Raw genomic sequence first — 57,671 nt, 5'->3', positions numbered from 1 at the left:
CCGGGCGAGGAGCTGGTGCCGTTCGCGGTCACCGAGAGCACCCGCATCGCAGAGCCCGAGGCCGAGACCTTCGCGTACGAGAAGCTCGCGGACCTCGACTCGGTGATGCCGAACAGCTCGACGGATGCGGCGCACAAGGCCGCTCTGCCTGCGGGCGTGGCGTACGACCAGAAGCGTGATGTGCTCTACCTGGGCGACCAGAACTCGCGCCAGATCTTCGAGATCGACCCCGACTCCGACCAGGTGCGTCGATCGATGACCCTGCCGGAGAACATCCGCGATCTGGGCATCGACGAGGACAAGCAGCTGCTGTACGTGGGTCAGCAGAACAAGAACTGGATCGTGGTGTCGATCGCCGATGAGACGTTCGGGCAGGTCGTGCGGGGTCCGTATCCGATCATCGAGTCGCAGCGCTCGATCGATGTCGACCCGAAGAACGACTACGTCTACGTGGCGGTGCCCGCGCGCGGCGTGGAGGTGTTCCGGGCATCGACCGGTCAGTCGCTCGGCGTGATCAACGGAACGAAGGACTCGTACTACGTCGCGGCCGACCCCCAGACGGGCACGATCGTGACCACGAAGTTCCAGGGAGTGCCGGGAACCCCCGACCTCCAGGCCTTCGCGGCGAACGACGGCTTCTCCCTCGTGTGGGAGAAGGAGGTGCGCGCGGGAGCCCGCCAGGTCGACATCGACAGCGAGCACGGTCTGCTCTACGTCGGGTACACCGGCACGTCGGCCGATCGCGGCGGCTTCTCGGTGCACGCGCTCACCAGCGGTGCATCGCTGGTCGACAAGGTGGGTCCGGAGTTCGGCAAGGACGGCTACGGCATCGTCGTGGACGAGGAGGACCAGCGGGTCTTCGTCGCCAACCGCGACTTCCGCCTCAACCCTCCGGGCGAGGAGCTGGAGCCGAAGGCGGTGACCGTCAGCATCCGCACCGGTGACGGAGAGCCGACCGAGCCCGAAGAGCCCACGGACCCCGAGGAACCCACCGAGCCCGAGGTGCCCACCGAAGACCCGTGGACGGCGACCGCGCTGGCCGCGATCCCGACCGCGACGGCTGAGGGCGCGACCGAGATCCGCCCCGTCGGCTCGGCAGTCGACCCCGCGACCGGCCTGGTCTACCTCGCCGACGAGCAGCGGCCCGCCCGTGTGCACGTCGTCGATCCGAAGACCGACACGATCGTGCGCACCCTGTCGGCGCCGACGACCGACCCGGTGAAGGACGGTCTGCGCGACATCGCCTTCGACGCAGCCACGGGGCATCTCACGGTCGCCTTCGGCGACAACTGGGTGGTCATGGACGCGCAGACCGGTGCCAGGGTCGCGGGACCGTTCGCCTTCTCGTCGGGCGGGGTCCGCGGGATGGACGTCGATTTCGCGGGCGGACGGGTCTTCGCAGGCCTCCGCGGCAGCGGATTCGACGTGCGAGATGCCGCGACGGGTGCGCTCATCCGTGCCGTCGAGGCGCCGGCCGACGGCGGTGCTTGGCGCACCCACGGTGTCGCGTACGACGCGGTGAACGACCTCATCTACGTCAGCAACAGCGACACCGCCGAATCCACCCAGGGGATCCGTGTCTACAGCGGCGCCGACTACTCGCTGGTCGACACGCTCGACGTCGCGGGGGCCGACTTCCGGTCGATCGCGGTGGACCCCGCGACCGACACGGTCGTCGTCGGACACCAGAGCACGACGTTCGACAACTCGGGGGTCTCGATCTATCACGCCGACGGACTCGGCCTGGTCGAGCGCCTCGAGGAGCACCGATACGGCAACAAGGTCTACGGGGTCTCGATCGACCCGAAGACCCACCGGCTGTACGTCTCGGCGCGCGATCGGTATCCCTCGGGCCTGGTGCGGGTGACGCTTCCGGCGGCACTGCCCGAACCCGAGGTTCCGGTCGAGCCGTGGATCGCGCGCGGGCTCACCGCCATCCCGACCGAGGGTGAGGAGCCGCAGATCCTCCCCGTCGGCACGACGGTCGACCCCGCGACGGGCGACCTGTTCGTCGCGAACGAGATGCGCCCGGCGCGGATCCACATCGTGGATCCGGTGGCCGACGTGGTCAAGCGAACGATCGTCGTGCCCGAGGGACTCACGGGCGACGGATTGCGCGACATCGCCTACGACGCCGCGAACAAGGTGCTCTACGTCGCTTACGGCAGCAATTGGGTCGTGCTGAACGCCGAGACCGGAGCGGTCGTCCGTGGTCCGTTCGCGTTCTCGGGAGGGGTGCGCGGCATGGACGTCGATCTCGGGCGCGGCCTCGTCTACGGCGGAACGCGCGGCACCGGCTTCGACGTCGCCGACGCGAACACGGGCGAGCTGAAGCAGACTGTCGCCGGCGTCGCGGACGGGGGCGCGTGGCGCACGCACGGTGTCGCATACGACGCGGCGAGCGACCTGTTGTACATCAGCAACAGCGACGCCAGCGGCTCGACCGAGGGCATCCGCGTGTACGGCGGCGCAGACCTGGCTCTCCAGAAGCGTCAGAGCGTCGCGAACGCGGACTACCGCTCGATCGCGGTGGACGGCGGCCTGGTGGTCGTCGGAAACCAGAGCACCACCTTCGAGCAGTCGGGGGCGACGGTGTTCTCGGCCTCCGATCTGAGCGTGGTGCGGCGGCTCTCGGCGCACGCGTACGGCAACAAGGTCTACGGCGTCTCGATCGATGCCGACCGCGACCTGCTGTACGTCTCGGCGCGCGATCGGTACCCGACCGGCCTCATCCAGGTCACGCTGCCGAAGAGCTGATCGTTCGACATCGACCGACCGCCCTCTCCCCGCGCGGGGGAGGGCGGTCGGCGATTTCGCCGCCGTCTAGAATGGAGCCCATGCCTCGAGCCCCGAAACTCGCATCATTTCCTGCGATCCGCGGAGCCCTGAAGTTCTACCAGATCTGCTCGGTCATCACCGGCGTCGGCCTCCTGCTGCTCCTGACCGAGATGATCCTGAAGTACACCCCGCTGCACGTCGAGCTCTTCGCCGGCGGAACGCGCGGTTTCCTGTACTTCGCCCCGGCGATCCCCGGTCCGGCCTGCGAATGGTTCTCGCTCTTCCTGCCGGGGGGCAACGGGTGCGAGATCGTCTCCACCGGTGACGGCGTCAACATCTCTCTCGCGATCCTCGTCGTTCACGGATGGTTCTACGTCGTCTACCTGTTCTCGTGCTTCCGCATCTGGAGCCTCATGCGCTGGCCCTTCCCGCGGTTCATCCTGCTCGCCCTCGGCGGCGTCGTACCGTTCCTCTCCTTCTTCCTCGAGGCCATCACGGCCCGGAAGGTCACCACCTACCTCGCAGAACGCGAGGCGGCCGAAGCATCCGTTTCCGCACCGGAAGGCACCCGTTGACCGAACAGACCGAGACCTCCCAACGTCCCGTCCTCGTCGTCGACTTCGGCGCGCAGTACGCGCAGCTGATCGCTCGTCGCGTCCGCGAGGCCGGTGTCTACAGCGAGATCGTTCCTCACACGGCCACGGCCGCCGAGATCGCCGCCAAGAGCCCGGTGGGCATCATCCTCTCCGGGGGCCCGTCGTCGGTGTACGAGCCGGGCGCTCCGTCGCTCGATTCGGGGGTGTTCGACCTCGACGTTCCCACGCTCGGCATCTGCTACGGCTTCCAGGTCATGGCGAAGGCGCTCGGCGGCGAGGTCGCGAACACCGGCCTGCGCGAGTACGGCGCGACCGATGCCACGATCGTCACCGAGGGCACTCTGCTCGACGGTCAGCCCGCCGAGCAGAACGTGTGGATGAGTCACGGCGACCAGGTCTCGCGCGCCCCCGAGGGGTTCGACGTGTTGGCTCGCACCGCCGCGACCCCGGTCGCCGCCTTCTCGAATGACTCCCGCCGCATGTACGGCGTGCAGTGGCACCCCGAGGTGAAGCACTCCGACCACGGTCAGCGTGTGATCGAGAACTTCCTCCACAAGGCCGCGGGCCTGCCCGCCGACTGGAACAGCGGCAACGTCATCGCCGAGCAGGTCGACCGCATCCGCGAGCAGATCGGCTCGGCACGCGTCATCTCCGCGCTCTCGGGCGGGGTCGACTCCGCCGTCTCGACCGCGCTGGTGCACAAGGCCGTCGGTGATCAGCTCACCGCGATCTTCGTCGACCACGGGCTGCTGCGAAAGGGTGAGCGCGAACAGGTCGAGAACGACTACGTCGCCTCGACCGGCGTTCGCCTGATCACCGTCGACGCGCGCGAGCAGTTCCTCGAGGCGCTGGCCGGCGTCAGCGACCCCGAGCAGAAGCGCAAGATCATCGGGCGCGAGTTCATCCGGTCGTTCGAGGCCGCCGAGCGCGACCTCGTCGCCGAGGCCGCCGCAGACGGCGAGCCGATCCGGTTCCTCGTGCAGGGGACGCTGTACCCCGACGTCGTCGAATCCGGTGGCGGTGCGGGCACCGCGAACATCAAGAGCCACCACAACGTCGGGGGCCTTCCCGAAGACCTCCAGTTCGAACTCGTCGAGCCGCTGCGCACCCTCTTCAAAGACGAGGTGCGGGCGATCGGGCGCGAACTCGGTCTTCCCGAGGCGATCGTCGGCCGCCAGCCGTTTCCGGGGCCCGGCCTCGGCATCCGGATCGTCGGTGAGGTCACCGCTGACCGCCTCGAGATTCTGCGTGACGCCGACGCCATCGCGCGAGCAGAGCTGACCAAGGCCGGCCTCGACAACGAGATCTGGCAGTGCCCCGTCGTGCTGCTCGCCGACGTACGATCCGTCGGCGTGCAGGGCGACGGCCGCACCTACGGGCATCCGATCGTGCTGCGCCCCGTGTCGAGCGAAGACGCGATGACGGCCGACTGGACGCGCCTGCCCTACGACGTGCTGTCGAAGATCAGCAACCGCATCACCAACGAGGTCCGCGACGTCAACCGTGTCGTGCTCGACGTGACGTCGAAGCCGCCGGGGACGATCGAGTGGGAGTGAGCCGCCGGGTTCGTGCTGCGGCGCGGTCGACGGCGGGCTCCGTGATGTCGTCTTCGGTCGGCCCGGAGCGTGAGATCGATGCGCCTGCAGCCGCCAGCCGTCTGCTGCCCGGCGGCGCTGCCACGAGCCTCACTTCTCGCAGAGGGAAGAGGATGAGGGGATGAGCGAGCGGTTCGTTCGGCCCACCGTGGTCGATCGGGGGTTCAACCGGGTCGTCGGACTCCTGACCCGGGTGGGGCTGCCGCTCGCCGGTAGCCGAGTGCTCGCCGTGCGAGGTCGATCGAGCGGCGAATGGCGCACGACGCCCGTCAATCCGCTCCGGGTCGGCGGTGAGCGGTACCTCGTGGCCCCGCGCGGCAACGCGCAGTGGGTGCGCAACCTCCGGGTCTCGGGTGCCGGCGAACTCCGCGCCGGCCGCCGGGTGGAAGCTTTCACCGCCGTCGAGGTGTCCGACGCCGAGAAGCCCCCGATCCTCCGCGCCTACCTGAAGGCCTGGGCCTGGGAGGTCGGGCGCTTCTTCGAAGGAGTGGACGCGGGTTCTCCCGACGAGAAGCTCGCCGAGATCGCCCCGGGCTTCCCCGTGTTCCGGATAGGACGACCGCGCCCGTGACCCGATTCCCCGACGCGTGGTACCTCGTGCTGTCGAGCCGGCTCATCCCCGGTCTCGACGGCGGGTACACCGTGGCCACCCTGACCCGGATCCGGCAGATGAGAGAGGCCGGTGCCGAGACCGAGCTGCTGACGGTCGACCCGGGCGCGCCCGAGGCCCACGTCGAACACCGGTCGGAGTTCGTCCGTCGTGGGATGCTCGACGTCCCCGAACGCCTGCGCAATCTGTTCGACGAAGCATCCGACCCCCGTGGCGGTGGCGCGCAATGGCTGCGTGAGGCCACGGCGCCCGGCGACGCCGACCCCTCGCTCTCGTACCGGGAGGTGACGGATGCTGCGGGCCGCCCGATCGTGTCGCTGCCGGTGATCACGGGCGACCCCGACTGGCACCTGACGACGGCACCGATCGTCGTGCACGACGCGGACGGGTCTGGCATCGGTGTCATCGCCGGGTTCGGGTCGCTCTATCGCGCCTGGCTCGACCACGTTGTCGCGGGGTTGCGCGAGCGGGTCGAGCGCCCGGTCGTCGTGATCTGCGAATCCCGCCAGCTCGGCGAGCTGCTCAGCGGGTGGCACGCACCTGCGGTGCGTCTGCTGCACACCGTGCACACCACACACCTCGAACCGCCGTTCACCCCCGATGCGCCCCTGAACGCGCTGTGGTCGCGGTGGTTCTCGGTCGCCGACCGGTTCGATGCCGTGCTGTGGCCGACCCCATCGCAGCGCGATGACGTCGTCGAGCGGTTCGGCTCGTCGGGCGTGCACGCGGTCGTCCCGAATGCCGTGGTGCCCCCCGCATCCGTCGTCCCGATCGCGGCGCGCGAGCCCAGCCGGGCCGTCGTCATCGGCCGGCTCGCGCCCGGGAAGCGCGTAGACCTCGCGATCCGAGGATTCGTCGGCGCGGCCGTGCCGGATGCGACGCTCGACATCTACGGCGACGGGGCGGAGCGCGGGGCGCTCCAGGCGCTCATCGACGATCTCGGGGTCGGCGAGTCGGTCGTGCTGCGCGGCGCGACCGAGGACGTCGCCGGCGTGCTCGACGCCGCATCCGTCTACCTCTCCACCTCGGCCTTCGAGGGGCAGGGGCTCGCGCTCGCCGAGGCGCTGTCGCACGGCACGCCCGCGGTGGTGTTCGATATCCGCTACGGTCCGCGCGACATGCTGCGCGACGGCGGGGGAGTGCTCGTTCCCGACGGCGACGTCGCCGCGCTCTCGGCCGCGCTGACCGAGGTGCTCGGCGATGCGGCGATGCGCGAACGGCTGTCGGCGGAGGCCCTTGTCGCCGCGGCGCGATTCGCCCCCGCCCCGACGATGGATGCCCTCGCGGCCGTGGCCCGGCAGGCGCTTGATCGCACGCCGCGGCGCTCTCCCGGCACTCGCTGAGGCCCTCCGCCCGCGACCGCTGCCCCGCGGTGCGGCTGCCCCGCGGTGCGGTTGGCCGCGCGGGGGCGGTTGTCGCGCGGTGCGGTCGGCCGCGCGCGTGGGGCTCGTGCCCGCTTCCGGCAGCCTCGGTGACCGTATTCAGGATGGTTGGCCGGGGAGGGGCCCGGAACCGGTGCAGACCGCGGGGGCCGGTGGATTCTTCCTGAGTTCATGCGGAGCGAGGGGCTTAGTGAGGAAGAAGGGGTGGGGGGAAGGGCGGGCGCGTGGGGGGCTCGTGCCCGCTTTCGTCGGCTTCGGCGACCGTACTCAGGATGGTCGGCCGGGGACGGGCCCGGAACCGCTGCAGACCGCGGGGGTTGGCGCGTTCATCCTGAGTTCGTGCGGGGAGAGGGGTTTCGTGAGCGAGGAGGGGATGGGGAAGCGTTTCGTGAGGGAGGGGGGGTGGGGAAGCGCTTCGTGAGCAAGAACGTGAAGGGGAGGTCGGGCGCGGCGAGGGCAGGGGTGGCTGAGCGCAGACGCACCCGGGCGGGCGAGGAAAGGCGCCTAGGCCCGCCCTGCCCACGGGTCGTAGTCGGCGAGCAGCGGCTCCTGCGGCGGGCGCTCCGCCTCGGGCACGTGTTGCAGGTTGACGCGCACGCGGTACCAGAGCGAACTCGATCCGCGCATGCCGTCGATCATCACGTCCGCGGGATGCAGCACGGCCGCCGCCCGCGTGTGCGTCGTCTTCCACGTCTCGAGGGCCTCGAGGGCTTCGGGCTTCGTCTTCGTGCGTGCCACCTCGATCAACGGCATCGTGGAGGTGCGCCGGCCCGAGCCGTCGAAAGCCGTCGGCGGCTTGTCGGCGGGGCCCAGCTCGTCGGCGAGCTGCAACAGGCCGTCGAGACGCCCGACCGCCTCGTCGATACCGCGGTGCGGGTCTCCGATGTCGGCGAAGCGCTCGAGCACGGTCGCGACGGTGAATTCCTCGGGGCGGCGCGCACGCACTTCGTCCCAGGCGAGCGGGGTCGACACGCGCGCGTCGGGGAGCGGACGGATGCTGTACGCCGACGCCACCGTGCGGTCCTTGGCGTTCTGGTTGAAGTCGACGAAGACGCTCTCACCGCGTTCCTCCTTCCACCACCGCGCGGTCGCGAGGCCGGGCGCGCGGTTCTCGACCTCCCGAGCGAGGGTCTCGGCAGCCAGCCGCACCGCGGCGAAATCCCATTCGGGCGCGATGCGCACGAGGATGTGCAGTCCCCGCGACCCGCTCGTCTTGGGCCAGCCGACGAGACCGTGGTCGTCGAGCACGTCGCGGACGATCATCGCGACATCCACGATCTGCGCCCACTCGACGCCCGGCATGGGGTCGAGATCCACCCGCAGCTCGTCGGGGTGGTCGAGGTCTTCGGCACGGACCGGATGCGGGTTGAGGTCGAGGCATCCGAGGTTCGCGACCCATGCGAGCCCGGCAGCGTCCCTGACGACGGTCTCTTCCGCGGAGGTGCCGCGCGCATAGCGGAGGGTCGCGGTATCGATGAAGTCCGGATGCTTGTCGGGCACCCGCTTCTGAAAGAACGCCTCCTCGTCGATGCCCTTCACGAACCGCTTGAGCACCATCGGGCGCCCTCCCGCACCGCGCAGAGCGCCGTCGGCGACGGCCACGTAGTAGCGCACGATGTCGAGCTTCGTGAGACCGGGGCCGGGGAACACCACCCGGTCGGGGCTCGTCACGCGCACCTCGTGCCCGGCGATCTCGAGGGTGTCGGCGGGTGTCTTCGACGGGCTCATGGCGCGAGGCTAGCCGGGTGCAGGATGCTGCGGCCAGGCCTTGCGCTGCCGTGCCGTCGCCTCGGTCGTGGCGTCCCGTGCCCATCCGTGCGGTTCGGCAGGCTCCCCGCCGAACCGAGGAGCCGACTGCCACAGCATCCGTCGAGTGACCCTACAGTTCGGTGCGGTCATACGCAGGAATGCGCCACATTCCGGACAACGAGGGAGGAACGGGGTCCGGGCGGAAACGACGAAGGGGCCGTCCGGAACGGACGACCCCTTCGTGCGAGCGGTGGCTAGTTGCTGCCGCGGATGATCGCGATCATGCGGAGGATCTCGACGTAGAGCCAGACGACCGTGACCATGATGCCGAAGGCGCCCATCCAGGCGAACGTGCGGGGAGCCCCGTTGCGGACGCCCTGCTGGATCTGGTCGAAGTCGAGCACCAGCGAGTACGCGGCCATGATGACGACGAGTACGCCGAGGATCAGCCCGAGCGGGATACCGGCGATCTCCATGCTGCGCAGGCCGAAAGCGCCGCCGGCGATCGGCACGTTGAAGAGCATGAGACCGACGTTGACCAGGCTGAAGACCAGGTAACCGAGCATCGCGATCATGAAGATCTTGGTCGCGCGCTTGGAGGCGCGGATCTTGCCACTGGCGAAGAGGGCGAGCGTCACACCGACGACCGAGAGGGTGGCCAGGGTGGCCTGCAGAACGATGCCCTGCCACTGCACCTCGAAGAACGCGGAGATGCCACCGACGAAGAGGCCCTCGAGCGCGGCGTACGCGACGATCAGCCCGGGACGCACCTTCTTGCGCGAGGTGAAGATGATGACCATCGCGAGCACGAAGCCACCGAGGGCGCCGACCAGCATCGGGAGCACCGAGGTGGGCGTGCCGGGCGCGGCCGAGATGCCGCCGAGGGTCGCGACCCATCCGACAGCCGCGGTGACCAGGAGGACCGCGAAGAGGGCGATCGTCTTGTAGACGGTGTCCTCGTACGTCATGCGATCGGTCTGCTGGGCGCCGGCCGAGGGGGCGGCGAACTTGCCCTCGAGCTCGGCGTTGGTGGCGGCGGGGGGCGGCGCATACTGCGTCTGACCGTTGCCCAGGCGCGCAGCCTGCGAGCCACCGGGGTAGGTCTGAACGGCGCGCGGGTCCTGGAACGCCGGGTTGTTGAAGGCCGGGTTGTTGAGGGCCACTGCTCTCACACTCCAAAATCGGGGTTGATCTACAGCACCGTGCTGTAGATCAACACTAGCCGACGCCCTCTCCGCCGTCGCGGGGTGCTGCTGTGAGGACACCATGAGCGGGCCGGCCGCTAACGTGAAGACGTGACCGCACCCCTCGTCATCGGGCACCGTGGCGCCCCGGGCTACCGTCCCGAGCACACCGCATCGTCGTACGAGCTGGCGATCGCTATGGGGGCCAACGCGGTCGAGCCCGACGTCGTCGTGTCTCGCGACGGTGTGCTCGTGGTGCGGCACGACAGCGAGATCGGAGCCACGACCGACGTGTCGCAGCATCCGGCGTTCGCCTCGCGTCGGACGACCAAGGAGATCGACGGCGAGATGCTCACCGGCTGGTTCGCCGAGGACTTCACGTGGGCCGAGCTCGCCACCCTCCGCTGCCGGGAGCGGCTACCGACGTTGCGCCCCGGGAGCGCGGCCTTCGACGACTCCGAGCCCATGCTGCGCCTGAGCGACCTCGTCGATCTCGTGCGTCATGCCGGGTGGGCGCGGGGGAGAGCGGTCGGGCTGGTCGTCGAGATCAAGCACGCGACCGCTCTCGGCCGCCTCGGGCACCGGCTCGACCAGCTGGTGTTCGACGAACTCCGTGGCCTGGGCGGCGACGTTCCGCTCGTGATCGAGTCGTTCGAGTCGACCGTGCTGACGGCCCTTCGCGAGCGAGGTCTCGCCGCCGAGTTCATCTATCTGCTCGCCGCCGACGGTCATCCGGCCGACCTCGTCGCCTCTCTGGGCGCGGCCGCGCCGACGTACGCGCAGACGGCGGCGCCCGCGGGGCTGGACGCGCTCGCGGGCCGGTTCGACGGGATCAGCGTCGACAAGCGGATGATCCTGGAACCCGACGGAGCGGGACGCGCGACGGGACCCAGCCGCATCGTCGCGGATGCGCACGAGCGGGGGCTGCGCGTCTTCACGTGGACGTGCCGCCCTGAGAACGCCTTCCTCGTGCCGGAGTTTCGATCCGGCGCCGACGACGGTGCCTTCGGCCGGTACGAAGAGGAGTGGGCGGTGCTCAGGGATGCTGAGCCCGACGGTGTCTTCGCCGACCACGCCGATCTCGCGGTGGCCTTCTTCCGCGGCGAGTGAAACGCGCGCCGGTCAGCGGCGTCGTGCGGGTGTGTGTCGGGCGGTGACGCGCGACGCGCCGCCGCGCCCGGTGCATCCGTACGGTGGAGCGGTGGCCGCCGCTTTCGTGAAAACGCTCCGTGACCTCCTCTGCGATGCGGCGGTGATCGACGATCCGCGGGTCGTGGCGGCGCACGCCTCCGACGCCTCGCGCACGACCCCGCCGGCTGCCGCCGTGCTGGTGCGGCCGCGTTCGACGGACGAGGTCTCCGCCGTTCTCCGCGCCGCGAACGACGCGGGCGTGCCCGTCGTGCCGCAGGGCGCGCGGTCGGGCCTCGTCGGGGCGGCGGCGGCGATCGAGGGCGCCGTGCTCCTCGATCTCGGGCGCCTCGACCGCATCGTGCGGATCGACCCGGTCGATCGCGTCGCGGTGGTGCAGCCGGGGGTGGTCGTCGCCGACCTCCAGCGCGCGGTGGCCGCCGCCGGGTTGTTCTACGCGCCCGACCCCGCCTCGGCCGAGTGGGCGTCGATCGGCGGAACGATCGCAACGAACGCGGGCGGCATGCGCTGCGTGAAGTACGGGGTGACGCGCGATGCAGTGCGGAGCCTCGAGGTCGTGCTCGCCGACGGAGAGGTGGTGCGCACACGGTCAGAGACCGTGAAAGGCGTGGCAGGGCTCGACCTCACGAGTCTTCTCGTGGGATCGGAGGGCACGCTGGGCGTGATCACCGAGGCGACCCTGGCACTCCTGCCCGCGCCCGGGCCGAGCAAAGGAGTGTCGGCGGTCTTCCCCGACGCGGCCTCGGCCTTCGCCGCGGCGAACGTCATCGCGTCGGGGTCGCGCCTGCCGTCGACGCTCGAGTTCCTCGACGACGTGGCGCTGCGCGGCATCCGTCTCGTGCGTCCTGACCTCGGCATCCCCGACGGTGCGCAGGCGTGGCTCCTGGCGGTCACCGACGAGGAGATCGGGAGCGTCGCCGACCTCGACGGCTTCGAAGCCGCTTTCCGCGCGCACGGCGCACTGACCGTCACCCGCGCCGACGAGCCCGAGGCGCTCGACGCGCTGTTCGCTGCCCGCCGTGCGCTGAGTCCGGGTCTCGTCGCGGTGCGCGGTGGAGCAACCCACGGAGACCTCGCGGTGCCGCGGTCGCGGCTGCCCGTGCTGGCCGACGCCGTGGTCGACCTGCGCGTGCGCCTGGGCGTGGAGATCAGCCTGGCCGGTCACGTGGGCGACGGAAACCTGCACCCGACGGTGGTGTTCGATCCGACCGACCCCGACGAGACCGCGCGGGCGCGCGCAGCCGAGCGCGAACTCCTCGTGCTGGCTCAGCGACTCGGGGGAACGGTCGCCGGCGAGCACGGCATCGGGTCGGTGAAGCTCTTCGCGGTGGACGGCGAGGTGCCGCCGCGCATCCGCGAGCTGCAGCGTGCCGTCAAAGTCGTGTTCGATCCGAGCGGGATCCTCAACCCCGGGCGGAAGCTCTGACCGCGCCGAACGCCGCGAGGCGCTCGACCAGTTCGGCCAGCGTCGCGTCGTCGTGAACGAGTCCGACGCGGAAGAAGCCGCGTCCGCGCTCGCCGAACCCGTCGCCGGGCGCGACCGCCACGCGCTGCTCCTCCCGGAGCCTGCGCGCGAAGTCCGCAGCATCCGCCCCACCGGGCACCCGCACCCAGACGAAGAACGTGCCCTCGGGCTCGAAGACCTCCCACCCGGCGGCGCGGAGCCCCGCGACGACGAGATCGCGGCGCCGCCGGTAGATGCCGACGAGTTCTGCGGCGGCGCTCTGGTCGCCGTCGAGGGCGGCCGTGGCCGCGACCTGCGTCGCGCCGAACATCGTGCTGAACGCGTGCGCCTGGTATCGCGCCATCGCGTCGATGATGGAGGCGTTGCCGGCCGCGAAGCCGAACCGCCACCCCGCCATGCTGTACGTCTTCGACAGCGTCTGCAGCTCGACGGTGACATCGAGCCCCGGATCGAACGCCAGCGCCGACAGCGGGCGACGGCCGTCGAAACCGAGCGACGAGTAGGCGAAGTCGTGCACGAACGCCGCCCCCGCCCGACGCGCGAAAGCGAGCGCCCGCTTCATCGTCTGGGGCGTCGCCAGGGCCCCGGTCGGATTGTTCGGGTAATTCAGCACGAGCACGCTCGCATCGCTCACGGCCTCGAGCGTCTCGAAACGCGGCTGGAACGACGGCGCGTCGAGGGGCAGCGAGACGACGGATGCTTCGGCGAGGTCGGCGGCGGAGAGATACAGCGGGTACCCGGGGTCGGGCAGCACGACGTTCGTGCCCGGATCGGCGAGCGCGATGACCGACGCCATGATGGCCTCGTGCGAGCCGTGGAAGATCGCGACCTGCGCGTCGGGGTCGATCTCCACGCGGTGATCGTCGCGGTAGCGCTTCGCGATCGCCCGGCGCACCGCCGGTCGACCGATCGACGACGGGTAGCGGTGGTTCACCGGGTCGGCGACGGCCCGCTGCATCGCTGACACGATGTGCTCCGGCGTCGGGAGGTCGGGGTTGCCCTTCGACACGTCGATCACCGGCGGCCCGGGCTCCGCGCGCAGGTGCGCGATCTCACGGTCCATGGCGCCCCAGAAGTTCGGGGGCAAGGCGCGCACCCGGCGCGCGGGGGAGAAGTCGGCCACCGTCACCGCCGCCTGTACCGGCGCGCGATCGCCGAGCCCGTCATCTGGATGCCCTGCACCAGCACGATCAGGGTGACGCACGTGAGCACCATGGCGAAGCCGTCGTAGCGCTGGTAGCCGTACGACAGCGCCAGGTCGCCGATGCCGCCGGCTCCGACCGTGCCCGCCATCGCGGTGGCGTCGATGAGTCCGACCGTGGCGATCGTGATCGCCAGGATCAGCGAGCTGCGCGCTTCGGGAAGGAGGAAGCGGCGGAAGATCTGCCACGGCGAGGCGCCCATTGAGCGAGCGGCCTCGATGACTCCCTGCGGCACTTCCAGCAACGAGTTCTCGACCAGGCGCCCGATGTAGGGCGCGATCATGACCGTCAGCGGCACGATGGCGGCCCACACTCCGATGCTCGTGCCGACGAGCAGGCGGGTGAAGGGCAGGATCGCCACGAGCAGCACGATGAACGGCAGCGACCGGGCGATGTTCACGAAGACGCCCAGCACGATGTTGGCGGGCCTGTTCTGCAGGATGCCGCCGGGTCGCGTGAGGGCGAGGAAGGTGCCGATCGCGACTCCGAGGATCGACCCGAACACGAGGGCGAACCCCAGCATCTGCAGGGTCTCGCCGATGGCCTTCAGGAAGATGTCGGGGGTGATGAGGGTCCAGCGATCGCCGTTCATGCCACGACCTCCTCGAGGCTGACGACCCGCGACGTGAGGTAGGCCCGCGCCGAGCGCACCCGATCGGCGGGGCCGTCGACCTTCACGATCATCTGACCGATCGTGTGCGTGCCGACCTCGGTCATGTCGGCGTGGAGCATGTTCACCGTCACGCCGAGGTCGGTGATCATGTGCGACACGAGCGGCTCGGCGACCTGCTCGTCGAGCAGCAGGAGGCGCCACAGGTTGTCGCCGCCGACGTGGGACACGACGCGAGCGGGGAGTCCCTGCGGCACGACGGTCGTGACGAAGTCGCGCGTGATCGAGGCGCGCGGGTGAACGAACACGTCGAGCACCGAACCGTGCTCGACGACCGCGCCGTCGGCCATGACGGCGACCTCGTCGGCGAGGTCTTTGATGACGTCCATCTCATGGGTGACGACGAGGATCGTGGTGCCGTACTCGCGATTGATGCTGCGCAACAGTTCGATGATCTGCACCGTGGTCGTCGGGTCGAGCGCGCTGGTCGCCTCGTCGGAGAGGAGGATGCGGGGGTTCCGCACGAGCGCGCGAGCGATGCCCACCCGCTGCTTCTGCCCGCCGGAGAGCTGCGAGGCGAAACTGTCGGCCTTCGCGCCGAGGCCGACGAAGTCCAGCACCTCCTCCGCCCGGGCGCGGGCGGCGGCGGGTGCGACCCCGTCGAGCCGAAGGGGCAGCGCCACGTTGTCGCGTACGCGCACGGTCTCGAGCAGGTTGAACTGCTGGAAGATCATGCCCGTGCGACGCTGGGCGGTGCGCAGGGCACGCCCGCGCAGCGCGCCCATGTCGACTCCCTCGACCATCACGCGCCCGCTCGTGGGTTGCTCGAGACCGTTGACCGTCCGGATCAGCGTCGATTTCCCGGCACCGCTGTATCCGATGACTCCGAAGATCGATCCCGGAGAGACCTCGAGCGAGACGTCGCGCAGTGCCGCGGTCGCCGCATCCTTCTGCCCGAAGGTCTTCGTGACGCTCTCGAAGACGATGCGCCCTTCGTCGCGAGAACTCACTCGAACCAGGCCGGCAGCTGGTAGCCGTCGTACCGCGGGTCGGAGGCGATGTACTCGATGAACTCGGGCGACTCGTAGGCGGCCTTGATGGCCTGAGCCCAGTCCGAGTCGACGTCGTCTTCGCGCACGGTGACCACGTTGGAGAAGAACACGGGCTGGTCCTCGACGGCGAGGGCGTCGCCGTAGTCGAGGCCGCCCGAGACGATGAAGTTCCCCTGGATCGTCGCGTAATCGACGTCCTGCAGCGCCGGAACCTGCTGCGCGTTCTCGATGGGCGTGATGTTCAGGTTGTAGGGGTTCGACGTGATGATCGACAGGTCGGCCGTGTTGGGGTCGTCGACGTCGTCGAAGTCGATCCATCCCGCGTCACGGAGGATGAGAAGACCGCGGTACATGTTCGACGGCGAGTTCGGAACGGTCACGGTCGAGCCGTCGGCCACGTCGTCGAGCGACGACTTCTTGCCGCCGAACAGACCCATACGGGGCGTGGGGATCTGCACGAGTGCGGCGTTCGTGATGCCCTCCTGAGCGTTCACGAAGTCGAGGTAGACAGGATGCTGCATGATGTTCGCGTCGATCTCGCCCTGCGAGACCGCCACATTGACGACGATGCCGTCGGTGAAGTCGACGGTCTCGACCGAGTAGCCCTCGGACTCGAGGATCGGGAGGATGCCGCCCTGGAACATGTCGAGGTACGGGCCGGGGTTGAAGCCGATCTTGATGCTCGTCTTCTCGGCGCCGTCGGCGGCATCGCCCGAGGTCGTGGTCGACCCGCCGCTGCACGCCGAGGTGGCGACGAGGACGACGGCGGCGATCGCGCTGACGAGCGCAGGACGGAAAAGCTTCATGGGGGCCTCTTCTGCGGTGAGTGTCTCGGGGGTCCGGATGCGGAACTCTCCCGGTGCTGGGGGTCACGCTAGCCAGCCCCCGGTCGATGCCGGGATTTCGGGCGTCACAGTCGGCAACAGTCTCGATGGGCCGGAGCGAAAACTAGTTCGGAAATCTAACTACTAGCAAAGCTGTATATTAACTACATGCCTTCCGCGGACGCTCAGCGATCCGCCTTCGCTTCACTCCTCCAGGAGTTGCACGATGCGACGATGCAAGCGGGTTTCGTCACCGCCCGCCGCATGAATCTCTCCACCACCGATGCCGCCGCGATCGAGCACATCACTCTCGCGGCCGTTCCGATCGGCCCCGCCGAACTCAGCGTCCGCCTCGGTGTGACCCGATCGTCCGCGACCGAGATCATCGACCGACTGGTTCGGTCGGGGCACATCCAGCGGCGCCGCGACGAGGCCGACGGGCGCCGTTTTCGTTTGGTTCCGACGGATGAGGCCCGTGACCTCGTCGCGGTCGAGTTGGCGCCCCTCGAGCACCGCGTCGAGGAGATCGGCGCCTCGTTCACGGTGCAGCAGCAGCGGGTGATCACGGAGTTCCTCGAGGCGGTTGCGACCGCCCATCGCGAGTTCGCGACCGACGGGAAGCCGGAGAGGTAACGCGCGCGCGGGGTCTGGTTCGGGCGGGTGGACGATGGGTGCGGCGGCGCTCCATTATCGTGATGCCGTGGGGACGGAATGGGTGCGGCGCGTGCTCGTCGTCGAGGACCAATCCGCGCTGCGCGTGCTCGTCTGCGACATGCTCTCCCGCCATGGGTGGGAGACCGCCGAGGCCGCCGACGCGGCGCAGGCGATGGCGGTGTTCGCGGCGTTCGACCCCGACGTGCTGCTCACCGACATCGACCTCGGGTCGCGGCCATCGGGCGCAGAGCTCGCTGTCATGATCGCGAACCTCGCACCCCACGTCGGGATCGTGTTCCTGAGCAGCTACCCGCGAGCCGCGGCGGGCGCCCGGGCGATGGGGCTGGAGCGGGCGGTCTTCGTGTCGAAGCACGATCTGGGTTCGGCGGGCGAACTCCTCGCGGGGCTCGAGTCCGCTGTGGCGACGCATCCGTCACCCGCCGCACCGGTGCCACCGGCCGTCGACACCGACGAGCTGTCGGCGCTCACCCGACACCAGCTCGACGTCCTCGCGATGATCGCGCGGGGGTGGTCGAACGACCAGATCGCCGAGGCCTCGGGCGCATCGACGCGTGCCGTGGAGCGGTCGATCAGTCGCATCTTCGACCGGCTCGGCGTCACCGGGGACGCGTCGGTCAGCCCGCGCGTGGCGGCGGCGACGAAGTACCTGGCCGTCTTCGGCCCGTCGCGGTGAGGCGATTGGCCACCGGCGCGCGAGGTGCGCTCGGCGGTGGGCGCTTCATCTCGGTCTGGTCGATCGCCGCCTCCCTCGTCCTGTCGCTCACGGTCATGGCGCCGGCGGTGCCCGATCCGACCGCGTCGGGCGTGCTGACGGCGCTGGTCATCGGCTGGGTCTCGTTCGTCGCCGGGCTGTCGGCCGTCGCTGCTGTGGAGCGCTCCGCTCGGCGCGTCACCACCCGCGCGACGTGGGTTGCCGTCGGCGTGCTGCTCGACGCGGCCGCGCGCCCCGTGATCCACGATCTCCTGCTCTCGGCGTTCGGCGTTCCCGCACCGCCGTCGTCGCAGCTTCCCTTCCGCATCCTCACGAACGTGGTGGTGTGGACCGTCACCCTGACCGCGATCGCCGTGGTGGTCGACGCCTCGCGGTCGCTGCGCGCGACCAATGCGCTCCTGTCGGCCGTGCGGACCGAGATGGATGCTGCGCAGCGTCGGGGCGAGGCGTTCGAGGCCGCGGCTCGAGCCGACGTGAACGGCGCGGTGGCCGATCTGCGCCACCGCGTCGGTGCGCTCCGTCGCGACGGCGCGACAGCCGCCTCGGTGAGGTGGGTCGGCGACGGGTTCCGTGCCGCGAGCCACGCCGTATCGGAGCGGGCGCGGGCAGCGGACGCGGCGGGGCCGCCCGTCGCGCGCATGCCCGCTCGGCGACGCGACAGGCTGACTCTGCGCGCGCCGTCGCCCGGAACCGTCACGGCGTTGTACGTGGCCTGCATGCTGCCCTACGCGCTTCGTGCGGCCACGGGCGGCGTGATCGCTCTCGCCCTCCTCGTCGCCGTCGGAGGAGGGTGGGCGGTCGACCGACTCAGTCGTCTGCGGATGGTGCGCCGCAGGGGCGGCTCGGCCGCCGTCTTCGTCGCGCTCTCGGCGGTCGTCGGAGCGGTGCTGTCGGTCGTCGCGGCGGCCGACGGAGGCGGCGTCGCGTTGGCGACGGTGCCGCTCGTGGTGTACGTCGGGTCGTCGCTGGGGGCCGCGCTGTGCGCGGGGATGCTGCACCGGCTCCGTGCCGAGCAGAGCCGTCTCGCGAGTGCCGTAGCGGCAGATCAGCGCGCGACGCGTGCCGCGACAGGCGCTGCGCGCGCCGCGCTGCGCGAGGCAGCCGACGTCATGCACCGCGACGGCCAGGCGTTGTGCGTGCTGTTCGCGATCGAGAACGCAGCCCCGACACCCGATCGGCTCGCGGCGCTCGCGACGCAGCTCGACGGGATCATCGATCGCGTGGAGCGGGTCTTCGCCGGCTCGCGATCGACGACGGGCGCGTCGTCGATCACCGAACTGGCCGGCACGTGGTCGCGGGTGCTCGACCTCGCCAGCACGGTGACGAGCGACGCAAGCGACGTGCTCGACGCCCATCCCGACCTCGCCGCACAGGTGTTCGAGGTCGCCGCGGAGGGCCTGCTGAACGCGGCGAAGCACGCCGCAGCCGCCCGCACGACCCTCACGGTCGATGCCGCCATGACCGGGGCGGGCGAACATCTCACCGTTCGCGTGACCACCCGAGCTGCGGCTGCGGTGCTCGACGGGCTCGGGCCCCACTCGCGTGCGCGCGAACTCGGCGCGCGCCTGCGATCGGTCGAAGGTGGAGTCGTCCTGGAGGCCGCGTTCGCCGTGCCCGGACCGCGTGCTGTCGTGTCAGCCGAACATCCGGCCGAGGGCGTCACGGCCGAACCGTAGCGTCGTCCCCGGATCCGGATGCGGGCCCGGATCGGAAGGTCGACATGGACGCGCTGCACCAACTGCTGCCGATGGCGGTGGGGATGCTCATCTCGCCGCTACCGATCGTCGCAACCGTGGCGATCCTTCTCTCCGCGCGAGGGCGAAGCGCCGCGCCCGCCTATGCCGCGGCTTTCACCGCCGTGTCTCTGATCGTGGTCGCCGTGGGGGCGATCACCGCCGTCGGAGCCTCGTCGTCGGCCTCGGGCGGCGGCAAGATCGTCGTGCTCGTGCTGACCGCCGTGCTCACGCTCGGCTTCGCGGCGCTGGCCGTGGCGAGCTGGCTGTCCCGGCCGAAACCGGGAGCAGAGGCGAAACCGCCCAGCTGGCTCGCCGCGGTCGACACGATCACGCCCGCTCGCGCCGCCGGCCTCGGGCTCTTGATGGCCGTCACCAACACCAAGAACATCCCGCTCGAGCTCAAGGGCGGGGCGCTGATCGGCGCGGCGCACCTTCCGGCGATTCTGGTCGTGCTCTGGTGCATCGGGTTCGCGGTGGCCGGTTCACTCGCCCTCATCGTTCCCACGGCGCTCGCCGCCACGGGGTCGCCCGCCGTGGTGCGTTCGCTCGAGAGGTTGAAGGCCGAGATGATCGCCCACAACGCCGCGATCATGACGGTGCTCTTCGCGATCCTCGCCGCGGTCGAAGCCTCCCACCTCCTCCACCAGCTCATCGGTTGACCCCGATGCGAAGGAAGCAGGCCACGATGTCCGATTCGATCTCCGATGCCGGCTCCGAGAACTCCTGCCTGGCGGCCGCGCCGGCCGGACGATTCCGCGGCCGGCTCGACGAGGTTCGCGCCTGGCGCGGCATCCGTTTCGCGGAAGCTCCGACGGGCGGGCGGCGCTGGCGAGACCCCGTCGCCGTCGCTCCCGTCGAGGGTGAGATCGACGCGCGCAGCTTCGGACCGGCCTGCCCGCAGCAGCTCAACCCGGCGGTGCCGCTGGGCGACGACGCGGTCATGGACGAGGACTGTCTCTCCCTGAACGTGTGGGCGCCGGTCGCAGACGACGCGGGGCTGCTGCCGGTGATGGTCTGGATCCACGGCGGCGCCTACACGTTCGGTGCGTCCAGCCAGCCGCTGTTCGACGCGACATCGCTGGTCCGCCGCGGCGACGTGATCGTCGTCACGGTCAACTACCGGCTCGGCGCCTTCGGGTTCCTCGATCTCGCCGCGCTCGTGCCCGACGGTGGATTCGATCGCAACCTCGCGCTCAAAGACGTCCTCCTCGCCCTCGCCTGGGTGCGCGAGAACATCTCGGCCTTCGGCGGCGACCCCGACCGGGTGACGATCTTCGGCGAGTCGGCCGGTGGGGGACTGGTCACCACCCTCCTGGCCACGCCGTCGGCCGAGGGGCTCTTCCAGCGCGCTATCGCGCAGTCATCACCCGCGTCGAGCGTCTACGGGGTCGAGCGCGCCCGATCGGTGGCGGAGCGCTTCGTCGCACAGCTCGGCATCGACATCGCGGATGCGGCGGACGCCGCGCGGGCGTTGCGAGACGCCCCCGTCGCCGAGGTCGTCTCGGCCGCTATGGCGGTCTACGCCGCCGTTCCCGACGCCGACCCGGGCACGCTGGCCTTCGCCCCCGTCATCGACGGAGACCTCATCCCGGAATCACCGGTCGTGGCCCTCCGCGCGGGCCGAGGCATCCGCGTGCCGCTTCTGATCGGCACGAACAAGGACGAAGCGTCGCTGTTCCGGTTCATGAAGTCGCCGCTGATCCCCATCACCGACGACCGGATCGCGCGGATGCTCGACGACATGGCCGCCGACAACCCGTCGGTCGTCCCCCCGACGGCCGATCAGGTGCACACCGCCTACGAGCACGCCCGGCACCGGGCCGTCGGGCTCGGCATCGCCCGCGACATCGGGTTCCGCATGCCGACGATCTGGATCGCCGAGGGGCACGGTGCCGTCGCCGACGTGTGGCTCTACCGCTTCGATCACGCAGCTCCCTTTCTTCGGCTCATCGGTCTGGGCGCGACGCACGCGACTGAGCTTCCCTACCTGTGGGGCAACCTCGACGGCGGCCCGAAGGATCCGACGTTCCGTCTCGGAGGTCGACGCGCGGCCCAGAGCATCTCCGTTGCGATGCAGCAGCGCTGGACCGCATTCGCGCGGGGTGAGAACCCCGACGCCGACGGCGCGACCGCCTGGGAGCCGTATCGGGTCGAGGGGGCCGATCCCGTGCGGGCGACCCTCGTGATCGACGCCCACGACACCCTGGTGCCCGACCTCGATGCGCCCGTTCGTACCGCGTGGGGCGACGAGGCACTCACCTTCCGTTAGATGCACTGCCCACGCCGGTTGCGGGCGAAGGAGATGGCGCCGGCGTAGGACGATTCGCACCGACGTGGCCTACGGCCGCGCCATGGCCTACGCCGGGAACGGATGCTGCACCGCCTGCAGAAGTGGACGCGACGGCGGGAGTCGAACCCGCCACGCAGTCGGGTATGAACCGATGCCCGGGACCGCCCGGATCGCCGCGATGACGGTTCCACGTTAGAACGCCGGTCGCACCCGGGTCGAGGTCTGTGACCGATGATTTCCCCCTGAGTCGTCAGTGTGACGGGCGTCGTTCCCCGCGGCCTCGACGGGCCCCGCACTAGGGTGTGCGGATGGTTGCACCGCACGTGTCCCTGGGCGAGGTGGCCCGTTCGATGGTCCGCGGGGCGGCGGGTGCCGTCCTCGACGCCGAGCAGGCGGCTCTCGCCGACGAACCCGACGGCCTGCACGCACTGCGCACGCGCGTGCGGCGGCTGCGCAGCATCCTGTCGCTGCTGCGCGATCACCTCGACGACCGTCGATCGCAGAGGCTGCGTGTGCCGTTGCGCGAGTGGGGGAGCCAGCTCGGCACCGTTCGCGACGCCGAGGTTCTGGCCGCCGAAGCCGCCTCGGCACTGGCCGCTGCGGGCATCGACGACGATGCCATGAGGCGTCGGCTCGTCGAGGAGCCGCTGGCCGACTACGCCCGGCTGCACGCCCGCCTGGTGGCGCTGAGCGAGCAGCCGAGGGCGAAAGAGCGGATGCGGGAGCTGCACGCGTTCGCGGCCGATCCGCCGCTCGTCGGGGTCGACGCCGATGCGACCGGGGCGCTGACCGCGGTGCTGCGACGTGAGGCGCGACGCGTGCGGAAGGCCGCGAAGCGGCTGGACGGCTCGATGGAGCGACTGCACGACGTGCGCAAGGCCGGGCGACGCCTGCGGTACGCCGCCGAGGCGATCGGCGAGGCGGGGCCGGCCACTCTCACCGACGCAGCGGCGGCCGCGGCGAAAGCCGGCTCGCGGCTGCACGACGTGCTGGGCGACCACCGTGACGCGGTCGTGCTGGCCGCCCGTCTCGAGCGTTCGAGGGTGCGCGCGGCGAGGGCGGGGGAGGCGACGGAGGGCTACGACCGGCTGATCGCCGCGGCGACCGCCCGTGCGATGCGGCGGCGGGGCCAACTCGACCGAGCCCTCCGCAGGGTGCGGGACGCGTCGAAGATGCTCGACTGACGGGGCGGGTGTCGGAGCCCGCGCCTACACTTGACGGGACATGACCGACGCATCCACGCCCCTCATCGTCGGCAGCGGCACCGGGCGCTTCGACAAGGCCGATCACGCCTCGCGCTCCGACGACGACCTGCTCGCCGGGCTCAACCCGCCCCAACTCGAGGCCGTCACATATCGCGGCCCCGCGTTGCTGATCGTGGCCGGTGCCGGTTCGGGTAAGACGAGCGTGCTCACGCGCCGTATCGCCTCGCTGCTGCGCAGCCGCGAGGCGTGGCCGAGCCAGATCCTCGCCATCACGTTCACCAACAAGGCCGCGGGCGAGATGCGCGAGCGGGTGCGCTCGCTGATCGGCGACCGCGCCGAGGGCATGTGGATCTCCACGTTCCACTCCGCGTGCGTGCGCATCCTCCGCCGCGAGGCCCAGCAGTTCGGTTTCACGAAGTCGTTCACGATCTACGACTCCGGCGACTCCCGTGCGCTCATCAAGCGGCTCGTCAAAGAGCACGAGGGCGACGCGTTCGGCCTGACGCCGGCGGGCACGCAGAGTCGCATCTCGAAGCTGAAGAACGAGCTCGCCGACGCGGAGTCCTACGCGCGCCAGGCGAATATGAGCGACCCCGTCGAGCGGGTCTTCGTCGAGATCTTCGGCGCCTACCAGCGCGAGCTGCAGAAATCCAACGCCTTCGACTTCGACGATCTCATCGGGCAGACGGTCTACCTCTTCCGCGCCTTCCCGCACGTGGCCGATCAGTACCGTCGGCGCTTCCGGCACATTCTCGTCGACGAGTACCAAGACACCAACCACGCGCAGTACGCGCTCATCCACGAGCTGACCCGTCCGATCGGGTCGGATGCCGCGCCGATCGCCTCCAGCGGCGGCATGATGATCTTCGAGCCCGAGCCCGTCGGCGAAGACGCCGCGTCTCTCACGGTCGTCGGTGACTCGGATCAGTCGATCTACGCGTTCCGCGGCGCCGACATCCGCAACATCACCGAGTTCGAGCGCGACTACCCGGGTGCGAAGGTCGTGCTGCTCGAGCAGAACTACCGTTCCACGCAGAACATCCTGTCGGCGGCGAACGCCGTCATCAGCAACAACTTCGACCGCAAAGAGAAGCGCCTCTGGACCGACGTGGGCGCCGGCGAACCCATCATCGGATTCACCGGGTACTCGCAGCACGACGAAGCCCAGTTCGTCGCCGACGAGATCGAGTCGCTGCACAAGACGGGCGTCGACTACTCGCAGATGGCCGTGTTCTACCGCACGAACTCTCAGTCGCGCGCGCTGGAAGAGATCTTCATCCGCTCGGCGGTGCCCTACAAGATCATGGGCGGCACCAAGTTCTACGAGCGCGCCGAGATCAAGGACGCCCTCGCCTATTTGGTCGCGGTGGCGAACCCCGCCGACGAGATGGCGCTCCGCCGCATCCTGAATCGCCCGCGCCGCGGAATCGGTGACGTGACGGAGACGTCGATCGCCCGATACGCGGCCGACCAGCAGATCACCTTCCGCGATGCTCTTGCGAATTCCTCTGCTCTGGGCGTCGGGCCCAAGCTGCAGGCCGCTATCGCGCAGCTCGACGCCATCCTCGCCGAGGCGACCGCGATCATGCTGCCCGCCACCGGCGAGCTCGCGCCCCCCACGGCCGTCGCCGAGGGACTCACCCTGCTGCTGAACAAGTCGGGCTACTTCGACGCGCTGCGGCGCAGCCGCGACCCGCAAGACGAAGCGCGCCTCGAGAACCTCGACGAGCTCGTCGCGGTGACACGCGAGTTCGCCCGCAACAACCCCGAGGGCACGATCATCGACTTCCTCAGCGAAGTGGCCCTGGTCGCCGACGCCGACGACCTCGACGATGCGTCGGGGTCGGTGTCGCTGATGACCCTCCACACGGCGAAGGGGCTCGAGTTCGACGCGGTCTTCCTCACCGGTGTGGAAGAAGACCTCATCCCGCACCGCATCTCGGCGAACGAGCCCGGGGGGCCCGCCGAAGAACGCCGCCTGTTCTATGTCGGCATCACGCGTGCGCGCAAGCGTCTCTACCTCTCGCTGGCGATGACCCGCGCGCAGTTCGGCGAGGTCACGGTCGCCATGCCTAGCCGGTTCCTGCAAGAGGTGCCGTCGGAGCTCATCGACTGGCGCCAATCGCCGGGGGATGTGAACTCGCGCGGCGGCTCTCGCTCTCGTGCCCTCAACGCTCGTCCGTCGGGTGGCTCCGATTCCGGCAGCTGGGGCACGAAGCGCTACGGCGACGACCTGGCGCCGAAGTCGACGGCGATCGACAGGTTTCCCAATCGCATCCCCGCGAAGGTGCGCGACAACGGCGATCTCGTGCTCGCATCGGGTGATCGCATCCGGCACGACGACTTCGGCGAGGGTCGCGTCGATGCCGTGACGGGGGAGGGCGCCAAACGAGTCGCCCACGTGAGGTTCGACACGGTCGGTGCCAAGAAGCTCCTCATCAAGATCGCACCGATCGCGAAGATCTAGCGATCGCCCTCGGCGGTCGGAACGCCGAGCTCTTCTGCCACAGCGGGGTCGGCCAGCACGGCCTCCAGGAGATCGTGCGCGCTCTCGGCGGTGATCTGCACTCGGATGTCTCGGCCGTTCTCGATCACCAGCCAGGTGCGCGAGTCGCTACGCCGGCGGAGGAGGCCTACCTCGACGTCCGCCGTCGAGATCGCGGCACCGTCGCGTGCGTCGCGCAATGTCAGGGTGAGCGAGCGCCCACCGCTGCGGTGGTCTTCGTCGGCCTCGTGCGTGGTGTGGCCGTGTCGCGTCGTGCACCAGGCGAAGGGGCAGGACGGGCCTCGGCTCTCGGGTCGGCGCCGAACCTCGTCGTCGCTCATCGGGGCTCCCCTCTCGCCATTCGACGTCCGTCATCGCTGGGTGAGGTGGGCACGACCTCTCCGCCCAGTAAAGCGTGGGGTTCCGACATCGCGTGCTCGCCGACCGGGGCTCGCGTGCGCATGTGTACATGCTAGTGCGGTTGCCGTAGTCCGTGGAGACGAGGGGCCGCCACCCCCGCGACCGCGTGATTCGCCGCATGCGTGGACGGGGCCTCGGGCTAGGCTGAAACGGATGGCTCTCTTCTCGCGTCGAAAGAACTCCGACCGTCCGGCCACCTCCGAGGCTCCGGCCGAGGCGGGCACCGCCGACGTCCCGGCCCCGCCGGCCCCGCCGGTGAGTGACCCCGCGGCATCGGTCGGCATATCGCTCTCCACGTTCCAGGGCGTGGGCGCGCCTCAGCCCGCCGCGCCCGTCCCCGACCCGCGACCACGGGCCCGCGCGGTGCCCGCCGAGGCTCCCGCGCCGAACGAGTCGCTCCCGGGCGTGTACGACAACGTGCTTCTCCGCGATGCGCTGGCAGCGCTGTCCGATCCGCCCACACCGACCGCGCTGATGAACGTTGCGCGGCAGCTGCTGCAGGGGCACCTCTATCTGCGGGTCAAGGGCGATGCGCGGGCGCTGCTGGCGGAAGGCCGCGGTCTGCCGCTCGCGGTGACCCGGCGCGGCGAGAAGCAGCACGTCCTCGTCTACAGCTCCGGCACCGCTCTCCAGGCCAGCGTGAAGGCCGACGGTGACACCGACACCTCCGCGATGGCGCAACCGGTTCTCACGGTGCTGCGCCATGTGCTCGACGGGCCCTACGAGGGCATCGTCATCGACCCGTCGTCGGGTCCTGCCCGGGCGGTCCTGCCGAAGCCGCTCCTCCAGCGCGCCGTCGACGAGGCGCACGCGACGTTGGTCATCAAGACACTCCTCGCCACCCCCCGCACAGACGAGACGGCGCCTGCGGTCGCCGCCGCGCTGGCTGAGGCGCCCCTGTGGATCGCCGTACGGCGCACCGAGGAGGGCGGGCCCGTCGGCATCGCCGAATCGCGCACGGCCGACGGCGACCGCTACCTCGAGGTGTTCTCCCACCCGCTCGAAGTGCTCAGCCTCGGCCGCGGCGACCAGGCCCTGCCGGTCACGGCCGATCAGCTCGGCAAAGCCCTCGCCGCCGACGCGGGGCTCACCGGGGTGCTCGTCGATCCGGGCGGACCGTGGATCCGCGTGCCCCGCAGCGAGCTGGCCGCGCTCCTCACCGACGCGACCTCGTAGTCGACTCATCCGATCCCCGCAGGGGTGACGGATGCTGCGCGCCGCCCTAGTGTCGAACAATGGCGTCTCCGCGCATCACCCTCACCGTCCCGGGCCCTGATGGCGATCGGGAGGTGGGGCTGTCGAGCCCCGATCGCGTGCTCTGGCCGGATGCGGGGATCACCAAGCGCGAGCTCGCCGAGTACTTCGTCGCCGTGGCGGAGCCGTTCCTCGCGGCGAACGGCGACCGACCTGTGTCGTTGGAGAGGTTTCCCGACGGCATCGAGGGGGAGAGCTTCTTCTCGAAGAACCCGCCGAAAGGTGCGCCCGACTACGTCGAAGCGGTGACCGTCACCTACAACAGCGGACGCACGCATCCGCAGCTCGTCCTCACCGAGATCGCGTCGGCGGTGTGGGCCGCACAGATGAACACCATCGTCTTCCATCCGTGGGCGTCGCTCGCCGACGACACCGACCGACCCGTCGAGCTGCGCATCGACCTCGACCCCCAGCCCGGCACCGGGTTCGCCGAGGCCGTCGCCGCCGCCCACGGGCTGCGCGAGGTACTCCACGACGCGGGGCTCGAACCCTGGATCAAGACCAGCGGGAACCGCGGGCTGCACGTCTTCTGCCCCATCGAACCGACCCACGAGTTCCTCGATGTGCGGCACGCGGTGATCGCCGCGGCGCGTGAGCTGGAACGGCGGATGCCCGATCGCGTGACGACCAACTGGTGGAAGGAGGAGCGCGGAGAGCGGATCTTCGTCGACTTCAACCAGGCGAACCGCGATCGCACCATGGCCGGCGCCTACTCGCCGCGCGCGCTCCCGGCGGCGACCGTCTCCACCCCGGTGACGTGGGACGAGCTCGACGGAGTGGATCCGCGCGCCTTCACCGTACGAACCGTGCCGCAGAGATTGGCCGACGTCGGCGACCCCTGGCGCGGGATCCTCGACACGCGCGGTCGGATCGACGTGCTGCTGCAGTGGTGGGAGCGCGACCTGTCCGCCGGACTCGGCGAGTTGCCGTTCCCGCCCGAGTTTCCCAAGATGCCGGGCGAACCGCCCCGCGTGCAGCCGTCTCGCGCCCGCAAGCCCGATGTGAACTGACGGACCGGGGTGCGCGGGGTGAGCGTCTCGCCGGCGACACCGGGGTGCGCGGATCCGATGTCGCGTGTCGCGGGCCGATCACGATATTGTGGAAAGAGGCGACAAAACGCCGACAGCGTCGAACGGCCAAGGGCGGCCGGGAATCGGAGAACAAGGGTGCGAACGTCGAACGGACGCAGATCGGTCGGCATCGTCGCCGGGGCAGTGCTCACGGGGGCTCTGCTGCTCCCGGCGGGCGTGGCATCAGCCCAATCCGTCGACGGCGAATCGCTGACCCTCGTCGTCGAGATCCCCGAGCGCACCGCCGCTCCCACCCCGTCGCCCACGGCGACGATCGATCCGACACCGTGGCCGCAGCCGTCGTCGAGCTCCACGGCCGCGCCGGGCAACGGCTCCTCGGGCAATGGCGCGTCGGGTAACGGCGCATCGGGTCAGCTCCCCGCGACCGGCGGCGAGGGACTGCTCTGGCTCCTGGTCGCCGGCGGCGCGATCACCGCGGTCGGCCTCACGATCCGGGGCGCGGCGCGTTCGCGTCAGTCGAGCACGTCGCCCAGGTCGTAGGCCGAGACCGTCTCGAGCTGCTCGTACGTGCACGACCGCGCGTCGCGGTCGTCGCGCCACCGCTCGAACTGCACCGTGTGACGGAAACGGTACCCCTCGAGCTGGTCGTACCGGACTTCGAGAACCCGTTCGGGCCGTAGCCGCACGAAGGACACGTCCTTCGACGCCGAGAAGCGAGAGCGGTCGGTCTCTCCGGTGATCGGGTCTCCCACGTCGTCGCGCTCCACGTACGGTGCGAGCTCGTCGATGAGGGAGAGTCGTCGCTCGTTGCTCCATGCGGCCACCCCGCCCACCCCCATGAGGGTGCCCTCGGCGGTGTAGAGCCCGACGAGGAGCGAACCGACGCCCTGACCCGACTTGTGGATGCGGTACCCCAGTGCGACGACGTCCGCCGTGCGGGCGTGCTTGATCTTGAACATGGTGCGCTTGTTCGGGGCGTAGGGCTGGGCGAGCGGCTTCGCGACGACGCCGTCGAGCCCCGCCCCCTCGAATTCCGCGAGCCAGCGCCGCGCGACGTCGGCGTCGTCCGACGTGCGCGTCACGTGCACCGGGTGGGGGAGCCCCACGAGCAGGTCGACGAGTTCGGCGCGACGCACCGAGAACGGCTCGGGCTGGAGGTCGCGCTCGCCGCGCGCGAGCAGATCGAACGCGATGAACATCGCCGGCGTCTCCTCGGCGAGCATCGCCACGCGGGAGGCGGCGGGGTGGATGCGCTGCGACAGCGACTCCCAGTCGAGGCGCTGCGCTCCCGGTTCGCCCCGGGCGACGACGATCTCGCCGTCGATGAGGCACGGCTGCGGAAGAAGGCGGGTGAACGCCTCCACCAGCTCGGGGAAGTACCGGGTGAGGGGCTTCGCGCCGCGGCTGCCGATCTCGACCTCGGTGCCGTCCCACGACACCAGAGCGCGGAACCCGTCCCACTTGGGCTCGTAGCTCAGACCGCCGTCGACCTTGGCCTGTTCGGGCACCCGGGGCACGGACTTCGCCAGCATGGGCGCCGGGATGTCGTAGGGCACGACCTCACCCCTCGCCGCCGGAGAGCGACACGGGCGACCGACGCTTCTTTCGCCGGGCCCACTCGGCCGGCTCGTCCTCGCCGTTCCAGACCGACACGATGCCCCACGCGACGGCGGTCAGCGGCACGGCGAGCAGGGTTCCGAGGATTCCGCCGATCGCGGTACCGCCGGCGAGCACGACGAGTACGACGAACGAGTGCAGCTTCATCGTGCGGCCCATCAGCACCGGCTGGAGGAAGTTCCCCTCGAGCTGGTTGACGAGCACGACCACCCCGACGACGAAGAGCGCGTTGACCGGTCCGTTCGCCACCAGCGCGACGAGCGCTGCCAGCACGCCGGCCGAGACCGCGCCGACGATCGGGATGAAGGCGAGGAGGAAGACGAGCACGGCCAGGGGGAGCGCCAGGGGCACCTGGAGGATGAGGAGGCCGATGTAGATGCCGATGGCGTCGACGGCCGCGACCGAGGCGGTGCCCCGCACGTACGAGCCGAGAACCGACACCGTCTTGTCGCCGATGCGTCGCGCGCGGTCGTAGTGGGTGCCGCGGAAGGGCCGCAGCACGAACTCCCACATGCGGGGCCCGTCCTTGAGGAAGAAGAACAGGATCACGATCAGCAGCACGAAACCGGTGGCGAACGATGCGATCGCGCTGACGCCCGCCAGCGCCCCGGTGCCGAACTGTGCGCTCGTGACGAAGTCGGTGACCGCCGACATCGCGCTGTCGATCTGCTCGGGCGAGATGGCGAAGGGCAGCGTGTGGTACCAGTCGAGCGCCTGCGAGAAGCCGTCCTGCGCTTGCGAATAGAGGTCGTCCCACTGGTCGACGACGGCGCGCACGACCAGCCAGCCCAGCCCCGTCAGGACCGCGACGACGGCGAGGAGGGTGAGCAGGGTCGCGATCAGCGACGGCACGCCCTTTCGCCGCATCCACATCGTGAACGGCCCGAACGCCGAGGCGAAGATCAGCGCGAGGATGAGGGGGATCACGACGAGCGTCACCTGCTGGATGCCCCAGATGAGGCCGGCGACGACGATGACGAGCACGATGATCTGCACGCCGCGCAGGGCGAGGCGTCCGAAGCTGTCGGCCCACAACGAGCGGGGTGGGGTGTCTTCGGTGTGCTCGATGGCGGATGCGACGGCATCCTTGTGCACGGGCGCGCGACGGAACAGGCTCATGCTCCGAAGGTAGCCGGTCGCTCCGGTGCGTACCCGGGGTTGCGGCGATGCGTTATACGAACGCGCTCATGCCGGTGATGTCGCGGCCGAGCAGGAGCGCCTGCACGCTCTCGGTGCCTTCGTACGTGTGGATCGCCTCGATGTCGGCCATGTGCTGCATCACGCCGTTCTCGAGCAGGATGCCATTGCCGCCGAGCAGGTCGCGCGCCGTCGACGCGACCCGACGGGCCGCGCGCGTGTTGTGGTACTTCGCGAGCGAGGCCTGTGTGGGACGAAGACCGCCGGATGCTTCGAGGTCGGCCAACCGACGGCAGAACAGCTGCATGCCGGTGAGGTCGTCGAGCATCTGCGTCAGGCGCTCCTGGATGAGCTGGAACTTCGCCAGCGGCTTGCCGAACTGCACGCGCTGCGTCGCGTAGGACAGGGCGGCCTCGTAGCAGGCGGTCGCGTGGCCGAGGGCCGACCACGCCACGCCCGAACGCGTGGCGAAGAGCACGGTCGACGCATCTTTGAAGCTCTTCGTGCCGGGAAGCACCGCGCTCAGCGGCACCCGGACATCGTCGAGCGCGATGTGCGCCTGGTGGATCGCGCGCAGCGACGCCTTGCCGGGGATGACGGTGCCGGTGTACCCGGGGAGCGACTGCTCGACGAGGAAGCACCGCACCGAGCCGTGCTCGGCGGCGTCCGGGTCGTCGACGCGCGCCCACACGAAGGTGACCCCGCCGGAGGCGCCGTTGCCGATCCACTTCTTCGCGCCGCGCAGCACCCACGCGTCGCCGTCGCGCCGCGCGACCGTCTCGAGCGAGACCGAGTCCGACCCGTGGTCGGGCTCGGTGAGCGCGAACGCGCCGAGCACGTCGCCGCGGAAGAGCGGCTGCAGCCATCGCTCGCGCTGCTCGGGTGAGCCGTAGAGCGCGAGCGTGCGCAGGGCGAGTCCGCCCTGGACGGCCACGATGGTGCCGAGCGAGCCGTCGCCGCGGGAGACCTCCATGTTCACCAGTCCCGCCGCCAGGGGAGACGACGCGGGGAGGTCGGGGTCGTCGATGCCGTCGGCGAACAGCCCGAGCTCGCCCATGCGGGGGAGGAGGTCGATGGGGAACTCCGCGGCATCCCACGCGCCCTGCATCCGCGTTCCGACCTCGTCGATGAGAGTCTGCGCGTTCTTCCAGGCGTCGAGGTCGGCACCGGACACGTCGGCGAAGACCGCGTAGTAGTCGGTGCCGCGTCGGCCGGTGAGGTCGTAGCGCGAGACGGCCTCGCCGGGGAGGTGTGAAGTAGCAGCGTCGCTCATGCGAACCACGCTAGACGGTCGAGCCCCCGATGCGGGCGGGTTGCCTCGACCGCGTCGAGGTGTCGTGTCAAGCCGCCTGCGCCCGGTCACCGGCGGGCGTTGACTGACGCGCATGACCTCTCTGTGGAAGCACGGGCTGGAGCCCGTCACCGGTACGACGATCGAAGCCGGCGCCGCGCACGAGGTCGTCGTCGTGGGTGCCGGGATCACGGGACTGTCGACCGCGCTGATGCTCGTGAGGTCGGGATTCGACGTCGCCCTCGTCGAGAAGGGCGATGTCGCCGAACTCGCCACGGGCTCGAACACCGGCAAGGTCTCGCTCCTTCAGGGAACGACCCTCTCGGGGCTGCGGCGTCACCATCCCGCCCGACTCGTCCGCGCCTACGTCGAGGCCAATCGCACCGGCGCGGAATGGGTGGCCGACACCGCACGCGAACTCGGCGTCCCGGCCACGCGACGCACGGCCTATACCTATGCGCAGGATGCCGGTGGAGTGCGCGCGGTCGGCGACGAGCATGCCGCCGCCACCGAGGCCGGTGTCGAGACGCGCATCGTGGGCGTCGACGAGATGGCGCAGGTGCCGTTCCCGATCGCGCGGGCCGTCGCGCTCGACGACCAGCTCGCGCTGGATCCGGCCCGTTTCGCCCGCGCGCTCGCCGCGGCCTTCGTCGCCGAGGGCGGTCGCCTCCACACCCGCACCCCGGTGCGGCGGGTGAGCGTGACCGGCACGCCGACGGTGCACACGGATGCGGGGGACCTCTCGGCGCACCGCGTGGTGCTGGCGACGGCGACGCCGATCATGGACCGCGGGCTCTACTTCGCCAAGACCAGCGGCCTGCGATCGTCGTGCGTCTCGTTCGCGCTCGAGGGGGATGCCTTCGACGGCATGTACCTCTCCACCGACGATCCCTCGCGCTCGATCCGCGTCGTCCGCCAGGCAGACGGACCCGTCGATGCCCCGCAGCTGATCGTCGGGGGAGCGGGTCACCCCGTCGGCCGCGAGGACTCGGCGCTCACCCTCGTGGACGAACTCGTCGCCTGGGCCCGGCAGCACCTCCCGATCGGTGAGGAGACCCACCGGTGGTCGGCGCAGGACTACCGCTCGCACAACCTCGTGCCGTTCGTCGGCACACTTCCGCGCTCACTCGGGCGGGTGAGCTTCGCGACGGGGTACGCGAAGTGGGGGCTGACGAACGGCCCGGCGGCGGCGATGCGCCTCGTGTCGGAGCTCCGCGGCGAGAAGCGGCGCGATCGCCCGCGCTGGATGACCGTGATCGGCACGCGGCTGACGGTGCCGGCCGACCTCGCACAGGGTGCGGTCGAGAACGCGTCGGTCGCTCGGGAGGCCGCTCGAGGCTGGGCGGCGGCCGAGTCGACGGCCGTGCCCGTGCCGCGCCCGGGCGACGGCGACGGCATCGTCGCGCAGCGCTCCGGCAGACCCGTCGGGATCTCGACGACCGACGGTGTCACCCGGGCCGTCGACGCCGTCTGCCCCCATCTGGGCGGAGTGCTCTCCTGGAACGATCTCGAGTGCACGTGGGACTGCCCGTTGCACGCCTCGCGGTTCGCTGCGGACGGCACCCGCATCGAGGGTCCGGCGGTAACCGACCTGCGTCGCCTGGACGACGGGGCGCAGGCCTGACGGTTCGCGCAGCCGGGACGGCCGCCTGCGCGGCCTCGGACGGGGCCGCGGATTCGGGCCTCCAGGGTCGGGATAGTAGGGTGGGGGACTGGTCGATATATCTCGACATCAAGATGTTTCCGGCTCCCCCGTCCCATCGTCCAGCGAAGGATTCTCCGTGGATCTGTACGAGTACCAGGCACGCGATCTGTTCGAAAAGTACGAGGTGCCGGTGCTTGCCGGCATCATCGCCGACACCCCCGAAGAAGTGAGAGCCGCGGCTGAGAAGCTGGGCGGCGTCGTCGTCGTCAAGGCTCAGGTCAAGACCGGCGGCCGCGGAAAGGCCGGCGGCGTGAAGGTCGCCAAGACCCCCGACGAGGCGTTCGAGGCGGCCCAGGCCATCCTCGGCCTCGACATCAAGGGTCACGTCGTCAAGCGCGTGATGGTCGCCGCAGGCGCCCGCATCGCCCAGGAGTTCTACTTCTCCGTGCTGCTCGACCGCGCGAACCGCTCGTACCTGAGCCTCGCCAGCGTCGAGGGCGGCATGGAGATCGAGCAGCTCGCCGTCGAGAAGCCCGAGGCGCTCGCGCGCATCGAGGTCGACCCGATCGAGGGGATCACCCCCGAGAAGGCGCTCGAGATCGCCAAGGCCGGCGGTTTCGACGACGAGCTCGCTCCCAAGGTCGCCGACGTCTTCGTCAAGCTCTACGCCGTCTACACCGGCGAAGACGCCACGCTGGTCGAGGTCAACCCGCTGATCCTCTCGGAGGAGGGCGACGTCATCGCCCTCGACGGCAAGGTCTCGCTCGACGAGAACGCCGGCTTCCGCCACCCCGAGCACGAAGAGCTCGAGGACAAGGACGCCGCCGACCCGCTCGAGGCCAAGGCCAAGGCCCACGACCTCAACTACGTCAAGCTCGACGGCCAGGTCGGCATCATCGGCAACGGCGCGGGCCTGGTCATGTCGACCCTCGACGTGGTGGCATACGCCGGTGAGAAGCACGGCGGCGTCAAGCCCGCGAACTTCCTCGACATCGGCGGCGGGGCCTCGGCCACGATCATGGCGGCCGGGCTCGACGTCATCCTCGGCGACGAGCAGGTCAAGAGCGTGTTCGTCAACGTCTTCGGCGGCATCACCTCGTGCGTCGCGGTCGCCGACGGCATCGTGAAGGCACTCGAGATCCTCGGCGACACCGCTTCCAAGCCGCTCGTCGTGCGCCTCGACGGCAACCAGGTCGAAGAGGGTCGCGCGATCCTCGCCGCCGCCAACCACCCGCTCGTGACCCTCGCCGCCGGTATGGACGAGGGTGCCGACAAGGCCGCCGAGCTGGCGAACGCCTGACCCGACGCTTCGACAAGCTCAGCGACTGATTCGAAGGACATAAGAAATGTCGATCTACCTCAACAAGGACTCCAAGGTCATCGTCCAGGGCATCACGGGCGGCGAAGGCACCAAGCACACCGCGCTCATGCTGAAGGCCGGCACCCAGGTCGTGGGCGGTGTCAACGCTCGTAAGGCGGGCACCGTCGTCGCGCACACGGACAAGGACGGCAACGACGTCGAGCTGCCCGTGTTCGCCTCGGTCGCCGAGGCGATCGCCGCGACCGGCGCCGACGTGTCGATCGCGTTCGTGCCGCCGGCGTTCACGAAGGACGCCATGATCGAGGCCATCGACGCCGAGATCCCGCTGCTCGTCGTCATCACCGAGGGCGTGCCCGTGGGCGACAGCGCCGAGGCATGGGCCTACGCGAAGTCGAAGGGCGAGACCACGCGCATCATCGGTCCGAACTGCCCGGGCATCATCACGCCCGGTGAGGCGCTCGTCGGGATCACCCCCGCCAACATCACGGGTAAGGGCCCCATCGGCCTCGTCTCGAAGTCGGGCACCCTGACCTACCAGATGATGTTCGAGCTGCGCGACCTCGGCTTCTCGACCGCCATCGGCATCGGCGGCGACCCGATCATCGGCACGACGCACATCGACGCGCTCGCCGCGTTCGAGGCCGACCCCGAGACCAAGGCCATCGTCATGATCGGCGAGATCGGCGGCGACGCCGAAGAGCGCGCGGCCGACTTCATCAAGGCCAACGTCACCAAGCCCGTCGTGGGCTACGTGGCCGGTTTCACCGCACCCGAGGGCAAGACCATGGGCCACGCCGGCGCCATCGTCTCGGGTTCGGCGGGCACCGCGCAGGCCAAGAAGGAGGCCCTCGAGGCCGCCGGAGTCAAGGTCGGCAAGACGCCCAGCGAGACCGCGACGCTCATGCGCGAGATCATCGCCGCACTGTAAGCACGCACCCGAGGGGGCGGATGCTTCGACACCGGCGCGCAGGCGCCGTGGTCGAAGCATCCGCCCCTTCGTCGTCGCGGCATAGGGTGGGGAGCATGCCGCTTTCCGGGGAGTATCTACCCAGCACGTCCGAGTGGGCCCGCAACCAGGCCGAGACCTTCGAAGCCACCGGGGGTGCCGAAGCCGCCGAGTTGCGCGGTGTGCCGATCATCGTGCTCACGACCGTGGGCGCCAAGTCGGGGGCGCTGCGCAAGACCGCCCTCATGCGCGTCGAGCACGACGGTCGCTACGCCGTCGTCGCCTCGCAGGGAGGCGCGCCGAAGGCTCCCGCGTGGTATTGGAACCTCGTCAAAAACGCACACGTCGAGCTTCAGGACGGCGCCGTGACCCGCGACTACCTCGCGCACGAGGCCGAGGGCGACGAGTACACCCGGTGGTGGGCGCGGGCCACCGCGGTGTGGCCCGACTACGACGCGTACCAGGCGAAGACCGATCGCCGGATCGCGGTGTTCGTTCTCGAACCCGTCGCCGACTGACCCCCCGCTCGCGCGGGTGACGCGCAGACGGGCGTCGCTGCGCCGATCGGTCATCGGCGAACCCTAGAATCTCCCTGCTCCACCGGTCGGGGCGGCGGATCGGGGGACTCGGCATGACCGCACAGCGGGCGCGACGCGCACGGTCGATCGCGATCGGCATCGGTGCCGGCGTGCTGGTCGTCGTCGCCGCTCTGGCGCTCGGCGCGTACCTGGCACCCCGCGTTCTCCCCAACCTCTTCACCGAGGTGTCCGACGAGGCGCACCGGCAGACGATCATCGACGCGGGCACCAGCGCGACGGTCGTCGTTCCCGCCGGCTGGGCGTCGCAACGTGCGTGGGGCAGCGAGAGCGAACTCGTCGTGCGATCGCCCGATGGCGGGCTGTCCGTGACCTTCACCATCTCGGCCGACGCTGCGCAGCCGACGGTCGCCTCCGACGACGTGGCGGGTCGAGGCGGGGCCGTCGTCGAGCGGCTCGCCTCCGGCCTCGATGTCGCGCACGCGCAGACCGACGATGCCCTCGTCCTCGCGGTCGGACGAGGGGCGGCCGGACCGAGCATGAGGATGGTCGCGACCGGATCGAGGGAAGATCTCGCCCCCTACCGGCCGGTCATCGCCGACCTGCTCGAGAGCGTGCGGGTGGGATCATGAGGCGGCGCCGTTTCGTCGCCGTCGTCGCGATGAGCGCGCTCCTGCTGAGCGGTTGCGCCGTCGCGAGCGATCCGCAGTGGACGCCACCCGGCTGGGAGGAGCACGACATCCGCATCACGACACAGCCCGAGCCGGTCGACCCGGCAGGCGTCGGGGCACTCAGCGGCGAACGTCTCCGCAACGACACCGTCGGCCTCCAGGCCCGGTTCTCGTTGCTCCCCGGCTCCGGGGCGTTCGACGACCGGATCGTCGGCATGGTCCGCGACGCCGCCCTGGGCCGTGCTGCGGCGATCGGCAAGACCTATGCACCCGAGGTGTTCCCCCTCGGCGCCGGACTCGGCGACCGCGGATGCGTGCGCGGGGCAACGCTCAGAACCGGTGCCGAGGTGCTGGCCGATCCTGCCCTGGGGCCGGTGGGCGGCACGGGCGTCGCCGTCGTCTGCGACATCGTCGCCGCGACCGGGCCGATCCTCGGCGAACGGGTGAGGATCATCGCCGGTGGCCCGGGCGGCGTGGCGTCGGACGACACGACCATCGTCTACGCCGACGTCGCCACCGGTGCGGTCGGCTCCGCCGCGGATCTCTGGAATCTGCACGCATCCGCTCGCCTCTACGGCGAGATCGTGGAGCTGTTGCGCCGCGAGGCGGGCGCGCTCAGCCTCGCGACGGCCGCGCCCGCCGACGAGGCGGGCCTGGCGGAGTTCGCCCCCGCCCTCGGGACGACCGTCCCCGGCGCGGGCGGGTCGCTCGTCATCACGATCGCGCCCGGTTTCACCGCGCCCGAGCTCGCGGCGCTCGACATGCCGCCGACCGACTCGCCGCTCGTGATCGAGGTGCCTGCGGCGACCGCCGCGACCCTGGTCACGCCGCTGGGCGCCGCGCTCGTCGCGGCCGGGCAGGCGGGCGCCGCTTTCGACAGCCCCGTCGCGCTGCCCGCCGGGAGCACCCCGATCGATTGCGACCTCTTCCCGTGCGTGGCGCTCACGTACGATGACGGCCCCAGCGACTTCACCGCCGGCATCCTCGACGAGCTCGCCTCACGGCGGGCGGCCGCGACGTTCTTCACGATGGGCGACAAGTCCTCGCGCTACGGCGACGTTCTGCGCCGGATGGTGGCGGAGGGGCATCTCGCCGAGAACCACACCTGGAACCACCCGCACCTCCCCGACATCCCGCTCGACGCCGCGCTCCGGCAGATCCGCGATGCCACGGGGGCGATCGAGAAGCAGACGGGGGAGCGGGTCACGATGTTCCGCCCGCCGTACGGCGAGTACACGTCCCGGATCGTCGCGGGGGCGGGCCTTCCCGCGATCCTCTGGGACGTCGACACGTTCGACTGGCAGGGGATCGCCGACGACGTGTTGATCGGCCGCGCCGTCGAGCAGCCCCGACCCGGATCGATCGTGCTGCAGCACGACATCCAGCCGAACACCGCCCGTACCGCCGGAGCGGTCTACGACGGGCTGCGCGACAGGGGCTTCAGCCTGGTGACCGTTGCGCAGCTGTTCGGGGGCCAGGTGCCCGCGTCGGGCGCCTGGCGCAGCGGCCGCTGAGCCTGCGCGTGTCCCGTCGCGGGACGCGCCGCACCCGCGGGTAGGGTCGTTCGCGCATGCATCGCCTCCTCGTCGTTCTCCTCGCCGCCCTCGACGCCGTCATCGCGGCAGCGGGCGGCGTCGCCGTCGTGCTCGCACCACTGACCCTGTTGTGGGTCGTCGGCTTCGGATCCGGCGCCGACTGGGCCACGCTCTGGCCTGCGAGCGGGGCGATCTGGCAGCTCGGGCACCTCGTGCCGCTCGAGCTCACGCTGCCGCCCGAATATCTGAACGTCGCCGGCATCGACCCGACGGCGGCGTCGTTCACGCTCTCGCTCGCGCCGCTCGCCCTCGCCGTCTTCACGGCGCTGTTCGCCGCCCGATCCGGTCGCCGCGCGGCCCAGGCCGGTGCCCCCGCGACCGGAGCGGCGACGGGCGTGGTGGTCTTCACGGCCATCGCCGCCGTCATCGCGCTCACGACGGTCAACGACCTCGCCACCGTCGAGCTCTGGCAGGCGGTGCTCTTCCCCGCTCTCGTCTTCGGGCTGCCCGCCGTGCTCGGCGCGGTCGTCGAATCGTGGCGCCTCGACGAACACGGACCGATCGCGCGGCTGCGGTCTCGGATCGAGCACGGCACCTGGGGAGCGCTGCCGGGCCTCCTCGTGCGGGGCAGCGCCATCGCCGTGACGGGCCTGATCGGCGTTGCCGCGACCGTCACGGGCATCGCCGTCCTGCTGCGCGGCGGCGAGATCGTGGCATTGTTCGAGGCCGCCCACGTCGACGCCGCCGGCGTGATCGTGCTCGCCCTCGCGCAGCTCGCCTACCTTCCGACGCTGATCGTCTGGGCGCTGTCGTTCGTCGCGGGTCCGGGCTTCGCGCTCGGTGAGGGCACCGCCGTCTCCCCCGCGGGCACGCAGCTGGGAGTGCTGCCCGGCATTCCGGTTCTCGGGGTCGTTCCCGAGTCGTCGACGACGTGGCTGCTGCTCCTGGCACTCCTCCCGGTCGCGGTCGGGGTGCTGACCGGGTGGATGCTGCGCTCCCGCCTCGCTGCGAGGCCCGACGCCGCGCGCGACCACGACGGCGGTCTGCTGTTCCGCCTCGTGCTCGCGGTGTCGGTGGCGGTCGTGACGGGTGCCGCCGCCGCCCTCCTGGCCGTCTTCGGGTCGGGATCGATCGGGCCGGGGCGACTCGCGCGGATCGGCCCCGACGCCGGTGCTCTCGCGTTCACCGTCGGAGTGGAGGTGCTCGTCGGTGCGGCGATCCTTCTGCTTCTGCCGCGACGCGCGAGCGACGACGAGCGCCGCGAGGTCGCCGCATCCGTCACACCCGTGCGTCCCGCACCCCCCGACCCCGGTCTCGATACCTGGCGCCTCCTGGCCGCCGAGCGTCCGTTCTCCCACCCCGAACGCCCCATCCCGACGAGCGACACGTGGCAGGCCCCGCCGACCGAACCGGGCGAGCCGACGGCCGCCGGTGACCGCGAGCACGCCCACCCGGTGCCGGTCGACGCGGATGCGACCGAGCCGATCCCCGGATTCGAGCGCGGGGGCGCGTCGGACGGCGACGAGGGTCGGCGGCGCCCGTCGGTAGACTGACCGGGTGTTCACCGTCGCGGTCCTCATCTCGGGCACCGGATCGAACCTCCGGGCCCTTCTCGAGGCCGCCGCTTCCGCCGATTTCCCGGCCAGGGTCATCGTCGTCGGAGCCGACCGCGAGGCCGAGGGATTCGCGCACGCCGAGGCTTTCGGCATCCCCACGTTCCTCGTGGCGTACGAGCAGTTCGACTCGCGCGCCGAGTGGGGGAGCGAGCTCACCGAGCAGCTCGCCGTCTGGAACCCCGACCTCGTCGTGTTGAGCGGACTGATGCGCGTGCTTCCGCCGGCGGTCGTCGACGCGTGGTCGCCGCGGCTGATCAACACCCACCCCGCCTACCTGCCCGAGTTCCCCGGCGCGCACGGAGTGCGCGACGCCCTCGCCGCGGGCGTCACCGAGACGGGGGCCACCGTGCACGTCGTGGACAGCGGCGTCGACACCGGACCGATCCTCGCCCAGGAGCGCGTCGCCGTGCGGGCCGGTGACGACGAACACCGCCTCCACGACCGCATCAAGCCCGTCGAGCGCCGTCTGCTCATCGACGTGGTGCGCCGCATCGCGACCGGCGACCTCGACCTCTCCTCGACCGTCCCGTTGCCGATCGTTGCTCGGCACGACGAAGCATCCGCCCTCGACACACCCTAGGAGTCCCCATGGCCGGACCTCGGCACGACCCCTCCCTCTACCGCGACCGTGACGTCGTGGCAGTCCGCCGCGCACTCGTCTCGGTCAGCGACAAGACCGATCTGCTGCGCCTCGCCGAGGCGCTCGCCGGCGCCGGCGTCGAGATCGTCTCGACGGGTTCGACCGCGGCGACGATCCGCGAGGCCGGCCATGCCGTCACCGACGTGTCGGCGGTCACGGGCTTCCCCGAGTCGCTCGATGGCCGAGTGAAGACCCTGCACCCGGGCGTGCACGCCGGGCTGCTCGCCGACCTCCGCCTGGAGAGCCATGAGCGCCAGCTCGACGAGCTCGGCATCGCGCCGTTCGAACTCGTCGTGGTGAACCTCTACCCGTTCGTCGAGACGGTCGCCTCGGGGGCCGAGGGCGACGACGTCGTCGAGCAGATCGACATCGGCGGCCCCGCGATGGTGCGCGCCGCGGCGAAGAACCACGCGAACGTCGCGATCGTCGTCTCGCCCGAGTCGTACCCCACGATCATCGATGCGCTCGGCGCCGGCGGCACGACCCTCGCCCAGCGCCGCGAACTGGCCGCCCGCGCCTTCGCGCACACGGCCGCGTACGACACGGCGGTCTCGACGTGGTTCGCCGACGACACGCTCTCGTCGGCCGACGAACTGCCCGCGCACCTGACGATCGCGGCCGAACGTCTCGAGCCCCTCCGCTACGGCGAGAACTCGCACCAGCGCGCGGCGATCTACTCCCGCGCAGGCGGCCACGGCATCGCCCAGGCCCGCCAGCTGCAGGGCAAGGGGATGTCGTACAACAACTACGTCGACGCGGATGCTGCGCTTCGCGCCGCGTTCGACATGGTCAAGCCCGCCGTCGCGATCATCAAGCACGCGAACCCCTGCGGCATCGCCGTGGCCGCACCCAACGCGCTCGACGAGATCGCCAGCGCCCACCTGCGCGCCCACGAGTGCGACCCCGTGTCGGCCTTCGGCGGCGTCATCGCCGCGAACCGCACCGTGACGCTGAAGATGGCCGAGAACCTGCGCGACATCTTCACCGAGGTGATCATCGCGCCCGACTTCGAGCCCGAGGCGCTCGAGGTCTTCAAGCTCAAGCAGAACCTGCGCGTGCTGTGCTTGCCGACGGACTGGGAGCAGGAGCGCCTCGACGTGCGCCTCGTCTCGGGCGGACTCCTGCTGCAGGACGCCGACCGCTTCCCCGACGACATCGAGTCGGTCGCGAAGGACTGGCAGCTCGTCTCGGGCGAGCAGCCCGGCGAGGCCGAGATGCAGAACCTGATCTTCGCGTGGAAGTCGTGTCGCGCGGTGAAATCCAACGCCATCGTCCTGGCCAAGGGCTCCGCGACGGTCGGTATCGGGATGGGTCAGGTCAACCGCGTCGACTCGTGCCGTCTGGCCGTCGAGCGCGCCGGTGACCGCGCCGCGGGCTCGGTCGCCGCATCCGATGCCTTCTTCCCCTTCGCCGACGGCCCTCAGGTGCTGCTCGACGCGGGGGTGTCGGCGATCGTGCAGCCGGGCGGTTCGGTGCGCGACGAGGAGGTCATCGACGCGGCCCGTGCCGCCGGCGTGACGATGTTCTTCACGGGCGAGCGCCACTTCTTCCACTGACCCCGGTGGTTCGCCGAAGACCGCGAGACTTCACCCGGGGCACGAGACTGCAGCCGACGCTCGCAGTCTCGTGGCCACGATGAAGTCTCGCGGTCTGTGGGCTACCTCAGGGAGTCGGGCGGCCGTAGGTTTCGAGAAGGCGCAGCCAGACCTCGCTGACGGTCGGGTACGACGGCACGGCGTGCCACAGGCGCGTCAGCGGCACCTCGCCGACGATCGCGATCGTCGCCGAATGCACCAGTTCGGCTACGTCGGGACCCACGAAGGTCGCGCCGATGATCGTGCCGCGGTCTTCGTCGACGATCGCGCGGGCCTGGCCCTTGTACGAGTCCGACTGCTCGCTGGCACCGGCGATCCACGACAGGTCGTAGTCGAGAACACGGATGCGGCGTCCCGCCTTCTCGGCGGAGGCCGCGGTGAATCCGACGGAGGCGACCTCGGGGTCGGTAAAGGTCACCTGCGGCACGGCATCGTGATCGGCCGTTGCGACGTGGGCGCCCCAGGGCGCGTCGTCGACCGGCGTGCCCTGGGCGCGGGCGGCGATGACGTCGCCGGCGGCGCGCGCCTGGTACTTGCCCTGGTGGGTGAGCAGCGCCCGGTGGTTCACGTCGCCCACCGCGTAGAGCCAATCCGTCCCGCGCACGAGCAGCGTGTCGTCGACGTCCAGCCAGGAGTCGGGCTCGAGTCCGACCGTCTCGAGGCCGAGTCCGCCGGTGCGGGGGATGCGCCCGGTCGCGACCAGCACTTCTTCTGCTTCGACGGTGGTGCCGTTCGACAGCTCGATGGCGACGAGGCCCGCGTCGGTGCGACGAGCCGAGACGGCGTCCACTCCCGTCTTCACCGTGGCGCCGAGGTCGGAGAGGGATGCGGCGACGAGCTCTCCCGCGAACGGTTCGTTGTTGGCGAGCAGCCCTGAGCGCGCCACGAGCGTGACGGCGCTCCCCAAGCTCGCGTAAGCGGTCGCCATCTCGGCCCCCACAACGCCGCCGCCGAGGATCGCGAGCGACGCGGGAATCTTCTGGGCGCTCGTGGCTTCGCGGCTGGTCCACGGCTCCACCTCGGCGAGCCCGGGAATGTCGGGGAGGAGGGCGGCGGACCCGGTGCACACGGCGACCGCGTGCCGGGCGACGAGGTCGGTCGTCGTGCCGTCGTCGGCGGTGACGCGCACGGTCTTCTCGCCGGTCAGCGCACCGTAGCCGCGGACGAGATCGATGCCCGCGCCCTGCAGCCATTCGACCTGGCTCGAGTCGTTCCAGTCGTGCGTCATCGAATCGCGTCGGCGCAGGACGGCGGCCACGTCGAGGTCGCCCGTGACGGCCTGCTTCGCGCCGTCGACGGCCTGTGCCGCTCGCAGAGCCGCGCCACTGCGCAGCAGCGCTTTCGACGGCATGCACGCCCAGTAGGAGCACTCACCGCCCACGAGCTCAGCTTCGACGATGACGGCCGAGAGACCCCTCTGCACGGCCCGGTCGGCGACGTTCTCTCCGACAGGACCGGCTCCGATGACGATGACGTCGTATTCGCGCGCACTCATGGCCACACGCTACCGCCGCACGAGCCAGGGGTGGGCGGGGCTTGCGCGTCGTGTGGAGAGGGGGAGCGCTGGCCCGCTCTGCCTCGAGAGTCCAAGACACCCGGACGCGCCGCCCAGGCCGCCCGGGTGTCTTGGACTCTCAGCGCGGACGGGCGCCACGTCCGTGTCCGAAAACCGCCAGCCGGTGTCGGCGGGCGGTGGCAGGCTGGGGGAATGAGCACCACGGGCATGAGCTTCTCCGAGCGGTATCGCGTGATCCAGTCGCGCGACACGCGCTTCGACGGCCAGTTCGTGACCGCCGTCAGCTCCACCGGCATCTACTGCCGGCCGAGCTGCCCGGCGCGCACCCCGAAGGAGCAGAACGTCTCGTTCTACGCCACCTCGGCCGCCGCGCACGAGGCGGGCTACCGCGCGTGCAAACGGTGTCTGCCGGAGGCCGCCCCCGGCTCCCCGGAGTGGAATCTCCGCGGCGACGTGACGGCTCGGGCGATGCGCCTCATCGCCGACGGGGTCGTCGACCGCGAGGGGGTGCCGGGGCTCGCCCGCCGGCTCGGATACTCCCCGCGGCACCTGACCCGGCTGCTCGCGGCCGAGCTCGGCGCCGGCCCGCTCGCGCTGAGCCGGGCGCACCGGGCGCACACGGCGCGCATGCTGCTCGTCGGCACCGACCTGCCCGCCGCCGACGTCGCGTTCTCGGCGGGGTTCTCGAGCGTGCGACAGTTCACCGAGACCGTCGGCGAGGTCTTCGGCATGCCGCCCACTCAGTTGCGTGCCCGCCGTCGTTCGCACGAGAGCACCCCGGGGCAGATCGACCTCGTGCTGCCGCACCGCGGGCCTCTCGACTCCGCCGGCCTGTTCGGATGGATGGCCGCTCACGCCATCGGGGGAGTAGAGGATGCTTCGGCCACCTCGTTCGCGCGAACGCTGCTCCTCGACGGCGGCCCGGCGTGGTTCTCCGTCGCGCTCGATGCCGACGGCCGGGTGCGCATGCGCGCGCGTCTGTCGCAGCTGTCCGACCTCGCGACCCTCATCACCCGCGTCCGGCGCCTGTTCGACCTCGACGCCGATCCGATCGCCGTCGACACGGCGCTGTCGCAGCATCCTCTCCTCGCGCCCCTCGTTGCGCGCATCCCGGGCGTGCGTGTGCCGGGATGCGTCGACGCGCACGAGATGCTCGTCCGCGCGATGATCGGCCAGCAGATCAGCGTCGCCGCCGCCCGCACCGCCATGACCCGGCTCGCCGACGCCCTCGGCGAACGGGTCGAGGGCGACGAGGGCGCGACGGTGCTCTTCCCGACCATGACCGCGATCGCCGAGCGGGGCCACGACGTGCTGCGGGGTCCTGCGGCGCGTATCCGCGCCATCGTCGAGACCGCCACCGCCCTCGCCGACGGCTCGCTCGATCTCGGCGCCGGCGACGACGGCGCCGAGCAGCGGGAACGGCTGCTGGCGTTGCGGGGAGTCGGTCCGTGGACCGCCGACTACGTGCGCATGCGCGTGCTCGGCGACCCCGATGTGCTGCTTCCGGGCGACATCGCCGCGCGCGCGGGCGCGGCGGCCGCCGGGATCCCCGCCGACGCCGCCGGCCTCACCGCATGGGCCGGGCGAGCCGCACCGTGGCGCAGCTATCTGATGGCGCACCTCTGGTACGCCGCCCCCGTCACCCAGTCCTGGCGCGCCGCGCCCGCCCCTGTCGAGGAGAAGTCATGACTACCGCCACGATCGAGACGATCGATACCCCCGACGGCCCCTTCACCATCCTCGCCGACGCCGACGGCCGCGTACTGTCGTCGGGCTGGACGAGCGATGCCGAGACCGTCGTCGGCCGCCTTGCCCCGGCTGTACGCCCGTCTGCCGTCACCGAGGGGCGGACGGATGCTGCGGACGCCGCGCGGGCGTACTACGACGGCGACGTCGCCGCCATCGACGGTGTCGCCGTCGCGCAGACGGGCACCGCCCTGCAGCTCGCCGGCTGGTCGGCACTCCGCAGGATCGCCCCGGGGGAGCCGCTCACCTACACCGGATTCGCCGCGGCGCTCGGACAGCCTCGCGCGGTGCGGGCCGCAGCATCCATTTGCGCCCGCAACGCCCCCGCGCTGTTCGTGCCGTGCCACCGGGTGCTGCGCACCGACGGTTCGCTCGGCGGGTTCGCCTGGGGTCTCGAGGTCAAGCGGCGCCTCCTCGACCGCGAGACGACGCCGCGCGCCCAGGGTTGAGGCCGCCTCGCGAACGTCTGTATCCTGGAGGGCTGCCCGCGAGCCGGGCATAACTCCTTCCGCCCGAGCGTTGCGGCTGTGAGTCCCCTGAAATACTGCCGCCCCCCGGACGGCGCCGCTCCACCGAGGATCATGACCCCCGTTACACCTGCCTCCGAACTGTCCACCGCGCGATCGCTCGCGCGGCTGCTGCCGTTCGTGCGTCCCGTCAAGGGACGCCTCATCCTCGGCGGTGTCAGCGCCCTCGTCGCCAGCCTGCTCGCGCTCGGCATCCCCCTCGTGCTCGAGGCCGTCGTCGGCGGTCCGATCGCGTCGGGCGACCCCGGCCTCATCGCGTGGGGCGCCGCCGCGGTGCTCGCGCTCGGTCTGCTCGAAGCCCTCATGACGTGGGCTCGCCGGTGGTTCGTGCTGGCACCCTCGACCCAGGTCGAGTACGTGATCCGCACCGAGTTCTACAAGCGTCTGCAGCGCCTGCCGGTCGCGTTCCACGATCGCTGGCAGTCGGGACAGCTGCTGAGCCGCATGATGCAGGACATCAGCCTCGTGCGGCGCTGGTTCGCGTTCGGCCTCGTGCTGCTCGTGGTGAACATGCTCACGATCCTCGCGGGGTCGGTGCTGCTGTTCAGCTGGCACTGGGTGCTCGGCACCGTCTACGTCGTGTGCTCGGCGCCGCTGTGGATCGCGGGCTACCTCTTCGAGAAGCAGTACGGCATGCTGACCCGCCAGAGCCAGGACCAGGCCGGCGACCTCGCGACCGCTGTCGAGGAAAGCGTCCACGGCATCCGCGTGCTCAAGGCGTTCGGGCGCGGCGGGCACCTGCTGGGCAAGTTCACCCGCCAGGCAGAGAGTCTCCGCGTCACCGAGCTGCGCAAGGCGAAGTCGGTCGGGCTCATCATGTTCTGGCTCGTGCTGCTGCCCGACATCGCGCTGGCGCTCTGCCTCGGCGCGGGCATCGTGCTCACCTCGATCGGACAGCTCGAGGTGGCGCAGCTCTTCGCGTTCTTCGCGATGGCAGCGATCCTGCGCTGGCCCACCGAGTCGATCGGCTTCCTCTTCTCGTTCCTCCTCGACGCGCGCACGGCGACCGACCGCATCTTCGAGGTCTTCGACGAGGAGAACACGATCGTCGACCCCGAGAACCCGGTCGCGCTCGACGAGGTGCGCGGAGCGCTCGTGTTCGAAGGCGCCCGGTTCCGGTATCAGGATGCTGCCGAGAGCGAGCGCGACCTGCTCGACGGCATCGACCTGGCCCTCCGCCCCGGAGAGACCATGGCGCTCGTCGGGCTCACCGGGTCGGGCAAGACGACGCTGACCACCCTCCCGGCGCGCCTGTACGACGTGACCGGAGGGCGGGTGACGCTCGACGGCATCGACGTGCGCGACCTCACCCTCAGCGACCTGCGACGCCACATCGGCATGGCCTTCGAAGACGCCACGCTCTTCTCGGCGACCGTGCGCGAGAACGTTCTGCTCGGTCGGGAAGACCTCGAACCCGGCTCGCCGGAGGCGGAGGCGGCGATCACCGAGGCGCTCGCCGTCGCGCAGGCCGGGTTCGTGCACGAGCTGCCGAACGGACTGGACACCGTCATCGGTGAGGAGGGGCTCAGCCTGTCGGGCGGCCAGCGTCAGCGCCTGGCCCTCGCTCGTGCCGTGGCCGCCAAGCCCGCCGTCCTCGTGCTCGACGACCCCCTGTCGGCTCTCGACGTCGACACCGAGGCGCTGGTCGAGGAAGCGCTCCGTGCCGTCCTCGCCGACACCACGGCGCTCGTGGTCGCCCACCGCCCGTCGACCGTGCTGCTGGCCGACCGCGTCGCCCTGCTCGAGCGGGGCCGCGTGACCGCCATCGGCACGCACACCGAGTTGCTGCGCGGCAACGAGCACTACCGTCACGTGATCTCGAGCCTCGAGGTCGAGGCGGCCGTCCGCGATACGAACACCCGAGAGATCGAGGTGATCCGATGAGCAGCACGACCGTCTCCGGAACTGCCGGCGAAGACCGCTCCGATTACACCAAGGCCGAGAGCCGCAGCATCCGTCGCCGCTCCCTGCGGCTTCTGGGCTCGCTCGTGCGCCCGGTGCGCTGGCAGGTGCTGCTGGCGGCCGTCGTGCTCGTGATCTCCACGGCCCTGCGCGTCGCCGGCCCCGCGCTCATCGCGTGGGGGATCGACAACGCCCTGCCCGCCGCCCTCGAGCAGGCCGACTGGATGCCGACGATCGGCGTCGTCTCGGTGTACCTCGTCGCGGGCTTCGGCGGCGCCGCCCTCATCGGCTGGTACTCGATCGTCGCCGCGCGGCTGACGCAGGCCGTCATGCTCGACCTGCGCAAGCGCATCTTCCTGCACACGCAGCGGCTGAGTCTCGAGTTCCACGAGTCGTACACCTCCGGCCGCATCATCTCGCGGCAGACGAGCGACCTCGACACGATCCGCGAACTGCTCGACGGCGGCCTGAACGAGCTCGTCTCCGGTGTGCTGTACGGCGGCTTCACGCTCATCGCGCTGCTGCTGCTCGACTGGCAGTCGGGCATGGTCGTGGTGGTCATGGGCGTGCCGCTGTACTTCCTGATGCGCTGGTTCTACCTGCGTTCGCAGGGCGTGTACCGCGAGTCGCGGGTGATCAGCGCCCAGGTGATCGTCAAGTTCGTCGAGACGATGACCGGCATCCGCGCGGTGAAGGCGTTCCGCAAGGAGCCCCGCAACGACGAGGGCTTCGGCGATCTGTCCGACCAGTACCGCGACGTCAACATGCGCTCGATCCGCCTGTTCGGCATCCTGGAGCCCGGCCTCATGGCCGTGGCCGCCGTATCGGTCGCCCTGGTGCTGTTGTGGGGTGGGCTGCGCGTCGTCGACGGCACGTTCGCGGTCGGAACGCTGCTGGGCGCGGTGCTGTACGTGCGCAACTTCTTCTCGCCGCTGAGCGAGGTGGCGTTCTTCGTCAACTCCTACCAGTCGGCGACGGCCGCGCTGGAGAAGGTGTCGGGAGTCCTCGAAGAGGAACTCACCGTCCCCGACCCCACCGACCCCGTCGACCTGCGCTCGGCCCGCGGACACATCCGCTTCGACGGCGTCGAGTTCGGGTACTCCGACGACCGCGTCATCCTCCCCGACTTCACGCTCGATCTTCCGGCCGGGCAGACGATCGCCCTCGTCGGAACGACGGGGGCCGGAAAGTCGACGCTCGCGAAGCTGGTGTCGCGGTTCTACGACCCGACGTCGGGCGCGATCACCCTCGACGGCGTCGACCTCCGGCAGCTGCACCCGAAGGACCTCCGTCGCGCGATCGTCATGGTCACGCAGGAGGCCTACCTGTTCAGCGGCACCGTCGCCGACAACATCGCGCTCGGCAAGCCCGACGCGACGCTCGACGAGATCCGGTCGGCCGCGCGAGCGGTGGGAGCGGACGAGTTCATCCGCGCTCTCCCCGACGGGTACGACACCGACGTGAACAAGCGCGGCGGTCGGGTGTCGGCCGGTCAGCGTCAGCTGATCTCGTTCGCGCGGGCGTTCCTCGCCGATCCAGCGGTGCTCATCCTCGACGAGGCGACGGCGTCGCTCGACATGCCGAGCGAGCGCCTCATCCAGGACGCCCTGCAGACCCTGCTCGCCGACCGCACCGCCATCATCATCGCCCACCGTCTCTCGACGGTCGCGATCGCCGACCGGGTGCTCGTGATGGAGTACGGCCGCATCATCGAGGACGACACCCCGGAGGCCCTCATCGCCGGTACGGGCAAGTTCGCTCAGCTGCACGCGTCCTGGCGCGAGTCGCTCGTCTGACGTCCGGTCGCGCGCGCACACTCGTGGCGCGCGTGCCGGGCGCTGCGATCGCCCAGAGGACAGCGGCGGCCGTTCGGGTGCGGGTCATCGCGCCCTGCTATGGTGCGCAGCATCCTTCTGCCGCTCCCGACCCGCGAAGAACATCCGTGACACCGAACGACGAGATCCCGACGCGTGGTGCGAGCGTCACGTGGTTCGGTCTGATCGCCGGAGTCGTGCTCTTGATCGTCGCCGGGGTGTGGCTCGCCAACCTGAACGCCGTCTCGACGAGGGCCGACGCGCCACGCGCCGACTCGCCGGCCCCCGCGGTCGAGGTGTCGGGCCAGGTCGGCGGCCAGACGTCGTTCGCCGATCAGCCGCAGGCGAGTGCGCCCGCGGTCACGGTGGATGCGGCGTGGAGCGCGCGCGTCGCGGCCGCCATCGGCATCCCGCGGCGGGCGCTGGAGGCGTACGCCCTCGCCGACCTCGTCGTCGACGCCGAGCAGCCGGGATGCGGCATCGGGTGGAACACCCTCGCCGGCATCGGTGCGATCGAGACCGACCACGGCCGTCACGGGGGAGCGGCACTGGGCGACGACGGCTACCCGTCGCCGGCCATCCGCGGACCTCAGCTCGACGGCAACGGCAACGCCGCCATCCGTGACACCGACGGCGGTGCATGGGACGGCGATACCGTGTGGGACCGCGCCGTGGGCCCGATGCAGTTCATCCCCGACACCTGGGCGCGCTGGGGCGTCGACGCGAACGGCGACGGCACGGCCGATCCGAACCAGATCGACGACGCGGCGCTGGCTGCGGCGCGCTACCTCTGCCACTCCGGCTCGATGACGAGCACCGAGGGATGGCGGGCGGCGGTGTTCAGCTACAACCACCTCGACGTCTACGTGGACGACGTGGCCGCGGTCGCCAACCGCTACGCGCTCGACGCCGGCTGACCAGCAGCATCCGCTCCACACCGGTGTCGGAGAATCGCACCCAGGTCGGATGCTGCGCCTCGAATGCTCCGACGGAGGTGCGATCCTCCGACGATGGTGAAGCGTCGAGGGCGGTCAGAGGTGCACTTGGGCGATGATCTCGCCGTATTCGGTCTCGCCGACCGGGGTGAAGCCCACCCGCTGGAAGAACGCCTCCGGGCCCTCTTCGCCGGACTCGTAGATCACGTCGACGTGGTCGAGGCCGCGCGAGCGGGCCTCGTCGAGCAGGCGCTCGACGGCGAAACGGCCGATGCCGCGGCCCTGGTCGTCGGCGTCGACGTTGATCCGCCAGAGCACGGAACGGAAGTGCTCCACGGATGCTTCGGGGTCGAAGTTCGCGCTGACGAAACCGACGACTTCGTCACCGTCGAGCACAACGCGCTGCCACGAGGTCTGCGGATTCACCACGGTGGCGGCGATTCCGTAGCTCAGCGGAGCGAGGAACTGCTCCTGCCCGGGCTTGAGAGACAGCGTGTTGACGGCCACGATCGTGGCGGCCGACAGTTCGACGAGTCGCAGGTCTGCCATGACGACAGGCTAGCCGGGAAGAGCGCGCTGCGGGAAACGAGTTGACGCCCCGTGGCAACTATCTCGACATCAAGATATTTTCGCGGTTGCGTTAGGCTGATTCGCGACCCCGACGCTGGATATCGACGGGTGACAACGACGCCTGACGGAGAGACGACACGTGCCTGACTCCACCATCATCTACACCCACACCGACGAGGCCCCGGCGCTCGCGACCGCATCGTTCCTGCCGATCGTGCAGGCGATCGCGCGGCACGCCGACGTCGACGTCGAGACCCGCGACATCTCGCTCTCCGGGCGCGTGCTCGCCGCGTTCCCCGAGCGGTTGAGCCCCGAGCAGCAGGTCGGCGACGCCCTGGCCGAGCTCGGCGGTCTCGCGACGCTGCCCGAAGCGAACATCATCAAGCTCCCGAACATCTCCGCCTCGATCCCGCAGCTCAAGGCCACCATCGCCGAGCTGCAGACGCAGGGCTTCGACGTGCCCGACTACCCCGACGAGCCCACCACGACGGAGCAGAAGGACGCCCGCGCCCGCTACGACCGCATCAAGGGCTCCGCGGTGAACCCGGTGCTCCGCGAGGGCAACAGCGACCGCCGCGCGCCGCTGTCGGTGAAGAACTACGCCCGCAAGCACCCGCACCGCAACAAGCCGTTCGCGCAGGGGTCGAAGACGCGCGTCGCGACGCTCGGGCACGACGACTTCCGCTCGAACGAGAAGTCGGTCGTCATCCCCGGCGACGACGTGCTCGACATCCGGCACGTCGCCTCCGACGGCACCGTCACCACGCTGCGCGACGGACTCAAGGTGCTGCCCGGCGAGATCGTCGACGCGACGTTCCTCTCGGCGACGGCGCTCGACGCGTTCCTCGCCGAGACGCTCGCGACGGCCAAGGCCGACGACGTGCTCTACTCGGTGCACCTCAAGGCCACGATGATGAAGGTCAGCGACCCCATCATCTTCGGCCACGTCGTGAAGGCCTACTTCGCCGACGTCTTCGACCGCTACGGCGACGCCATCGCCGCCGCCGGACTCACCGCGAACGACGGACTCGGCGCGATCCTCTCGGGCCTGTCGTCGATCGAGGGGGGCGACGAGATCGCCGCGGCGATCACCGCCGACCTCGCGTCGGGCCCCCGCCTGTCGTACGTGAACTCCGACAAGGGCATCACGAACCTCCACGTGCCCTCCGACGTCATCGTCGATGCGTCCATGCCGGCGCTCGTGCGCAACGGCGGCAAGCTCTGGGGTGTCGACGGCGGCGAGGACGACACGCTCGCCGTGATCCCCGACTCGTCGTACGCGGGCGTCTACCAGGCGACCATCGACGACGTGATCGCGAACGGCCCGCTCGACCCGGCCACGATCGGCACCGTGCCCAACGTCGGGCTCATGGCGCAGGCGGCCGAGGAGTACGGCAGCCACGACAAGACGTTCGAGATCGCCGCTCCCGGTGTCGTGCAGATCACGAACTCGGCCGGCGACGTGCTCATCGAGCACGAGGTCGAGCGGGGCGACATCTGGCGCGCGACGCAGACGAAAGACATCCCGATCCGCGACTGGGTGAAGCTCGCGGTGAGCCGTGCCCGTGCCAGCGACACCCCCGCGGTGTTCTGGCTCGACGAGACCCGCGCGCACGACGCGCAGCTCATCGAGAAGGTGCGCACCTATCTCGCCGATCACGACACCGAGGGCCTCACCATCGAGATCCTCGCGCCCGAGGCGGCGACCACCTACTCGCTGGAGCGCATCCGTCGCGGCGAGGACACCATCTCGGTCACCGGCAACGTGCTGCGCGACTACCTCACCGACCTCTTCCCGATCCTCGAGGTCGGCACGAGCGCCAAGATGCTCTCGATCGTGCCCCTGCTCGCGGGCGGCGGACTGTTCGAGACCGGTGCCGGAGGCTCGGCCCCCAAGCACGTGCAGCAGCTCGTCGCGGAGGGGTTCCTGCGCTGGGACTCGCTGGGTGAGTTCTTCGCCCTCGCGGCGTCGCTCGAGCACCTCGCCGACCGCGCGGGCAACGCTCGCGCGAAGATCCTCGCCGACACGCTCGACGCGGCGACCGGCACGTTCCTCGAGAACGACAGGTCGCCCGGACGCAGCATCGGCGCGATCGACAACCGCGGCAGCCACTTCTACCTCGCGCTCTACTGGGCGCAGGAGCTCGCAGCGCAGACCACCGACGCGGAGCTGGCGGCGGTCTTCGCCCCGGTCGCCGAGGCCCTGGCCGCGAACGAGAAGACCATCGTCGACGAGCTCGCCGCGGCGCAGGGCACGCCGGCCGAGATCGGCGGCTACTACCGGCCCGACCCCGCGCTGGTCGAGGCCGTCATGCGTCCCTCGACGACGCTGAACGGCATCATCGACGCCGTCTGACGCCCCGAACGACGAAGGGCGGATGCTGCGCAGCATCCGCCCTTCGTCGTTTCACGGGGCCTTCCCCTGTCGCGTGTGGTGGGTGCGGCGCGCCGTTTGCGTCGGGGGAGCGGTGTGGGGTGGGTTCGGGGGAGCGCTGGAGGGTGGTTCTGCGGGGTGGGTTCCCCTGTCGCGTGTGGTGGGTGCGGCGCGCGATTTGCGACGGGGGAGCGCTGGAGGGTGGCGCTGCGGGGTGGGGGCTGCGGGGTGGGAACGACGAAGGGGCGGATGCTTCGCAGCATCCGCCCCTTCGGTCGAACTCAGTAGTGCACCCAGACCTCGGTGCCCTTCGGTGCCCAGTCGTAGAGGAACTTCGCCGAGGCGACCGGCAGGTTCACGCAGCCGTGGCTCATGACGTTGCCGAAATTGTTGTGCCAGTAGGCGCCGTGGAAGGCCTCGTCGCCGTTGAAGTAGGCCACCCACGGCACGTTCTCGGTGCAGTACGTCGCGCCGGGGAAGCACCCCATGTCTTGCAGGGGGGTCTTCCACCCGATGCGGAACGAGCCCGGTGTCGTCGGGCTGGTCGGGAGCCCGGTCGACGACGCCCAGGCGTAGAGCACCTGGTCGTTCTCGTAGAGGTAGGTCGTCTGCGTGCTCAGGTTGACCTCGAGGCGACGCTCGGTGGCGGTCGTCGCGAACGGCGTCTCGGCCACGGTCAGCGGGAACACGCCGTTGCCCTCGGCGAGCTGGCTCGCGAAGGCGGAGGCGATGCCGTCGGTCGACTCGAGGGCGCGACCGGTGACGCCGGCGACCTTCTCGAGCAGGACGCCGCCGGAGGAGTCGGTGATGACGTTCGCGGTGACGGCGTCGCGGTTCACGGCTGCGGGCAGTGCGTCGACGCTCGCCTGGATCAGCGCGGGGTCGGCCGTGTAGGTGAACTCGCCGCCCTCGGACGACACGGTGAGCCACGACGCGGCCACGGTGCGGTCGACGGGCACGGTGCGCTCCTGGCCGACGTAGAAGCCGACCGTCTCGAGCACGCTGTTGAGCGCGGCCACGGCGGCGTCGGCCTCTTCGGTGGTCGCGAGGGCGTCGACGGCGACGGGCGCGGCGTCGACGGTGGTGGTGGTCTGCCCGCTGTCGAAGGCCGTCTGCAGGGCGGCCTGCACGGTCGCGAGGTCGACGCCCTCGCCCGGCACCGCGGGGGTCGTGACGTAGCTGGCCGATGCGGCGTCGAACGTCACGGCCGCGTCGACGGGGGCGAGGTAGAGGTCGGGAGCGGTGCTCTGAAGAGCGGCCGTGGCGGTCGCCTGGTCGATGGTGACCGCGGCATCGCTGCTGCCCGGATACCAGGTCGACGGGTTCCACATCGGGTTCTCGGCGAACGCGGCGTCGGCGAGAGCCTTCGCGTCGACGCTCGCGCCGAGGTCGGCACCCGTGATCTCGAAGGTGCCGTCGGGGCTGTCGAGCACCACGGTGGTCTCGGCGAGGCGGGCCGAGATCGCGTCGGCTGCGCCGCCGGCGGTGAGTCCGCCGACCGGCACGCCCGCGACGGAGGCGCCGGGGGCGATGAGAACGAGCGAAGCGGCGATGAGGGCGGTGAGCGTCGCGCCCACCGGCAGACCGATCCACAGCGCGGTGCGCTTCTTCTTGGGGCGGCCGGGTTCGACGGGGGCCCACGCGACCGTGGGGACGGACCCGTCGCTGCCGCCGTCGACGGTCGCCCTGTCGCGGTCGTCTGCGTCGGCATCCGGTCTCGTGACGAGATCGGTCATGTCGGTCACCCCCCGTTTGATCACTCCATGGTAATCCGGCGGGGTGGGCCCCCGGGGGTGTTCCGTATCACGGTGGCACAACGAAGTGCGCCGGGCTCACCCGCGGGACGCACCCCAGACGAGGGGAAGCAGCACGTGGCTCAGCGGAGCGAGAGGCAGAACGGATGCTTCGGCCTCGTCGAACCAGCGCAGCTCCTCGATCTCGGCGCCGATCGTCACCTCCGACGCCGTGACCGCGTGGCGCACTCGGAACGCGTGCGCCACGACGGTGAATCCGGGCTCGTTCGCCGCATCCGCCCGGAACTGCCCGAGCGGCTCGAGCGCGTCGGGGTCGACGCTCAGCCCGACCTCCTCGAAGAGTTCGCGCGCGAGCGTCTCGGCCGGGGTCTCGTCGGGCTCCGGCTTGCCGCCGGGCTGCATGAAGGTGCGCGTGCCGCGCTTGCGGACCAGCAGCGCGCGACGATCGTGGTCGAGCACGACGGCAGCGCTCACGTGCACTTCGGCGGTCACAGGGCGGCCGTCTCGAAGACCTTGCCCGGGTTCAGGATCCCGGCGGGATCGAACGCGCGAGCCACCTGCCGCTGCAGCTCCCACTGATCGGCGCCCAGTTCATCGGCGAGCCAGCGTCGCTTGAGCACGCCGATGCCGTGCTCGCCGGTGAGCGTGCCGCCGAGGTCGAGGGCGGCGTGGAACAGGGCGTCGGCCGCGGCCCAGATGTGGTCGGGCACCTCGGGGCCGTCGAAGACGAAGTTCGGGTGCAGGTTGCCGTCGCCGGCGTGGGCGACGGTGGGGATGACGATGCCGTACTCCCGCTCGATGCGGGCGATCTCGTCGAACATCGCCGGGAGGGCGCTGCGCGGCACCGAGACGTCTTCGATCAGGGCCGACCCCAGGGTCTCCATCGCGGGATGCATCGAACGACGGATCGTCAGCAGTCGTTCGCCTTCCTCGCGGTCGGCGGCGACGCGCACGGTGCCACCGGCGGCCGCCAGCACCTCGCTGATCCTCGACGCCTCCGAGGCGGCGGCGGGGCCGTCGGTCTGGAGGGTCAGCTGCGCCACGCCGGGCGCGGGCGCCTCGAGACCGAGCAGCGCGTGCACGGCGGCGAGGCACGCCGCATCCATCAGCTCCATGATCGCGGGCTGCGCGCCCGAGGCGGTGACGGCGGCGGATGCCGCGGCCGCGGTGCGTACGTCGGGGAAGGTGGCCGCGATCGTGACGACCTCGCCCTCCACGAGACGACGCAGCTTCAGGGTGGCGGCGACGACGACCCCGAGGATGCCTTCGGAACCGATCACGAGCGACGTGAGGTCCAGGCCCGTCACGCCCTTGACGCTGCGGTGTCCGAGCGTCATGAGGCGCCCGTCGGCGAGCACGATGTCGACCCCGAGCACGGCGTCGCGGACCACGCCGTACTTGGCGCACAGGAGTCCGCCGGCGCCGGTTGCGATGTTGCCGCCGACGGTGGAGATGGCCCGGCTGGCGGGATCCGGGGCCCACCACAGGCCCTGGAGTGCGAGAGCGTCGTTGAGCTCGGCGTTGAGGATGCCGGGCTCGACCACCGCGAGGAGGTCATCGGGGCGCACCTCGAGGATGCGGTCCATGCGCCGCACCGAGAGGGCGATCTCGCCGCCACCGGCGTTGGCGCCGCCGGCGAGCCCCGTGCCCGCGCCGCGGGTGACCACGGGGGTCGAGGTCTGAGAGGCGATCCGCAGCACGCGCTGCACGTCGGCCACCGACTCGGCGTGCACGACCGCGAGCGGGCGCTCGGCGGCGGCGTGGCCCGACTTGTCGGCGCGGGCGGCGTCGAGCGCATCGGCCGAGGTGTCGACGCGGTCGCCGAGGGCGTCTCGCAGCAGCCCGACGACGTCGACGCTCATGCGAGTCGTCGACGACCTGCGAACAGGCCGCACGTGATGGCGATGATCGCGAAGGCGATGCCGACCCACACCTGGCCCATGTTCCACCAGGCGACGGTCGCGGCCGCATATACGAGC

The 57,671-nt window shown here is 70.7% G+C and carries 48 protein-coding genes and 1 tRNA gene (2 of these 49 cut by a window edge); 32 read left to right on the top strand and 17 right to left on the bottom strand.

The features are described 5' to 3' along the window. The 5 genes from ABTU82_RS04355 to ABTU82_RS04335 all read left to right on the top strand — a co-directional run. Positions 1-2,757, top strand: the 3' portion of a protein-coding gene (locus ABTU82_RS04355) for a metallophosphoesterase (protein ID WP_407171963.1). It extends 2,277 nt beyond the left edge of the window; only the last 2,757 of its 5,034 coding nucleotides appear in the window; the start codon falls outside the window, past its left edge; it ends in the stop codon at positions 2,755-2,757. An 80-nt stretch (positions 2,758-2,837) separates the two neighbouring features. Continuing rightward, positions 2,838-3,353 carry a DUF3817 domain-containing protein gene (locus tag ABTU82_RS04350; RefSeq protein ID WP_116645929.1) on the top strand — a complete coding sequence of 172 codons (516 nt, stop codon included), beginning with the start codon at positions 2,838-2,840 and terminating at the stop codon, positions 3,351-3,353. Next, positions 3,350-4,930 carry a glutamine-hydrolyzing GMP synthase gene (guaA, locus tag ABTU82_RS04345; RefSeq protein ID WP_407171960.1) on the top strand — a complete coding sequence of 527 codons (1,581 nt, stop codon included), beginning with the start codon at positions 3,350-3,352 and terminating at the stop codon, positions 4,928-4,930. Before ABTU82_RS04350 ends, guaA begins: the two co-directional genes overlap by 4 nt. Positions 4,931-5,090: 160 nt before the next feature. Continuing rightward, complete coding sequence (locus ABTU82_RS04340; protein ID WP_116645931.1) at positions 5,091-5,540, top strand: nitroreductase/quinone reductase family protein; 450 nt, start codon at positions 5,091-5,093, stop codon at positions 5,538-5,540. Beyond that, on the top strand, positions 5,537-6,922 hold the full coding sequence (locus ABTU82_RS04335; RefSeq protein WP_407171959.1) for a glycosyltransferase: 1,386 nt from the start codon (positions 5,537-5,539) through the stop codon (positions 6,920-6,922). Before ABTU82_RS04340 ends, ABTU82_RS04335 begins: the two co-directional genes overlap by 4 nt. A 543-nt stretch (positions 6,923-7,465) precedes the next feature. On the opposite strand, the gene ligD (ABTU82_RS04330) is transcribed toward ABTU82_RS04335, so the two are convergent. Both ligD (ABTU82_RS04330) and ABTU82_RS04325 read right to left on the bottom strand, forming a co-directional pair. After that, the gene (ligD, locus tag ABTU82_RS04330) at positions 7,466-8,689 is read right to left on the bottom strand and encodes a non-homologous end-joining DNA ligase (RefSeq protein ID WP_407171957.1); all 1,224 of its coding nucleotides are present in this window, start codon (positions 8,687-8,689) and stop codon (positions 7,466-7,468) included. Between the two features lie 275 nt (positions 8,690-8,964). Beyond that, the gene (locus ABTU82_RS04325) at positions 8,965-9,873 is read right to left on the bottom strand and encodes a Bax inhibitor-1/YccA family protein (RefSeq protein ID WP_407171955.1); all 909 of its coding nucleotides are present in this window, start codon (positions 9,871-9,873) and stop codon (positions 8,965-8,967) included. A 132-nt stretch (positions 9,874-10,005) separates the two neighbouring features. Here ABTU82_RS04325 and ABTU82_RS04320 point away from each other — a divergent pair, with 132 nt between their 5' ends. Next, a complete protein-coding gene (locus tag ABTU82_RS04320) occupies positions 10,006-11,004 on the top strand; it encodes a glycerophosphodiester phosphodiesterase family protein (protein ID WP_407171954.1) in 999 nt (332 codons plus the stop codon). Positions 11,005-11,095: 91 nt separating this feature from the next. Beyond that, a complete protein-coding gene (locus ABTU82_RS04315; protein WP_407171952.1) occupies positions 11,096-12,469 on the top strand; it encodes an FAD-binding oxidoreductase in 1,374 nt (457 codons plus the stop codon). On the opposite strand, the gene ABTU82_RS04310 is transcribed toward ABTU82_RS04315, so the two are convergent. Genes ABTU82_RS04310 through ABTU82_RS04295 form a run of 4 tightly spaced genes read right to left on the bottom strand, consistent with a single transcriptional unit; the run spans position 12,447 to position 16,178 of the window. Beyond that, positions 12,447-13,631 carry a pyridoxal phosphate-dependent aminotransferase gene (locus ABTU82_RS04310; protein ID WP_407171950.1) on the bottom strand — a complete coding sequence of 395 codons (1,185 nt, stop codon included), beginning with the start codon at positions 13,629-13,631 and terminating at the stop codon, positions 12,447-12,449. The genes ABTU82_RS04315 and ABTU82_RS04310 overlap by 23 nt on opposite strands. A gap of 2 nt (positions 13,632-13,633) precedes the next feature. Then, positions 13,634-14,302, bottom strand: a complete 669-nt coding sequence (locus ABTU82_RS04305; protein WP_116645939.1) for a methionine ABC transporter permease — start codon at positions 14,300-14,302, stop codon at positions 13,634-13,636. Next, entirely contained in the window at positions 14,299-15,330 is a 1,032-nt protein-coding gene (locus ABTU82_RS04300) for a methionine ABC transporter ATP-binding protein (protein ID WP_407171948.1), read from the bottom strand. Before ABTU82_RS04300 ends, ABTU82_RS04305 begins: the two co-directional genes overlap by 4 nt. Further along, positions 15,327-16,178, bottom strand: a complete 852-nt coding sequence (locus ABTU82_RS04295) for a MetQ/NlpA family ABC transporter substrate-binding protein (RefSeq protein ID WP_116645941.1) — start codon at positions 16,176-16,178, stop codon at positions 15,327-15,329. Before ABTU82_RS04295 ends, ABTU82_RS04300 begins: the two co-directional genes overlap by 4 nt. A 186-nt stretch (positions 16,179-16,364) precedes the next feature. Between ABTU82_RS04295 and ABTU82_RS04290 the strand changes: the two genes are divergently transcribed. From ABTU82_RS04290 to ABTU82_RS04270, 5 genes are all read left to right on the top strand, one after another. Further along, positions 16,365-16,829 (top strand): MarR family winged helix-turn-helix transcriptional regulator, encoded by a 465-nt coding sequence (locus tag ABTU82_RS04290; RefSeq protein WP_407171947.1) that lies wholly within the window; start codon positions 16,365-16,367, stop codon positions 16,827-16,829. 67 nt (positions 16,830-16,896) lie between these two features. Then, complete coding sequence (locus ABTU82_RS04285; protein ID WP_116646744.1) at positions 16,897-17,544, top strand: response regulator transcription factor; 648 nt, start codon at positions 16,897-16,899, stop codon at positions 17,542-17,544. A 5-nt stretch (positions 17,545-17,549) separates the two neighbouring features. Further along, positions 17,550-19,259, top strand: coding sequence for a hypothetical protein (locus tag ABTU82_RS04280; RefSeq protein WP_407171945.1), 1,710 nt, complete (start codon positions 17,550-17,552; stop codon positions 19,257-19,259). 44 nt (positions 19,260-19,303) lie between these two features. Beyond that, on the top strand, positions 19,304-19,978 hold the full coding sequence (locus tag ABTU82_RS04275) for a GAP family protein (RefSeq protein WP_116645944.1): 675 nt from the start codon (positions 19,304-19,306) through the stop codon (positions 19,976-19,978). Positions 19,979-20,004: 26 nt separating this feature from the next. Continuing rightward, positions 20,005-21,588, top strand: coding sequence for a carboxylesterase/lipase family protein (locus ABTU82_RS04270; RefSeq protein WP_407171944.1), 1,584 nt, complete (start codon positions 20,005-20,007; stop codon positions 21,586-21,588). Positions 21,589-21,711: 123 nt separating this feature from the next. On the opposite strand, the gene ABTU82_RS04265 is transcribed toward ABTU82_RS04270, so the two are convergent. After that, a tRNA-Met gene (locus tag ABTU82_RS04265) sits at positions 21,712-21,787 on the bottom strand. A gap of 130 nt (positions 21,788-21,917) precedes the next feature. On the opposite strand from ABTU82_RS04265, the gene ABTU82_RS04260 reads away from it, so the two are divergent. After that, positions 21,918-22,793 (top strand): CHAD domain-containing protein, encoded by an 876-nt coding sequence (locus ABTU82_RS04260; RefSeq protein WP_116645946.1) that lies wholly within the window; start codon positions 21,918-21,920, stop codon positions 22,791-22,793. A gap of 40 nt (positions 22,794-22,833) precedes the next feature. After that, positions 22,834-25,281 carry an ATP-dependent helicase gene (locus tag ABTU82_RS04255; RefSeq protein WP_407171943.1) on the top strand — a complete coding sequence of 816 codons (2,448 nt, stop codon included), beginning with the start codon at positions 22,834-22,836 and terminating at the stop codon, positions 25,279-25,281. Here the strand turns inward: ABTU82_RS04255 and ABTU82_RS04250 are convergent. Further along, positions 25,278-25,640, bottom strand: coding sequence for a hypothetical protein (locus ABTU82_RS04250; RefSeq protein WP_165817887.1), 363 nt, complete (start codon positions 25,638-25,640; stop codon positions 25,278-25,280). The two genes, ABTU82_RS04255 and ABTU82_RS04250, sit on opposite strands and share 4 nt — an antisense overlap. A 232-nt stretch (positions 25,641-25,872) precedes the next feature. On the opposite strand from ABTU82_RS04250, the gene ABTU82_RS04245 reads away from it, so the two are divergent. From ABTU82_RS04245 to ABTU82_RS04235, 3 genes are all read left to right on the top strand, one after another. Further along, positions 25,873-26,895, top strand: coding sequence for an SseB family protein (locus ABTU82_RS04245; RefSeq protein ID WP_407171940.1), 1,023 nt, complete (start codon positions 25,873-25,875; stop codon positions 26,893-26,895). Between the two features lie 59 nt (positions 26,896-26,954). Further along, entirely contained in the window at positions 26,955-27,983 is a 1,029-nt protein-coding gene (ligD, locus tag ABTU82_RS04240; protein WP_407171939.1) for a non-homologous end-joining DNA ligase, read from the top strand. A gap of 156 nt (positions 27,984-28,139) precedes the next feature. After that, positions 28,140-28,544: an LPXTG cell wall anchor domain-containing protein gene (locus ABTU82_RS04235; protein WP_407171937.1), complete on the top strand. Its 405-nt coding sequence runs from the start codon at positions 28,140-28,142 to the stop codon at positions 28,542-28,544. On the opposite strand, the gene ABTU82_RS04230 is transcribed toward ABTU82_RS04235, so the two are convergent. From ABTU82_RS04230 to ABTU82_RS04220, 3 genes are read right to left on the bottom strand one after another with little or no spacing between them, the layout of a single operon-like run. After that, the gene (locus tag ABTU82_RS04230) at positions 28,517-29,560 is read right to left on the bottom strand and encodes an ATP-dependent DNA ligase (protein WP_407171936.1); all 1,044 of its coding nucleotides are present in this window, start codon (positions 29,558-29,560) and stop codon (positions 28,517-28,519) included. The two genes, ABTU82_RS04235 and ABTU82_RS04230, sit on opposite strands and share 28 nt — an antisense overlap. A gap of 4 nt (positions 29,561-29,564) precedes the next feature. Then, complete coding sequence (locus ABTU82_RS04225) at positions 29,565-30,740, bottom strand: AI-2E family transporter (protein ID WP_407171935.1); 1,176 nt, start codon at positions 30,738-30,740, stop codon at positions 29,565-29,567. 52 nt (positions 30,741-30,792) lie between these two features. After that, positions 30,793-32,031 carry an acyl-CoA dehydrogenase family protein gene (locus ABTU82_RS04220; RefSeq protein WP_407171933.1) on the bottom strand — a complete coding sequence of 413 codons (1,239 nt, stop codon included), beginning with the start codon at positions 32,029-32,031 and terminating at the stop codon, positions 30,793-30,795. 112 nt (positions 32,032-32,143) lie between these two features. On the opposite strand from ABTU82_RS04220, the gene ABTU82_RS04215 reads away from it, so the two are divergent. The 9 genes from ABTU82_RS04215 to purH all read left to right on the top strand — a co-directional run bounded on the left by ABTU82_RS04215 (position 32,144) and on the right by purH (position 42,515). Beyond that, positions 32,144-33,673, top strand: a complete 1,530-nt coding sequence (locus ABTU82_RS04215) for an FAD-dependent oxidoreductase (RefSeq protein WP_407171931.1) — start codon at positions 32,144-32,146, stop codon at positions 33,671-33,673. Positions 33,674-33,830: 157 nt separating this feature from the next. Further along, complete coding sequence (gene sucC, locus ABTU82_RS04210) at positions 33,831-34,994, top strand: ADP-forming succinate--CoA ligase subunit beta (RefSeq protein ID WP_116645954.1); 1,164 nt, start codon at positions 33,831-33,833, stop codon at positions 34,992-34,994. Between the two features lie 46 nt (positions 34,995-35,040). Then, the gene (gene sucD / locus ABTU82_RS04205) at positions 35,041-35,943 is read left to right on the top strand and encodes a succinate--CoA ligase subunit alpha (protein WP_116645955.1); all 903 of its coding nucleotides are present in this window, start codon (positions 35,041-35,043) and stop codon (positions 35,941-35,943) included. 95 nt (positions 35,944-36,038) lie between these two features. Then, complete coding sequence (locus tag ABTU82_RS04200; protein WP_116645956.1) at positions 36,039-36,479, top strand: nitroreductase family deazaflavin-dependent oxidoreductase; 441 nt, start codon at positions 36,039-36,041, stop codon at positions 36,477-36,479. Positions 36,480-36,592: 113 nt separating this feature from the next. Further along, entirely contained in the window at positions 36,593-37,129 is a 537-nt protein-coding gene (locus ABTU82_RS04195; RefSeq protein ID WP_116645957.1) for a hypothetical protein, read from the top strand. Next, on the top strand, positions 37,126-38,682 hold the full coding sequence (locus ABTU82_RS04190; RefSeq protein WP_407171927.1) for a polysaccharide deacetylase family protein: 1,557 nt from the start codon (positions 37,126-37,128) through the stop codon (positions 38,680-38,682). Before ABTU82_RS04195 ends, ABTU82_RS04190 begins: the two co-directional genes overlap by 4 nt. 56 nt (positions 38,683-38,738) lie before the next feature. Continuing rightward, positions 38,739-40,256: a cell division protein PerM gene (locus tag ABTU82_RS04185; RefSeq protein WP_407171924.1), complete on the top strand. Its 1,518-nt coding sequence runs from the start codon at positions 38,739-38,741 to the stop codon at positions 40,254-40,256. A gap of 4 nt (positions 40,257-40,260) precedes the next feature. Then, positions 40,261-40,899, top strand: a complete 639-nt coding sequence (gene purN / locus ABTU82_RS04180) for a phosphoribosylglycinamide formyltransferase (RefSeq protein ID WP_116645959.1) — start codon at positions 40,261-40,263, stop codon at positions 40,897-40,899. A gap of 8 nt (positions 40,900-40,907) precedes the next feature. Beyond that, positions 40,908-42,515: a bifunctional phosphoribosylaminoimidazolecarboxamide formyltransferase/IMP cyclohydrolase gene (gene purH / locus ABTU82_RS04175; RefSeq protein ID WP_116645960.1), complete on the top strand. Its 1,608-nt coding sequence runs from the start codon at positions 40,908-40,910 to the stop codon at positions 42,513-42,515. Between the two features lie 106 nt (positions 42,516-42,621). Here purH and ABTU82_RS04170 read toward each other — a convergent pair whose 3' ends face one another. Beyond that, complete coding sequence (locus ABTU82_RS04170) at positions 42,622-44,049, bottom strand: dihydrolipoyl dehydrogenase family protein (protein ID WP_407171921.1); 1,428 nt, start codon at positions 44,047-44,049, stop codon at positions 42,622-42,624. 213 nt (positions 44,050-44,262) lie between these two features. On the opposite strand from ABTU82_RS04170, the gene ABTU82_RS04165 reads away from it, so the two are divergent. The 5 genes from ABTU82_RS04165 to ABTU82_RS04145 all read left to right on the top strand — a co-directional run bounded on the left by ABTU82_RS04165 (position 44,263) and on the right by ABTU82_RS04145 (position 50,976). After that, positions 44,263-45,759, top strand: a complete 1,497-nt coding sequence (locus tag ABTU82_RS04165; RefSeq protein ID WP_407171920.1) for a DNA-3-methyladenine glycosylase 2 family protein — start codon at positions 44,263-44,265, stop codon at positions 45,757-45,759. Beyond that, positions 45,756-46,265 carry a methylated-DNA--[protein]-cysteine S-methyltransferase gene (locus ABTU82_RS04160; protein ID WP_116645969.1) on the top strand — a complete coding sequence of 170 codons (510 nt, stop codon included), beginning with the start codon at positions 45,756-45,758 and terminating at the stop codon, positions 46,263-46,265. Before ABTU82_RS04165 ends, ABTU82_RS04160 begins: the two co-directional genes overlap by 4 nt. A 132-nt stretch (positions 46,266-46,397) precedes the next feature. After that, the gene (locus ABTU82_RS04155; protein ID WP_407171919.1) at positions 46,398-48,227 is read left to right on the top strand and encodes an ABC transporter ATP-binding protein; all 1,830 of its coding nucleotides are present in this window, start codon (positions 46,398-46,400) and stop codon (positions 48,225-48,227) included. Then, positions 48,224-50,041, top strand: a complete 1,818-nt coding sequence (locus ABTU82_RS04150) for an ABC transporter ATP-binding protein (RefSeq protein ID WP_116645971.1) — start codon at positions 48,224-48,226, stop codon at positions 50,039-50,041. Before ABTU82_RS04155 ends, ABTU82_RS04150 begins: the two co-directional genes overlap by 4 nt. 146 nt (positions 50,042-50,187) lie before the next feature. Then, positions 50,188-50,976, top strand: coding sequence for a lytic transglycosylase domain-containing protein (locus ABTU82_RS04145; RefSeq protein ID WP_407171916.1), 789 nt, complete (start codon positions 50,188-50,190; stop codon positions 50,974-50,976). 114 nt (positions 50,977-51,090) lie between these two features. On the opposite strand, the gene ABTU82_RS04140 is transcribed toward ABTU82_RS04145, so the two are convergent. Continuing rightward, on the bottom strand, positions 51,091-51,543 hold the full coding sequence (locus tag ABTU82_RS04140; RefSeq protein WP_116645973.1) for a GNAT family N-acetyltransferase: 453 nt from the start codon (positions 51,541-51,543) through the stop codon (positions 51,091-51,093). A 160-nt stretch (positions 51,544-51,703) separates the two neighbouring features. On the opposite strand from ABTU82_RS04140, the gene ABTU82_RS04135 reads away from it, so the two are divergent. After that, positions 51,704-53,920 (top strand): NADP-dependent isocitrate dehydrogenase, encoded by a 2,217-nt coding sequence (locus tag ABTU82_RS04135; RefSeq protein WP_407171913.1) that lies wholly within the window; start codon positions 51,704-51,706, stop codon positions 53,918-53,920. Between the two features lie 299 nt (positions 53,921-54,219). Here the strand turns inward: ABTU82_RS04135 and ABTU82_RS04130 are convergent, their stop codons facing one another. The 4 genes from ABTU82_RS04130 to ABTU82_RS04115 form a co-directional block, all read right to left on the bottom strand. Further along, positions 54,220-55,674 (bottom strand): L,D-transpeptidase family protein, encoded by a 1,455-nt coding sequence (locus ABTU82_RS04130; RefSeq protein ID WP_407171911.1) that lies wholly within the window; start codon positions 55,672-55,674, stop codon positions 54,220-54,222. Between the two features lie 96 nt (positions 55,675-55,770). After that, positions 55,771-56,184, bottom strand: coding sequence for an NUDIX hydrolase (locus ABTU82_RS04125; protein ID WP_407171909.1), 414 nt, complete (start codon positions 56,182-56,184; stop codon positions 55,771-55,773). After that, entirely contained in the window at positions 56,181-57,554 is a 1,374-nt protein-coding gene (locus tag ABTU82_RS04120) for an FAD-binding oxidoreductase (RefSeq protein WP_407171907.1), read from the bottom strand. Before ABTU82_RS04120 ends, ABTU82_RS04125 begins: the two co-directional genes overlap by 4 nt. Next, positions 57,551-57,671 carry the final stretch of a YrdB family protein gene (locus tag ABTU82_RS04115; RefSeq protein ID WP_116645977.1) on the bottom strand. The gene runs 266 nt beyond the window's last position, so 121 of the gene's 387 nt are visible here — the last part of the coding sequence; its start codon lies beyond the right edge, outside the window; the stop codon is at positions 57,551-57,553. The genes ABTU82_RS04120 and ABTU82_RS04115 overlap by 4 nt, the downstream gene beginning before the upstream one ends.

This window comes from Microbacterium deferens (genome assembly GCF_045517775.1).
Taxonomy (GTDB): domain Bacteria; phylum Actinomycetota; class Actinomycetes; order Actinomycetales; family Microbacteriaceae; genus Microbacterium.
This window is presented reverse-complemented; position numbering and strand designations above follow the sequence as displayed.

Coding starts and splice junctions, on each gene's coding strand:
- ABTU82_RS04200 (WP_116645956.1), top strand. CDS start 36,039: ATGCCGCTTTCCGGGGAGTATCTACCCAGCACGTCCGAGTGGGCCCGC.
- ABTU82_RS04160 (WP_116645969.1), top strand. CDS start 45,756: ATGACTACCGCCACGATCGAGACGATCGATACCCCCGACGGCCCCTTC.
- ABTU82_RS04195 (WP_116645957.1), top strand. CDS start 36,593: ATGACCGCACAGCGGGCGCGACGCGCACGGTCGATCGCGATCGGCATC.
- ABTU82_RS04275 (WP_116645944.1), top strand. CDS start 19,304: ATGGACGCGCTGCACCAACTGCTGCCGATGGCGGTGGGGATGCTCATC.
- ABTU82_RS04250 (WP_165817887.1), bottom strand. CDS start 25,640: ATGAGCGACGACGAGGTTCGGCGCCGACCCGAGAGCCGAGGCCCGTCC.
- ABTU82_RS04170 (WP_407171921.1), bottom strand. CDS start 44,049: ATGAGTGCGCGCGAATACGACGTCATCGTCATCGGAGCCGGTCCTGTC.
- ABTU82_RS04120 (WP_407171907.1), bottom strand. CDS start 57,554: ATGAGCGTCGACGTCGTCGGGCTGCTGCGAGACGCCCTCGGCGACCGC.
- sucD (WP_116645955.1), top strand. CDS start 35,041: ATGTCGATCTACCTCAACAAGGACTCCAAGGTCATCGTCCAGGGCATC.
- ABTU82_RS04305 (WP_116645939.1), bottom strand. CDS start 14,302: ATGAACGGCGATCGCTGGACCCTCATCACCCCCGACATCTTCCTGAAG.
- ABTU82_RS04190 (WP_407171927.1), top strand. CDS start 37,126: ATGAGGCGGCGCCGTTTCGTCGCCGTCGTCGCGATGAGCGCGCTCCTG.
- ABTU82_RS04225 (WP_407171935.1), bottom strand. CDS start 30,740: ATGAGCCTGTTCCGTCGCGCGCCCGTGCACAAGGATGCCGTCGCATCC.
- ABTU82_RS04255 (WP_407171943.1), top strand. CDS start 22,834: ATGACCGACGCATCCACGCCCCTCATCGTCGGCAGCGGCACCGGGCGC.
- ABTU82_RS04260 (WP_116645946.1), top strand. CDS start 21,918: ATGGTTGCACCGCACGTGTCCCTGGGCGAGGTGGCCCGTTCGATGGTC.
- ABTU82_RS04140 (WP_116645973.1), bottom strand. CDS start 51,543: ATGGCAGACCTGCGACTCGTCGAACTGTCGGCCGCCACGATCGTGGCC.
- ligD (WP_407171939.1), top strand. CDS start 26,955: ATGGCGTCTCCGCGCATCACCCTCACCGTCCCGGGCCCTGATGGCGAT.
- ABTU82_RS04130 (WP_407171911.1), bottom strand. CDS start 55,674: ATGACCGATCTCGTCACGAGACCGGATGCCGACGCAGACGACCGCGAC.
- ABTU82_RS04165 (WP_407171920.1), top strand. CDS start 44,263: ATGAGCACCACGGGCATGAGCTTCTCCGAGCGGTATCGCGTGATCCAG.
- ABTU82_RS04215 (WP_407171931.1), top strand. CDS start 32,144: ATGACCTCTCTGTGGAAGCACGGGCTGGAGCCCGTCACCGGTACGACG.
- ABTU82_RS04185 (WP_407171924.1), top strand. CDS start 38,739: ATGCATCGCCTCCTCGTCGTTCTCCTCGCCGCCCTCGACGCCGTCATC.
- ABTU82_RS04155 (WP_407171919.1), top strand. CDS start 46,398: ATGACCCCCGTTACACCTGCCTCCGAACTGTCCACCGCGCGATCGCTC.
- ABTU82_RS04270 (WP_407171944.1), top strand. CDS start 20,005: ATGTCCGATTCGATCTCCGATGCCGGCTCCGAGAACTCCTGCCTGGCG.
- ABTU82_RS04290 (WP_407171947.1), top strand. CDS start 16,365: ATGCCTTCCGCGGACGCTCAGCGATCCGCCTTCGCTTCACTCCTCCAG.
- ABTU82_RS04150 (WP_116645971.1), top strand. CDS start 48,224: ATGAGCAGCACGACCGTCTCCGGAACTGCCGGCGAAGACCGCTCCGAT.
- purH (WP_116645960.1), top strand. CDS start 40,908: ATGGCCGGACCTCGGCACGACCCCTCCCTCTACCGCGACCGTGACGTC.
- ABTU82_RS04245 (WP_407171940.1), top strand. CDS start 25,873: ATGGCTCTCTTCTCGCGTCGAAAGAACTCCGACCGTCCGGCCACCTCC.
- ligD (WP_407171957.1), bottom strand. CDS start 8,689: ATGAGCCCGTCGAAGACACCCGCCGACACCCTCGAGATCGCCGGGCAC.
- ABTU82_RS04295 (WP_116645941.1), bottom strand. CDS start 16,178: ATGAAGCTTTTCCGTCCTGCGCTCGTCAGCGCGATCGCCGCCGTCGTC.
- ABTU82_RS04220 (WP_407171933.1), bottom strand. CDS start 32,031: ATGAGCGACGCTGCTACTTCACACCTCCCCGGCGAGGCCGTCTCGCGC.
- ABTU82_RS04350 (WP_116645929.1), top strand. CDS start 2,838: ATGCCTCGAGCCCCGAAACTCGCATCATTTCCTGCGATCCGCGGAGCC.
- ABTU82_RS04340 (WP_116645931.1), top strand. CDS start 5,091: ATGAGCGAGCGGTTCGTTCGGCCCACCGTGGTCGATCGGGGGTTCAAC.